The following is a 56706-nucleotide window of genomic DNA, read 5'->3' on the forward strand; positions in this document are numbered from 1 at the left end:
ATGCAGTTGGAGGCTTTCGAGGCGGTCAGCGATAATCCGCAGGCCAAGCTGTCGGCCGTGATCAACTAAACGGCAAACTCAAGTGGCCGAAGCCATGATGAGTTACACCACTTCCAGGGGCACGATCACTGGTTTGTCCTGTGTCGCTGCCGTATTGCCGGTCTGTGCTCCTCTGGCGCATTACTCGCAACATCGGCGGCCCGCGCGGTATCTGCCGTTGCGTCCAGGGCGTGGGTACCGCGTGCGGCTTTGCCCAGTGCTCCTGCACCTTTCGCTGCCGCGCTAGCGACGATGAACCGCAGTGCAATACGCTGGAGGGCTCGTTTTCTACGGTAGGATGAATGACGAGCTATCAGCGGCCTGCGGGATCACCTCTCTAAGGTCTGCTCTCGCGCTTACGCGGAACCACATGCGGCGTCCAATGGTGGTACTGCAGGTATGCCAAGCTGCCATTGTTCCCTGCCAGGGCTGGAGGGTTTGTTCTGGATAGATCTAGGTTGGGCGGTCGCGCAGCAAGTTTGCCAGTTTTATCGCGATCATAGCTGTCGAGCGCGTAGACATGCTCTCAGTCGGCTAGGCGGGTGATCAGTGATGGCAGCGCGTATGCTCATCCAGAGCGCTGACGGCTTCCAGTTCTTGTGGGCTGATGCGATGGGTCATGGCATGGCTAGATTGTCGAGATGAGTCATGTAGCCCTCGAAGTGGTCGATGGCCTGATCCAGGTGCCAGCCCGGCTTATCGGCGATGAACGCCAACCAGGCCGGCATATGGGCGGTGAGCCGATCACTGCCCTGGCGGCGATCCAGATAGGCGAGGGCGGCCATGGCGTACTGCTGGTCGAAATACAGTTGCGGTTGGCCCAGGTAGTGATCGAGGTAACTGTCCAGGTAGCCCGCTGCACCTGGCGTGGCGAAGCGAGCCAGGGCGATGCAGTAGGCGAAGCCGGTGTAGCACAGGTCGCTGCGCAGCAGTAGCCGACCGATCAGCGATTCCAGTTGCGGGCAGGGGATGACGGCGGCGAGGTGGGCGCCAACGTTGCGCGGGCGCCAGTCGAAATGCTCCAGCAGGTGCCGGGCCAGTTGTTCGTCCGCCTCGCCGAGCTGCCGGGCCAGATGCTCGCGTGCCTTTGCCGTATGCAGACCGAAGTACAGCGGTACCACCCAGCGTTCACGCAACGAATCCTCCAGCGGCTCGCGGCGACACGGTACCTCGAGCCCGGCAAAGGGACTGTCATGCCTGACGGTGGCGCCGGCGATATGATCGTCCAGGCTCATGGGCTTCGCCTTGTTTTCATATAACCGACGTCATCTCCTGGGTAACCCTAGTCCTTCGGCTGAGCCGGAATACGGTCTTGCAGTTCCGGGCGCGGGTAGGTGCGAAATTCGTCGGCCCATTTATCCGCAGAGGGAATGATCTCGAACGACGGCAATTCGTCGTAGATGAAATCGAATCTGAAGTTGCCATCTGGAGTGAGGGTGAACGTTGCGGTGTACCAGGCATGGCCGTTCTCGTGGAGGGCCGCCATCTTGGGGCGCAGTTCGCGGAACGCGTCGCTGACTTCATCTTCGACGACGAACGACACTGTTTTTCCGTCACTGCGCAGATAGTGACCGGTCTCCGAAAAAAAACGGGTAATGGCCAGGAACGAATAGATAGCGCTTATCCAACCTTCGTCCGGCAGCTTGTCGTGCACGCCTTGGGCGATGGTTTGCTGCAACTGCTGAATTTCGGGCGTCATTTCAGTGACCTGTAGGGTTTATGATCGTGTGCTTAGACGTAGTGCCGCCGATGGTCTCGGTAATCCTGAACTCACTGGCTCGCAAGCTTCCGTCGGTATATATGGGCTTGATATTAACATGCACGTCTTTGCCGGCCGCCAGCTCACTGGCCCAGCGCTTCTCCATCTGCCCCCACTCACCTGCGTGATAGTTGTTGATGTCCTTGTGCATGGGGGTCAGGTTGCCTTTGCCGCCGTGCCCGCCGAACTGTGAGCCGATGAGGTGTCCGCCTTGGTCATCAGCTATGCGACCGTCATTCTTGCCAACAGTGCGTTGAGCATACTCGTTGCGTTCGGCCTTCTTCAGTGACAGCTTGCCCTCAACGGAACTGATACGGCCTTCGGCGTCCGTGGTGTATTTGTAGCCGTTGAGCTCATAGCTGTCGTTGGGCTTGAGCCTTCGTTTCCTGATCTGTACGCCCTGCCTGGCGCTGTCTGATGCTTTGCCCGCGTCCGATGTGACATCGGCTGCTCGCGCCGTATCGGTGGTGGCGCTTGCGGCCTTACCGGCGTCCGCCGCGACATCGGCGGCCCTCGCGGTATCTGCCGTTGCATCCAGGGCTCGCGTACCGCGCGCCGCCTTGCCCAGTGTGCCGGCGCCCTTGGCGGCCGCGCCAACGGGGATGAACATCGACAGCACCGAGCCGCCGGTCTGTGCATCGCTGGTCAGCTCGAACAAATCCCCGGCGTAGCCCGCGTTCATCATCTGGCTGGCCTGGCTGGCCAGTTCGTTGGCCTTGGTCAGGTCGCCGGCCTGGTGGGCGGCAAGGGCGGCCTTTTCCATAGCATGTGCGCGCAGTGCGATAGGGGGGATGCCCGCCGCCGAGCTGTATTTGCTGGCCATCACGCCGAGGTTCCAGAGATCTGTAGGCAGGTTGCCAATGCCCTTGAGTACACCAACGCCGGTATCCAGCGGATCGTCGGCACTGGCGCCGGCGATGCGCTGGGCGCTGCTCCAGGCGCCGGAGCCGAAGTCCTTGGTCTTTTGCCACAGCGAGCGTTCGTCGGCTTCGGCGTCGAGCAGGGCCTGCAGCTCCGGGTTGGCTTCCTGGGCCGGTTCTTCGGCCTGGGTGTCTGCGCTGCGCTGGGTGGTGACGACTTTGCCGGGGGCGCCGCCGATGCCGGCGCCATTGCAATTGACCAGGCAGGTACTGTCCTGGCGTACCAGGGGAATGCCATTGACCTTGACGTCGTTCTGGCCGCTGAGGAACCTGACGTAGCCACCGCCCAGGGATGTGCCGGCGACCACGTGGGATCCGGCGTCGCCCTGCACGCCCTTGTGCAGGTCGCCGACCCGGTAGACCGGTACGCCCTGGGCCTTCACGTCCGGCGAGGACTGGGTCTGGTTGCCGAGGGTGGCGAAGCTGTCGAAGGGCACCACGGCATTGCCGACCTTGCAGAAGTCCGGCACCGAACAGATGGCTTTCCACTCATGGCTGTCGTTGGCGGCGTGGCGGGCGTTACCCCACAGATCCCGCCCATCTTCCATCGGCTCCGATTCGGCCAGTTCGCCTTCCTTGTAGGTTCCGTCCTCGAAGCGCTGTTTGACTTCGCGCGCGGTCTCGTCGAAGAAATCCCGGTCGTTGTCCCAAAGATGCCCGTCCGCCGCGAACAATCGATCCGCGTTGTCGATGGCTTGCTGAGCCTGGGCGAGGCTGTCGATGCCGTAATCGCTGCGGAATATGTCGGCATTGCTTCCTGGGGTGACGACGATGGTGTCCAGAACGATGACATCATCCATGGGGCGCCACCTCGCGGAAGGGCACATCCAGCGTACCGATTGCCAATCGCCGCAACGGCTCGTCACGCTCAAAGGTGCCGCGCCAGAGCAGCGAGACCTGGCGCGTATCCAGGTCGATGGCCACGGTATCGAGCACCAGCGGCCCCTGCCGGGTACGGCCGCGAAACGGGGTCAGCGAAGCCAGCGCCAGTACCCCGGGCAGGCGGAAATGCGTCAGGCCCTCGGGCAGCATGCCGAGCAGGGAGATGAACTCGTCGCCGGCCAGGTAGCCTGGCAGGATGAGGTCGGGCGGCGCGGCCTGGTAGAAGCGCTCGTCGAAATCCTCCGGCAGTAACGGATAGCGCTCGCTCTGCCAGTGTTTGTCGTAGGTGCCGGCATGCTGGAGGCGTGGCTGACTCCAGCGCGCCAGGGGCGCGAAGCCTTGTGCCGGCAGATCGTCATGGGGGCTGGTGATCGGCGCCTGGGGGTCTTCGATCTGCGGGGCCGGCAGCTCGCGTACACCCTCCAGCCATTGGCGGATCTGCTGCCGAGCCTCGGGCGACACGGCTTGCAGATCAGCCTCCCCGGGTAGCCAGCCGCACCCGGCAGGATTGTCGGGGTTGTATACCCGTTCCACCTGGCCCTGTGGGTTCGCCATCACGCTGTAGCAGCCGCCGAAGGCGTAACGGTAATCGAGTGGCACCTGGTTGGTGGGCTCGGCGTTGCTCAGTTGCCAGTCCTGTCCATGGCGTTCGAAGCGGCGCGGGCCATGCAATTGCAACAGCTTGCGCTGCGTGCCGACCCGGATGCCGGCGAGCCAGCCGGGCCTGGCCACGCCGCCCTCGCTGTGCGCGGTACCCGTGACGTAGACGTCGCTGGCCGGTTTGAACAGGCTCAGGTCGCCTTCGCGGCGTAGCACGCTTTGCAGGGGATTGGCTTCGGGATGGCCATCGTACTCATCGGCGTAAACGATGGGCGCCTGGACGTCGGCCCGCGGCAGTGGACGATAGTCGCCGGTCAGCGCGAAGGTGCCGCGCAGCACCAGCACGTCGTAAACGATGCCGCCTGGACCGGTCTTCTCGAACCAGACATGGGGGAAGCCGCTGCGGTTATCGATCTGCACCGTATGTCCGTCGTTCGCTTGGATTCACTGCTGAGGCGGCGTGCCGGGCGTGGGCCGCTGCACCGGGGATATCGACACGCTGTGCAGGCATTCCGGGTTGTTCTGCTTGAAGGCGAAGCGCAACTGGCCCCAGGGTTGGGCACTTTCCCAGACGCTGGATTCGTTCAGCGAGCGTCCTCGGGGCGCCGTGACCAGGCGCAGGGAACCATACCGGGCTTCGATCTCGTCGCGGCCGATGCAGGCTCCGCTCAGGAACAGGCCGACGCTACTTCTGGGGTTGGCCTGCTCCTGGCTGAGCAGGGTGAAGCCGGTCTGGGCGATGCGTACGTTGTCCTGCAGCGCCACTTCGCCGCCAACCCAGCGGGTGCGGTGGGCGTCCTGCTTGTCGAGCAGCAGGGGGCTGCCCAGGGTTTGCTCAACCTTGTCCGGGCTCAAGGGCGCTTGCTGCGCCAGTCGCTCGATGGCTTGCCAGAGGCTGAAAGGGGCTTGCTTCATCTGTTCGCTCTCGTTGACTGTGGAACAGGCTGCGGTGCTCGCCAGGAGTACGCAGGCACACAACCTGAAAAAGGGCCGCTCACTCGGAGCCGACGTTATCGTCATACCAGCCGCCGTAGTAGTCGTTGTAATCGACGAACTGGCCATCGACCTTGACCGAGGACGTTTCACTGCCCCATACCCGGCCGATGCTCTGGCGTGCCGCGTCCGCGTTGTCGTTGGCGATGAACTGGTCGTAGGCAGCGTTGTAAGCCGCGTGGTTGGCAGCACTGCCGTTGATGCCGATATCCGGGCCACCATTGGCGAGTATCTCCCGCTGTACCTTGATGTTGTTCAGTACCGCCGCGCCTTCGTCTTCCAGCGCGCCACCGACATAGGCCGCCCTGGAGGACAGATCCGCCGCGTAGGGGTAGGTGGCATGGCCGACCTCATGGGCCAGCACCTGGGCGACGGTGGCCGGGTCGCTCTGTAGGTCGCCATCGATGACGATCTTGCTCACGTCCCCTTCCTGCAGTGCATAGGTGCCTTCTCCGGCGGGGCCATACTCGATATCCCAGCCTTCTGCCTTGAGCTGGCGCAGATCGTCCTGCAGGGAAGGCGATTGCGCCGCGATGCGATCCACGGCGCTGCCCAGGCCGGTGGCCACGGCAGCCGGCGTATCGCTCGCCGCGGGCGTCGTGCTCCTCAGCGTGGCGCTGTCCTGGGCCTCGGCGCCCGGGCGCTTGTCGTTACCCTGGGCCACCGGCGGCGCTTGCGAGCCCTGGCCCCGCAGTACGCCGGCGACCACCCCGAGAGCGCCGACCTGGGTGGCCGGATCGATCTTGCCGCTATGTTCGGGCGCCGGTTGTGCCGTACCCGAGTTGAGCAGGATGTCGGATGGGGCATCGACGTGCAGGTATTCCTGTGCCTTGAAGTGGATGTCCTTGGCGCTGAGGTAGATGGCATCCGGCGTCAGGGTCAGCTGGGAGCTGCCGACCTTGAGTTCGATCTTGTCCCCGGCCGAGATGGCCCAGGTCTTGCCGACGAAATCGGTGCGGTTCAGGCCCACCGCCGAGAACATGGCCATGCCGACGTTACGGTTGTAGCCCAGGCCGACGTTGGTCATCTTGGCCATGCCGATGCTCTCGACCTTGAAGCGGCCGATGTTGACCGTCTTGTTGTGGCCAATGCTGTAGCGTTCGTTGCGGGCGATTTTCTTGGTGCGGTTGGCGCCGACATCGACTGTCTCGTTGCGGCCGATGGACTTGCTGCGGTCGCGGCCGATGGCATGGGTCTCGTCCAGCTCGACGACGATGTCCTGGTTGCGCTCGGCATGGATGTACAACTGCTCTTCGCCCTTCTTGTCCTCCATGCGGATTTCATTGAACTGCGCTGGCGTACCGCCCTTGCTCGAGCGGCTCTTGACGCCGCTCTGGGTGGCATTGGCGGGCAGGTCGTAGGGCACGGTCTGCTCGGCGTTGTAGACGCGGCCGGTGATGATCGGCCGGTCGGGATCGCCCTCGAGGAAGCTGACGATGACTTCCTGGCCGATGCGCGGGATCTGGATCGAGCCCCAGTTCTTGCCGGCCCAGTTCTGCGACACGCGGATCCAGCAGGAGCTGTTCTCGTTGGACTGGTCGTGGCGATCCCAGTAGAAGTGCACCTTGACCCGGCCGAACTGATCCGTCCAGATTTCCTCACCCTTGGGGCCGACCACCATGGCGGTCTGCGGTCCCTGCACGATCGGTTGCACGGTCAGTGGCAGCGGGCGGAATACCTGGCTGGCGTCGATGCAGTCGAGGCGACTGTCGAACTGCAGCGGCTCGTCGCTGGTATTGTTCTCGAAGGATTCCTGGACGATCTGGTAGTCGGCGCTGACCGTCAGGTACTCGCGATTCTGATCGGCTCGTGGGTAGCCGGTCATGTTGAACAGGTGGCCGGAACCGATTCCCCGCGCGTTGCTGCGCAAATGGATGCGTTCGTACTGGGTATGGATGGCCTCGATGCGATTGCGCGCATACTGCTCGCCGTCCTTGCTCTGCACGTACTCGCCCGGGTAATCGAACAGCGGGTGTCCGGCGTTGCTATGGGGGCGCGAGACGATCGAGCGCACTTCCAGGCGCGCGCTGGGGCGCTGAAAGTCGTAATCGTTGAGTTCCAGCGAGCCTGGCTGCACTTCATGATTCAGGTGCCAGTCGTAGATGTGGTCGCGCTCGCGCATCTGATCTTCAAGGGGGAAGTAGGGCACGCTGGCATAGCCAGGGGCGGCCCGATGGGCGCCATAGGCGTCGCACAGCACCAGCACGTGACGGGCCTGCTCGTGGCGGAAGTAGTAGTAGATACCCTCCTGTTCGAGCAGCCGGCTGATGAAGTCCAGGCTGGTTTCGCGGTACTGCACGCAGTACTCCCACTCGCGGTAGGAGCGGCTGAGGGCGTCTTCGAAGTCGGAGAAACCGAGGTCGCGGAACACCTGCTTGACGATATCGGGCACGGTCTTGTTCTGGAAGATGCGACAGTCGGAGGTGCGCGACAGCAGCCACAGCCAGGGCTTGAGGCTGACCCGGTAACTGGCGAACTGGCCGTTGCCTGCCGCCTGGCTGCAGCGGGCAGCGATGCCGTGGAAATAGCGGTCGCTGCCGTCGGCCAGTTGCAAGGTAAGCCCCATCGGCTTGCCCAGCAGGGCATCGAGTGGCAGCGCATGATCCTCGGAGATCAGCGCCAACTCATAGGCAAAGGGACGGCTGAGCTCGTCCCGGCCTTCCATCCTGCGCAGCACCAGAGCGTCACCACCCAGCGGGCTGGTGATGACGGCCATGCGTGCATTTTGAGTAATTGCCATCTAGCGTCCTCAGGCGCGGCGGGCGTCGCTGACGCTCACTGCGTTCGGTCGAAATCGTAATGCAGCTCGTTGTTCCGCTGCGTCACACGAACCCCGGTCAGTGCCTTGCCTTCGAGCAGGCGGGTGAGGAACTCGCGGCTCATGTCCGGCAGCATGCTGTTGGTCAGGATGGCGTCGATCTGCCGTCCGCCACTCTCGTTCTCGGTGCAGCGCGAGACCACCAGATCGACCACGCTGTCGTCGTAATCGAACGGCACCTTGTGCGTCGCCTCGATGCGCTTCTTGATGCGCTCGAGCTGCAGATGGGTGATGGCCTTGAGCATGTCGTCGGAGAGCGGGTAGTAGGGGATGGTCACCAGGCGGCCGAGCAGGGCCGGCGGGAATATCTGCAGCAGCGGCTCACGCAGGGCCTTGGCGATGCCTTCGGGTTCGGGTATCAGCTCCGGGTCGCTGCACAGCCCGGCGATCATCTCGGTGCCGGCGTTGGTGGTGAGCAGGATCAGGGTGTTCTTGAAGTCGATCTGGCGGCCTTCGCCGTCTTCCATCACGCCCTTGTCGAACACCTGGAAGAAAATCTCGTGCACGTCCGGGTGGGCTTTTTCCACCTCGTCGAGCAGTACCACGCTGTAGGGCTTGCGGCGTACCGCTTCGGTCAGCACGCCGCCTTCGCCGTAGCCGATGTAGCCGGGGGGCGCGCCCTTGAGGGTGGAGACGGTGTGCGCTTCCTGGAACTCGCTCATGTTGATGGTGATGACGTTCTGCTCGCCGCCGTAGAGGGCTTCGGCCAGGGCCAGGGCGGTTTCGGTCTTGCCCACGCCGGAGGTGCCGGCGAGCATGAACACGCCGATCGGCTTGTTCGGGTTGTCCAGGCCGGCGCGGGAGGTCTGGATGCGCTTGGCGATCATCTCCAGAGCGTGATCCTGGCCGATGATGCGTTTCTTCAGGTGCTCATCGAGCTGGAGGATGGTTTCCAGCTCGTTGCGCGCCATGCGCCCGACCGGGATGCCCGTCCAGTCGGCTACCACCGAAGCGACGGCCTGGTAGTCCACCGTTGGCAGGATCAGCGGGGTTTCGCCCTGCAGGGCGCTGAGGCGCTGCTGCAGATCGCCGAGGGTATCGCGCAGGGCCGTGCGTTCTTCGTCGCTCAATGCCGGTTGTTCGGCGCCGCCTTCACGGCTGGTGTCGTCCACCGGTTCGGCGGCGGCGCGCAGACGGGCGCGGGTGGCCAGCAGTTCGTCGACCAGCGCCTTCTCGTCGGCCCAGCGGGTTTCCAGAGTGACCAGACGCAGGCGCTCTTCAGCCAGCGCCGCGTCGACGTCCAGCAGGCGGCTGCCGATGGTCACGCCGATGGCCTGTTCGCGGCCGATGATCGCCCGCTCGGTTTCCAGGGACTCGATGCGCCGCCGGCTGTCGTCCACCTCGGCCGGCACCGCGTGCAGGCTGATGGCCACGCGGGCGCAGGCGGTGTCGAGCAGGCTCACCGATTTGTCCGGCAACTGGCGTGCTGGGATGTAGCGGTGCGACAGCTTGACGGCGGCCTCCAGGGCTTCATCGAGAATCTGCACCTGGTGGTGTTTTTCCATGGTCGAGGCGACGCCGCGCATCATCAGGATGGCGCGGTGCTCGGAGGGTTCGTCCACCTGCACCACCTGGAAGCGCCGGGTCAGGGCAGGGTCTTTCTCTATGTGCTTCTTGTATTCCGCCCAGGTGGTGGCGGCCACGGTGCGCAGGGTGCCGCGGGCCAGCGCCGGCTTGAGCAGGTTGGCGGCATCACCGGTACCGGCCGCGCCACCGGCGCCGACCAGGGTGTGGGCTTCGTCGATGAACAGGATGATCGGCTTGGGCGAGCTCTGCACGTCCTCGATGACCTGACGCAGGCGCTGTTCGAACTCGCCCTTCATGCTCGCGCCGGCCTGCAGCAGACCGACATCCAGGCTGCGCAGCTCGACGTCCTTGAGGCTCGGCGGCACGTCACCGGCGACGATGCGCAGGGCGAAACCCTCGACCACCGCGGTCTTGCCCACGCCGGCCTCGCCGGTGAGGATCGGGTTGTTCTGACGGCGACGCATGAGGATGTCGACCAGCTGGCGAATCTCGTCGTCGCGCCCGACGATGGGGTCGAGCTTGCCGCTGCGCGCCTGTTCGGTGAGGTCGACGGTGAAGCGCTTGAGCGCCTCCTGTTTGCCCATCGCGCTGGGCGCGATGGCGCCACTGGCTTCACCCGGCACCGCACCGGCATCGAAACCGTCGGTGGCGCTCAGGGCGTTCTCCGGCGAGGCACCGACGATCTCGTCGAAGCGTTCGGTGAGTGTCTCGATCTTGACCTTGTCGAACTCGCGGGAGATGGCCAGCAGGGCGTTGCGCAGGCTTGGCGTCTTGAGGATACCGACCACCAGATAGCCGGTGCGCACCTGGCTTTCGCCGAACATCAGGCTGCCATAGACCCAGCCGCGCTCGACCGCTTCCTCGACGTGGGAGGACAGGTCGGTGATCGATGTGGAGCCGCGCGGCAAGCGATCCAGGGCTTCGGTGATGTCCTTGGCCAGGCGCGCCGGCTCGATGCTGAACTGGCGCACGATCTGCTGCAGGTCGGAATCCTGCAACTGCAGGATCTGATGCAGCCAGTGGCTCAGCTCGACGTAGGGGTTGCCACGCAGCTTGCAGAATACGGTGGCGGCTTCGATGGCCTTGTAGGCGACGCTGTTCAACTTGCCGAACAGCGCGGCGCGACTGATTTCTGCCATGGTTCTTTCCTTTGAACGAGAGAGTTGTTGGGCTATCTGTTTACGACCTGACGCAATGCCTGATCGCCATTAACGTAATTGGCCTATGGAATTGAGGGCCTTGCGGGCCAGGTTGCCGATGGTGGTGAACAGCAGATTGAGCATCCAGCGCAAAAAGGCGCTGGTCACGTCACTGGCTGTCGGTAAAGGTCGGCCAAGGAACTGGAAGATACGCACCACCAGATTGCGGACCTGCTCCCCCAGCTCCTGGCCGATTCTGACGCCCTGAATCAGGATGGCCGCAATCTGATCGATGACCGTCAGCGATGCGCCGAGGAACATCCCGAAGGCGCCTCCTGCGACCGACAGGATCTGTTTCAGCACCCAGCCGATGGCGCTGCTGAGCATCCAGAAGGTGGCTGAGGACAGCTGCAGTACGCCGCCATTCCTGGCGCTGTCCAGCCAGGCTTCGATGTCCTGTTCGAACTGTGAGCGTTCGAGACGACGCAGCCCGGTCCAGGACGCATCCTTGACCGAGTTCATGTAATTGGGCATGCGATGGGCATCGCCAGAGACGAGGCCGCCCCAGGGCAGCTTGCAGGTGTCGCCCTCCACCGGCAGGTGCAGGAACGGGAACAGAGGCACCATCGGCACAACGTCGGAGTCGTGAAAGACGCGGTTGATATTGCCGGTGCCGAGCTTGCCCGTGAGATTGCGGGCGAAGCCTGCGGTGCCCACGCGTGGGCAGCCGAAGGTGTAGAGCTTGACGCTGCCTGCGCCCAATTCGCTGAGGTGGTCTGCCATCAGGGTGGCGATGGCGCTGCCCAGGCTGTGACCAACCAAATGGATGGCGCTTGGGTTCTTGCCGCGCAGAAACTGCATGACCTCGTCACGCATGGACATGAAGGTATTGTTGAAGCCCGCGTGCACTGGCCACGTGGAAGGCCCGCGCTGCAGGTCGCAGTGCGCATCGGTCACGGCGTCCGCAACGGTCTGGGTACCACGGAAGGCAATCAACATCTCTCCCTGGCGCCCACCGATGCCGTCTGCCGCATAGGCGAAACCGGACTGGCTGCGAATGGCAACACCGCTGTTGCCTTGGTAGCCCTCGGCGGACGAGAAGTCGAAGAGCTGCGCGACATCACTCATGCTCGCAGCCGCTCGTTTAGCCATCTCGGCCATATCCAGATTGAGGGTCAGGGTGTTGTAGACATTGTCCGCTACGAGGGAGGCCTGCCTTGGGGTTAACAGATTCATTCCATTTCCTCAGTCTTTTGTCAGCACGCAAATGCCGTAGCTCTTACTTTCCGGATGGGCGCCGGGTGTATCGCTTAGTTCACACACCAGCTTGAACGGGCCGTTCGCACTCTCGCTGTTCTTGGCGTAGTTATCCTTGTCGTGCAGCCAGCCGTCGTATTCCTTGCCGTTGTGGCGAATCGTTATGGTCTGGTTGATCTTCTGCCCGGTCGGAATCACGGTAGCGAAGAAGGATTTTTCCACGCGCTCCTCCAACGAGAAGTGCCCTTGCTGGTCCGTGGTGCTGGAGAATGTTCGTTTCTTCTGATCCCACAGCCAGATGTAGCTCTGTTCGATTTCTGCCCCTGCAACTGGTTCGCCATTGAGCAGTACCGTGCCTTTGACCTCTGAGAACATGTAGAGTGGTTTGGCCATGGCCGGCTCCTGCAGTAGAAAGAAAAGGGCAATCGAAAAAGTGGCGAAAAGCATGTTTTTCATGTTCTGGAGGCATTCTCTTCAGAGATGTTCATCGGTACGTGTCCTCGCCTTGGCAATGCGCACTGCCGAGAAACAGATCATCGGCATGTTCTTGTGGTTGCCCAAGCCAGGTATCGAAGCCGAGTCGGCAGTCGCCGGCCAGGCTGGCCGGCGGTACCTCCTCGCGTTTGAGCACCAGATTGGCGTCCCAGTCCAGTTCTTCACCGAGGTATTCGGCCACCCAGGCCACCAGCTCGGCGAGCAGCGGCTGATCCGGCAGGAAACGTCGGTACTGCGCCAGGCTCAACGGGCCCAGGCGCAAGCGAAACTTGTGTTGCCGATCCCACACGTGGGTGCCCAGGCACAGGTCCACGCCGAGGCTGCAGGTGGCGGCGCCCAGGCGGCTGTATTCCGGCAGTTGCAGCCACTGGCCGACGTACTCCTCGAGCGCCACCGGCACGCCGAAGTACTCGCTGAGAATGACCCGCAGGCCATCGGGGTAGCGGGTCTGCGCGGCCAGATGGCCGCTGAAGTAGTAGCGCGCGGCATCGTCGATCGGGCCCTGGCCCATCAGGCTGTGCATGCCGCGACCGGAGAGGGCGCCGAGGCGTGGCGACCAGTAGTCGTCGCCCGCGCGATCCTGGCTGACGGTGGGCCGGGCTTCGGCCCAGGCGCGGTAGAACAGGGTCAGCAGGCGGTGGTTGAAGATGTCGAGGAAGCGCTTGAAGGTGGCGTCGCCATGGTGCCGCTGGCGCTCGCGGGCATGCTCGGTCAGGTGCAGCGGCAGCGGGCCGTTGGGGCCGGTGAGGCCGAAGAAGAACTGCTCGACGCGCGGTGTGCCGGTGCTGTCGTGGATGACGCTGGCCAGGGTCGAGGGGGCGAAGCCGCAGTCCGGCTTCTGCCCCAGGCGCAGCGGGTCGTCGACCAGGCGCACGGAATGGCCGAGGCGCGGGCGCTCGGGGAATTCGCATTCGATGCGGCGCAGCGCCTGGAAGAAGTCGTAGTCCCAGGGCGCCTCGGCCATCGCGGCCAGGGTGTCTACAGTGTTGGCCGACATCCGGGCTTGGCCCTCCAGCGCATCACCTCACCGCGTTCACTGGTGCGCAGCACCGTTTCGGTAAAGCTGTTGATCGACACGTAGCGCGTCAGGAAACGCTCCAGCACCGAGCCGAGCAGAAACACCCCAGTGCCACGGAAGGCGTTCTCGTCGAACTCCAGGCCGATCTCCAGGCCACGGCCGAAGACGATCGGCCCGGGCATCGGCAGGCGTCGGGTACAGGCCTTGCTGCTGACCTGGCGCAGGCCGTCGATCTGCAGCTGCAGGGCGGAGTCGCCAGGGTCGCCGTACAGGCGCAGCAGTTCGCGCAGGGCGGCGGCGCCCTGGCCCTGTTCGCTGAGCGACAGGTAGTTGAGCGACAACTGGCTGATCAGGCGCCAGGCGCTGGCGTCGTGGGCCCGGCTGGCACGCGGTCGGCTGGGGCCGGCCAGGCAGCGCACGGCCAGTACCGGCGCGCTGTCTTCCAGGGTGAAATCGCTGCGTGCGTCGCCCACCGGCATGAACAGCGGCAGGTCGCGGTTGGTGCACAGCGCGGCGATGCCCAGCTGGCGCAGGTCGTGGCGATAGGGTGCCTGGTTGGCGTCGACCAGGGAAATGAAGGTTTCGCTGCCGATGTAGGTCGAGCGCGGGCCGTTGCGCCGCTGTTTGCTCGACAGCACCCGTGGTTCGCGGCGCAGGCTGTACCAGGCCTGCTCGCGGCCGTAACGCGACGGATCGCGCACGGCGTAGAACGGCTGGAACGGCTGTTCCGGGCCGCTGCCGTGGCCGCTGACTTCGGTGATCGAGTGGATCTCGAAGTCCTGGGGCCGGGTGCGGTCGGCGATGATCTGGTGCTCGTGGACGCGGTCGCTGAGGTGGATGCGGTCGGCGCGGCGCGGGAACAGGTTGATCGCCGGGGTGCAGAACAGGCGGAACTGTTCGGCACCGATACTGTTCTCCAGGCTGTTGTCGAGGCGGCTGAACAGCACCACGATTTCCAGTTCCTGGCTGGTGTTGCGTTGCACGGCGCGTTTCAGCCCGGCCAGCTCGACGAACAGGAAACGGTTGGGCAGGGCGAAGTATTCCTGCAGCAGGCGGTAGCCCTGAAAGGCTCTGGGCACCACCGGCAGCGCTGCGTCCTGGTCGTCGAAGCCGCGTGGACGCAGGCTGTCGGGCGGCAGGCGCTCGACCCAGTCGCCGTTCACCGCCCTGACGAACACGGCGCAGGCATTGCCCAGCAGTTGCTCGTACAGGCGGAAGGGCTGCTCGTCGGCGCCGTGCAGGAAAAAGCTCAGCTCATGCAGATCCAGGGCATTGAACGGTAGCCCGGCGCCGGTGCGCAGGCGCAGGCGCAGACCTGCCTTGGCGCCCGGCTCGCTGGCGGCCAGACGCCCCAGCACCGTGGCCGGATTACCGAAGTAGGCGGCCTGGGTGACCTCCAGTGGCCACAGGGTGACCGGCTGGCAGGTGCGGTATTCGCAGGCGGTCTGCGCTTCGCTACCGAGCAGGCCGCGCAACGAGGCGCCGCGCTCGAGGGTGAAGCCGCTGCTCAGCGAGCCCTCGTTGGGATCGGCGCACAGTTGCACCACGGTCATCGACGGGGTCGGTGCCAGGTAGTGCGGGTAGGCGATCTCCAGCAGGTTGTGGGTGAAGGTCGGGTACTCGGCGTCGAGCTTGAGCTGCACCCGCGCCGTCAGGTAGGCGAACCCTTCGAGCAGGCGCTCCACGTAGGGGTCGGCACAGTCCACCCCGGACAGGGTCAGGCGGCTGGCGATCTTGGGGAATTCGCGGGCGAATTCCTCCGCGCTTTCGCGGATGTGTTGCAGTTCCTGGTTGTAGTAACCGAGCAGGCGCGGGTTCATCGACGTCTCCGTGACGCATCGGCGGGCAGCACCTGGACATGCCCGGTTTCCAGATCCAGTTCGGTGGTGAGCAGCAGGCGCAAGGGCATGGGGTGGGCCCAGAGATCGCCTTCGATCTCGAAACTCAGGGAGTTGTGGCTCATGTCTTCGGCATTGTGCCGGGCCCGCACGCGCAGTGAGGAGCGCACGATGCGCGGCTCGAAATTGGCGATGGCCTTGGCCAGCAATTGCTCCACGGCTTGCACGTCGACACTCGAGGCGCTGTGTCCGGCCAGCGGCGGCAGGCCGAAGTTGACCACCGAGCTGCCCGCCGCGGTTTGCGCTTCGCCGTCGCTGTTGAGCGGGGCGATGGTATTGAACAGCCAGGCCAGGTCACGCAGCACCGAGGCGCGCAACTGGCTGAGCGAGAGCACGCGCTTGTCGACGCTCTCCGCCGGGTTGCCCGGGTCGTCGTCGAGCAGGCGGTCGAGCAGCGAGGGCTGCAGGCGCTCCTGGCGTTTCAGGTCGACCATGCCACGCCATCCCCCTGGTCGAAGGCCAGGGTACGTACGTCGAACAGGGCCTGTTCGCCCTGATCGAAGGCCAGCAGGCGTTGGCCCAATGGCAGGCCGTTATCCTGCCATTCGGTCTTGCGCGCCAGGCGCAGCGTATCGTCGGTGCTGGCGTGGCTGCCCGGGTAGCGGCTGGGAATCAGGCCGACGGTGCCGCCGCCGTTGCGCAGGGTCAGTTGCGCGGGCAGCCAGACCAGGTCGCGCAGGTCGCTGGGCGCTTCGAGGGTCAGGCTGGCGATGTTTTCCATGGGCAGCCAGACGTAGCGGCCGTTGACGATCAGCTCCAGTACCGGACCCAGGCGCGGGTCGGCGTCGGCGAGCCAGGCGAAGGGTGTGCCATCGAGCTTGCCGGGTATCGCGGGGGCCGCTTCGAAGGCCTGGTCGCGCAGGGTCTGCGCAGCGCCGCCCTGGCCCTGGGCATCCTGTTCCAGGGCCAGGATCAGCGGCGCGACCCAGTCGGCGGGCTGGCCGAGCACCACCGGTGTGGTGCGCCCGGCGAAGACCTGCTCGCGCAGCACTTCGCAGTTCAGCGCGGTGCTGTAGGTCTGCACCATGGGCAGGCAGGCGGCGTCGAGTTCGCCGGCGACCTTGAGCTGGTTCTGCGCACGGCTCCATTGCCCCATCACGGCCAGCAGCTGGAACAGGAAGACCCGCAGCTCGGCCTTGGCCGGCTGTGCCCGTACCTGATCCTGCAGCGCTTTGAGTGCATCGTCGAGGCGTGCGCTACGCAGTAGCTCTTCGGCGCTCATGGCGCCCTCCTTGTGTGGGGTGTCGCGTCATTGTTCGAACATGCCGGTGTACAGCTTCTCGTCCCACTGGCCATGAGGACAGCTGGCGTTGGCATTGGGCAGCGACTTTTCCCAATGCCCGTCCACCAGGCGCAACGCCTGCAAGTGCGTACGGCAACCCTGGCCCGGTGGCGCTTCCGGCTGGCTGTGTTGCAGTAGCACGATGGGATGGCCCTCGAAGGTGACGACGCGTACCTCACCGTCAGGCGTGCTGTGCAGTTCACAGGGCCAGGGGATGTCCAGGGGGCTGCTTGCACCGCTCGCATCCCGCAGGGCGCACTGTCCTTGCAGGGCGACCGCCTCGAGGCCATGGCCGGGCTTGGCGGGCGATTCGGCGCAAGCCACCAGACTGACCAGCAACGAGCCGAGCAGCGTATAGGCGTATCGACTCATGTCAGCTCCCAGAACCAGACCTGCTCGGCACGATTGGCGTCATCGCGGAAGCCCTTGGTAAAGCCCTTGTTCCACAGGTCGATATGGTCGCCGGTGGCCTGTGTTTCGCCGCTGCGGGTGAAGCAGTTCTTGAAGAAGATGATGCCGTTGGCGCCATTCAGGTTGCGTTTGGCCTCGGCACCATCGGTAAAGATACGTGGGCGTCCCAGGTGATGGCGCCATAACCAGTTGGCCAGGGACTCGGCACCTCGCGCATGCTCGTGCGCGCACTTGGGTTCGGAATAGGTATGCCTGTTCACACGGATACTGCGTTCTGTGTTCAGGGCCATGCTCAGGCGAATTGCGCACTGGTTGTCCCACGGGCCATCGCAGGGCGATTGGGTGGTGGGATAACCGTTCCACAGGTTGATGAAGGCAGGTTTCGCCATCGCTTCCATTCCTTAGATGCCCACCGGGGGATACCGGTGGGCATGTGGCAAGCGCTCAGACCTTGACGTTCTGGCGGATATTCCAGCCGTACTTGACCGGGCCGCCTTCTTTGGCGCCGTCGGCTTTCTGCGGCTGATAGTCGACCAGCACCTGGGCGAAGTTGAGGGTGACGTTCTCGGTCAGGCGATCTTCGCCACCGCTGCCGCCGGTGCTGATGGAAGAGACCAGCACTTCCTTCAGGGTGATGATCAGGTACTCGACCTGGGAGTCGCCACCGGCCTTGCGGATGGTCAGCTTGGCTTCCGGATAATGCTTGCCGCTGGAGCAGGCCATCATCAGGTTGGGGCTGGATTTGTCGACGTACTTGGTCAGCGACAGGTCCTGGATATTGACCTTGCCGGCGCCGCCACCACCGCCAACGTGCATCGAACCGGACTGGCTCATGCCCCAGCTCCAGGCCAGCACGTCGATTTCGTCGGCGTGGGTCTTGTCCTTGGATTCGCCTTTGACGTCGCCAATCTTGATAAACATGTCAACAGCCATCATTCCTCCTTTTGTGGCTCGTGCCACTCTGTTTCAAGCGCGTGCGCCGGGTACGGCGCACGCTCAGTGACGTACCTCAGGCCCCCTTGGCCGAAGGCAGTTTGGATACCAGGCGCAGCGACACGGTCAGCCCTTCGAGCTGGTAGTGCGGGCGCAGGTAGAACTTGGAGCTGTAGTAACCGGGGTTGCCCTCGATTTCCTCGACCACCACCTCGGCTTCCGCCAGCGGGTGCTGCGCCTTGGTGGTCTCGGTGGAGTGCGCCGGGTCGCCGTCGACGTAGTTGAGGATCCAGTCCTGCAACCAGCGCTGCATTTCGTCGCGCTCCTTGAACGAGCCGATCTTGTCGCGAACGATGCACTTGAGGTAGTGGGCGAAGCGGCAGGTGGCGAACAGGTACGGCAGGCGCGCGGCCAGGTTGGCGTTGGCGGTGGCGTCCGGGTCGTCGTATTCGGCCGGCTTGTGCATCGACTGGGCGCCGATGAAGGCGGCCAGGTCGGTGTTCTTCTTGTGCAGCAGCGGCATGAAGCCGTTCTTCGCCAGCTCGGCCTCGCGGCGATCGGAAATGGCGATCTCGGTCGGGCACTTCATGTCCACGCCACCGTCGTCGGTGGGGAAGGTGTGCGCCGGCAGGTTGGGCACTTCGCCGCCCGATTCCACGCCGCGGATGCGCGAGCACCAGCCGTACAGCTTGAACGAGCGGTTGATGTTGACCGCCATGGCGTAGGCCGAGTTGGCCCAGGTGTACTTGCTGCTGTCGGCGCCGGTGGTCTCTTCCTCGAAGGCGAACTCTTCCACCGGGTCGGTCTTGGCGCCATAGGGCTGGCGTGCCAGGAAGCGTGGCATGGTCAGGCCGATGTAGCGCGAGTCTTCGGAGTCGCGCAGCGAGCGCCAGCCGGCGTATTCCGGGGTGGTGAAGATCTTGGTCAGGTCGCGCGGGTTGGACAGCTCCTGCCAGGAGCCCATGCCCATCACGGTCGGCGAGGCGGCGGTGATGAACGGCGAGTGCATGGCCGCGGAGATCTTGGCGATCTCGCCGAGCAGTTCGACGTCGGGTGGCGACTGGTCGAAGTAGTAGTCGCCCACCAGGCAGCCGTAGGGCTCGCCGCCGAACTGGCCGTATTCCTCTTCGTAGAGCTTCTTGAAGATCGGGCTCTGGTCCCAGGCGGTGCCCTTGAATTTCTTCAGGGTCTTGTGCAGTTCTCCCTTGGAGATGTTGAGCACGCGGATCTTCAACTGCTCGTCGGTCTCGGTGTTGTTGACCAGGTAGTGCAGGCCGCGCCAGGCGCTTTCCAGCTGCTGGAAGTCGGCATGGTGCATGATCAGGTTGACCTGGGCGGTCAGCTTGGCATCGATCGCGGCGATGATCGATTCGATGGACTTGATCGCGTCATCGGAGATCAGGTTGGTCTTGCCCAGGGCATGCTCGGCCAGAGTGCGCACGGCGGTTTCCACGGCTTCGCGGGCGCGCTCGGTCTTGGGCTTGAATTCTTGCAGCAGCAGCGAGGCGAACTCGCTGGTCTGTTCGCTGGTGGTTCCGGCAGCGGGCGCGGAATCCTGGATCAACTCGGCCATCGGGACGTCCTCTTAAGCTTGCGGCTCGTTGTCTTGGGGCTTGGGCGCACTGGCCAGCGCCTGCAGCAGTGCCGGATCCTTGATCGCCTTCATGATCAGTTCCTCGGCGCCGGTCTTGCCGTCCATGTAGGTCAGCAGGTTGGCGAGCTGGGTGCGCGCCTCGAGCAACTGGTTGAGCGAGTCGACCTTGCGGGCGATGGCCGCCGGACTGAAGTCGTCCATGCTCTCGAAGGTGATGTCCAGGCTCAGGTTGCCTTCGCCGGTCAGGGCGTTGGGCACGTTGAAGGCTACGCGCGGCTTCATCGCCTTGAGCCGCGAATCGAAGTTGTCCGCGTCGATCTCCAGGAACTTGCGGTCAGCGACGGCGGCGAGCGGCTCGACGGGCTTGCCGGCGAGGTCGGCCATCACGCCCATGACGAAGGGCAGCTGCACCTTTTTCTCGGCACCGTACAGTTCCACGTCGTACTCGATCTGCACGCGTGGTGCGCGGTTACGCGCGATGAATTTCTGGCTGCTGCTGTTGCTCATGTTGCTCCTCCTGTGCAATTGCACTGGCTTCGTCGGCCGTGGGCCGGTAGCTGGGTGCGTGGGCTTCCCTGGTCGATCCGCCGCGCGCTAGTCGTATTCGGGGCCTCGCAGATTTTCGAACTGCGACATACCGTCGGGAATCAGGTTGCGCACGATTTCCGCGAAGTCGGCGGTGACCAGCGTCTTCGCGCGCGTCAGTAAGACCGGAACCGGGCTGGAAGGTTCGTGCTGGGCATAATAGTCCAGCAGGCGGTCGAGGCTGCGCAGCACGTCGTCGCGGCTGGCGATGCGGTTCGGGTTGACGCTGGCCTGGCGCAGCGGCGCCTCTGCGGCGTCGTCGGCGTCGGCCGATCCACGTTCCGCTTCGGCGGCATACAGCGGCTCGGCGGCCGACTCGGGGGCCTGTTCGTTGAAGATCTGCCGGGCATGGCGCAGGAACTGTTTCAGCGCTTCGAGGTTGGCGCTCTGCGCCGAGCCGACCTGCAGGGCGAGGATGTTCTCGATATCGGCCAGGGCGGCACTGGCGCCATCCAGGGCATCGCGGGTGCTGGCGAGCAACTCGGCATCGGTGTCGAGAAAGGCACCGCGCAACTGGTCGGCCGACAGGCTTTCGCTGGCGAAGCGCTGCAGGTCGCTGGCGTTGAGCGCGGCGCGCACGCTGACCGGGCCGAATGCCCGCGAGCGGGTGATGCTGGTTTCGCGCAGCAGGGCGATGACCGGCTCGGCGCTCAGGCCGTTGAGGGCATTGATGCGGATGGTCGGGTCGTTGTCGTCATCGGCGTCGAGCTGGGGGTACAGGCCTTCCCAGTACTGGGTGAGCAGATCGCGCACCAGGGTCAGGCCCTGGGCCAGGCCGGGCAGGCCGTCGAGGGCGACGGCGCTCTGCAGGTAGAGGTTGGCCAGGCGCAGGTCCTTGCTGCGGGCGAACAGGCTGCTGGACAGTTCGCGCACCTGGCGCCAGTCCGGCGGCTCGGCGGCGAGTACCGACTGGCCCATCTGCCGTTCGGGCTGTCCCTGGGCCAGGCGCTCCAGTTCCAGGTAGTCGGCGTCGTATTCGAGATCCTCCCCGCAGGGCAGGTCTTCGGATACCGCGCTGAGCAAATGCGACACATCCACCACGTCAGGTACTCTCCATGTCAGGCCCGCAAAATCGAAATGCAACAATCGCCGACGGGACACTGCATCCATTGCGTGAAAAGAGGCTAAGTGCCACCAGTCTGGCATGGGCCGATGCCAATCCCGGCCATTCTCGGAGCGCTTTCCAAACATTGTCAAGCGAGGGTAAGGCGGTAGAAACTGTCGACAGGTATAGTATTTTTTTCTTCTGTGCGCTCACGCACATCCGTCTTGAATTTATTCCGCCGTAGCCATTGAACCTGGTTGCTTCAGGGGAAAAAATAGAGCGCTTTGCCCGACGACGCAGCGCCCGTCACGGGCTTTGCCTACCATCCGCAATGCAAGGAGTCGCAATGCCGCTGCGCTTGGTCATCACCACCTATCACAAGCTCACGCCCGGGCAACGGGCGGAAGTGGAGCTCGATCGTGGTGAGCTGAAAATCGGCCGCAGCGCCGGCAACGATTGGGTGCTGCCCGATCCCGAGCGCCTGGTGTCCAGCCAGCACTGCGTCATCCAGTATCGCGACGGTATCTACTACATCACCGATACCAGCACCAACGGCGTGATCCTGCAGAACGCCGGCACGCGCCTGCGCCGCGGCAGCAGCGAACCCCTCGACGACGGCGAAGTGCTGAAGATCGGCGAGTACGAAATCCGCGTGCAGATCGGCGGCCCTACCGTGGCGACCGCGCCCGTCGCCACGGTCGCGGCGGACGATCCGTTCAACAGCTTCGAGGCGCTGATGAGTCGCTCGGCCCAGCCGGTGGACATTCCGCCGCCGCAGGCGACGCCCACGCCGCCACCGGCCCCGCGCCGCGATTCGCCGTTCGATACCAAACCGGATCTGTTCGATTTCCTCAGCCCACCCGCCAGCGTGGCGCCCGCGATACCCGACCATCTGCCGGCCCAGCAGCACGAATTTCGCCCGCCGCCGGCCACGGCGCCCGCGCCCGGGGTCGAGACACCGCCGCAAACGCCGGCCTCGGTGATTCCCGCCGACTGGGATCCGTTCGCCGATCTGCGGGTCGGCAGCGCGCCGCCGGCCACGGCGATTCCCGACCCTTTCGCCGCACCCGCTCAAGCACCGGCAGCGGACAGGCCGGCGGTCGAGATCCCCGCGCTCGAGACGCTCGCCGAGGCGCCGCATGACCGGCCGCTTGTCGAGCAGGCTCCCATGGCGGAACCTGCACCTGCACCTGCACCTGCACCTGCATCCGCTCAGCCGGTGGCCGACGATGCGCTGCTGCTGGAGGCCTTTCTGCGCGGTGCCGGTCTGCAGGAGCTGCGCCTGGACCGCGCCGCCGCGGCCGCGCAGATGGAGTCCATCGGACGCAGCTACCGGCTGATGGTCGAGGGTCTGATCGACGTGCTGCGCGCCAGGGCCAGCCTCAAGGGCGAGTTCCGCATGGCGCAGACCATGATCCAGCCGATCCAGAACAACCCGCTGAAGTTCGCGCCCAACGTCGATGAGGCGTTGCTGTTGCTGCTGCGGCATGACAACCAGGCGTTCATGGCGCCGGATCAGGCCGTGAGCGAGGGTTTCGACGACCTGCGTGCCCACCAGCTGGCGCTGATGGCGGGGGTGCAGGCGGCCATCAAATATTTGCTGGCGCGTTTTGAACCGTCGGTGCTGGAGGGGCGTCTGAACAGGCCAAGCGGCCTCTCGGCCCTGTTGCCCAATGGCCGGCGCGCCCATTACTGGGAGTTGTTCACCGAGCTCTACGCGACCATTTCCCAGGAGGCCGAAGACGGTTTCCAGGAACTGTTCGGGCGTGAGTTCAGCCGCGCATACGAAGAACACATCGCACGTTTGAGAGGGCGCTGATGCCCCTGGCCCGTCCCATGGCGGGCCTGCTGTATCGAAGAGGAAGCGTTATGCCAAGGATTCTGCCACTGCTTGTCGTGCTGTTGCTGCTCGGCGCCTGTGCATCCGCGCCGGACAAGCCCGTTGCCACCACCGTGCGCCTGCAGGTGCAGGCCAGCCCCGATCTCAATCCGGCGACTGGCGGTGGCGCCGCGCCGGTGTGGATCCACCTGTACCAGTTGCGCAACGCCTCGGGTTTTTCCCGCGCCGACTTCTTCTCCCTGGTCGAGCGTGCCGACGCCACCCTGGCCGGCGACCTGCTCGAGCACGACCGCTTCGTCCTGCGCCCCGGCGAGAGCCAGGTCAAGTCCCTGACCCTGGACGACGCCACCCGGCAACTGGGGGTGGTCGTGGCCTACCGCGCGCTCGACCGCTCGACCTGGCGCCAGGTCATCGAGATTCCGGCCCATCAGGCCAGCACCTTCCGCCTGCGCCTGGATGCCTACGCGGTCGACGTCGCGCCGCTGATAACCCCTTAACCGACCTGGAAGCCCAATCATGTCCTGGAACAATCGAGTCGTCTGGTCGGAAGGGATGTTCCTGCGACCGCAGCATTTTCAGCAGCAGGATCGCTATATCGAAACCCTGGTCGAAGGCCGTAGCCATGCCGTGCAGGCCGGCGCCTGGGGCTTTTCCCAACTGCAGATCGACAGTGCGCTGCTGACCCAGGGCAAGCTGGCGATTCTCTCGGCGCGCGGCCTGCTGCCCGATGGCACCCCCTTCAACATTCCCGAGAACGACGCCGCGCCGGCGCCGCTGGACGTCGACGCCAACCTGCGCGATGGCATCGTCTACCTGGCCCTGCCGCTCAAGCGCGCCGGCGTGCGCGACACCGTCGAGGTCGGCGAGACGCTGGAGGGCGCCCGTTACCAGAGCGAAGTGCACGAGGTGCGCGACGACAATTCCTCGCTGGAGAGCCGCGCCCCGGTGGCGGTGGGCTCCCTGGCCCTGCGTCTGATCAGCGAGCGCGACGGCCTGGGCGAACATGCCGCCATCGGTGTGGTGCGCGTGGTGGAGAAGCGCGAGGATCGCGCCCTGCTGCTCGATGACAACTACATTCCGCCATTGCTGGACGTGGCCGCGTCCAAGCCGCTGGCATCCTTTCGCAACGAGCTGCTCGGCCTGCTGCACCAGCGCGGCGAAGCCCTGGCCGGGCGGGTGGTGGCATCCGGTACCGGTGGCGCTTCGGAGATCGCCGATTTCCTTCTGCTGCAACTGGTCAACCGGGCCCAGCCGCTGGTCGCGCACCTGGCGCGGATCAATCCGCTGCATCCCGAAGCGCTGTACCGCGAACTGGTCGCCCTGGCCGGCGAGTTCGCCACCTTCACCGCCAGCGAGCGACGCCCGGGCGAGTACCCGGTGTACGAGCACGACGACCTCAGCGCGACCTTCGCCCCGCTGATGCTGGCCCTGCGCCAGGCGCTGTCGATGGTCATCGACAGCCGGGCGATCCCGATCCCCATCGTCGAGAAAGCCTACGGCGTGCACGTGGCGATGCTGGCCGACAAGTCGCTGCTCGATTCCGCCAGTTTCATCCTCGTGGTGCGCGCCGACGTGCCGGGCGAGAGCCTGCGCAGCCACTTCCCGCAGCAGGCCAAGATCGGTTCGGTGGAGCACATCCGCGACCTGGTCAACCTGCAACTGCCGGGTATCGGCCTGCTGCCACTGCCGGTGGCGCCACGGCAGCTGCCGTACCACGCCGGCTCCAACTACTTCGAGCTGGATCGCGGCAGCGACCACTGGAAGCAGCTGATCCATTCCGGCGGTTTCGCCTTCCATATCGCTGGCCAGTTTCCTGGCTTGAACCTGGCCTTCTGGGCCATTCGAGGCTAATGCGCGATGCCCATCGACGATCCTTTTGGCGCGTTGCCCGGCCAGCCCGGCAAGGGCAACGACCAGGCCGGTAACGACCGCACCATGATCATGCCGCGTCCGGGTGGACGCTCGGCCGAGCCCGCCCGTCCGGCCCCGGCCGGCTCGCCGCCGCCGGCCATGCCCAGCGCGCCGCCGCTGAGCGCCCGTGGCCTGGGTCTGAACCCCATCGAAGCCGCCGCCGGGCCGATGCTGGCGCTGCTCACCCGGCTGCGCAGCACCATTTCCCATCCCGCGCCGGCCAGCCTGCGCGCCCAGTTGCTCGGTTATCTGCGTCAGTTCGAGGACAAGGCGCGCGCTGCAGGTGTTGCCCAGGACGAGATGATGCTGGCCCGCTACGTGCTGTGCACCGCGTTGGACGAGGCGGTGCTCAGCACACCCTGGGGCAGCGCCAGCGACTGGAGCAGGCAGAGCCTGCTGATCACCCTGCACAACGAGGCCTGGGGTGGCGAGAAGGTCTTCCAGTTGCTCGATCATTGCCTGCAGAACCCCCGCCAGCGTCTGAACCTGATGGAGTTGCTGTACCTGTGCATCAGCCTCGGCATGGAGGGTCGCTATCGGGTCATGCAGGATGGCCGCAGCCAGCTCGACGCCCTGCGCGAGCGGGTCAGCGCGACCATCCGCAGCACCCGTGGCGAGATCGAGCGCGAGCTGTCGCCGCACTGGCGCGGCCTGGTGGTGGCGCGCGATCGTCTGCGCCAGTTCCTGCCGCCCTGGGTGGCGGTGGCCATCGCCCTGGCCATCCTGCTGTTGCTGCTGTTCGGCCTGCGCCTGAAGCTGGCCGCCGAAGCCGAGCCGGTATTCCGCAACCTGCATGCCCTGGGCGACGTGCCGGTACAGACCATCGACCGTCCGGCGCAGCAGCCGAGGATCGTCGAGCGTCCGCGCCTGGCCGGCTTCCTCGCCGAGGAGATCCGCGCGCAGAAGGTCGCGGTGGAGGATGCCGTCGACCGTTCCGTGGTGACCATCCGCGGCGACCAGTTGTTCGCCTCCGGCAGCGCCTCGATCGCCGATGACTTCCAGCCGCTGCTGCTGCGCATCGCCGAGGCGATCCGTCAGGTCAACGGCCAGGTGCTGGTCACCGGGCACAGCGACAACCGGCCGATCGCCACCCTGCGTTATCCGTCCAACTGGAAGTTGTCGCAGGATCGCGCCCAGCAGGTGATGGACGTGCTGGCGGCCAAGAGCGGCCAGCCCGCGCGCTTCCGTGCCGAGGGCCGCAGCGACACCGAGGCGGTGGCCTCGAACGATACGGCGGAGGGCCGCGCGCGTAACCGCCGGGTCGAAATCACAGTCTTTGCGGAGGGCGTCGAGTGAAGGCGTTGTTCGGTTTCATGGCCCGCTGGGTCATGCCGGTATTGGGTCTGCTGGCGCTGAGCCTGGTGATCTGGTTCGTTGGGCCGCTGATCGCCATCGGCGGCTTCGAGCCGCTGGCCAGCAGCACCGCGCGCTGGGTGCTGATCATCCTGCTGTTCGCCCTGTGGGCGGCCTGGCGGGTGATGCGCATCATCCAGGCGCGGCGCAATGCGGCCAAGGTCATGCAGGGGCTGGTCGAAGTGGCGCCGGACCCGACCAGCGTGGCCACCGCCGAGGAGCTGGCCACCCTGCGCCAGCGCATGGACGAAGCCTTGGCGCTGCTCAAGCGCGCCAAGCTCGGCGGCGGCGAGCGGCGCAACCTGTACGAGCTGCCCTGGTACGTGATCATCGGCCCGCCCGGCTCGGGCAAGACCACCGCGCTGGCCAATTCCGGGCTGCGCTTCCCCCTGGCCGAGCAGATGGGTGCTGGCGCCGTGCGCGGTGTCGGTGGCACGCGCAACTGCGACTGGTGGTTCGCCGAGGAGGCGGTGCTGCTCGACACCGCCGGGCGCTACACCACCCAGGACAGTCACGCGGCGGTGGACAAGGCCGCCTGGCTGGGCTTTCTCGACCTGCTGAAGAAGCAGCGTTCGCGCCGCCCCATCGATGGCGCCTTCGTCGCCATCAGCCTGTCCGACCTGCTGCTGGGCAGTGACAGCGAGCGCGCCGCCCATGCCGTGGCCATCCGTTCGCGGGTGCAGGAGCTGTATACCCAGCTCGGCGTGCGCTTCCCGGTGTACGTGATGCTGACCAAGCTCGACCTGGTGCCCGGCTTCATGGAGTTCTTCGACGGCCTGAGCAAGGAGGAGCGTGCCCAGGTCTGGGGCATGACCTTCGCTCTCGACGACGGCAAGAGCGCCGAAGGCCCGCTGCAGGTGTTCGGCAGTGAGTTCGACGCCCTCGAGCAGCGCCTCAACGAGCGCCTGGTCGAGCGCCTGCAGCAGGAGCGCGATCCCGCCCGGCGCGACCTGATCTACGGTTTCCCGCAGCAGTTCGCGGCCCTGCGCGATGCGCTCGGCGCTTTTCTCGATGGCGTGTTCAAGCCCAACCCCTATGAGGAGCGGGTGCTGCTGCGCGGCGTCTACCTGACCAGCGGCACCCAGGAAGGCAGCCCGATCGACCGCCTGATCGGCGCCATGGCGCAGAGCATGAGCCTCGACCGCCAGCACCTGGCGCGGCAGACCGGCAGCGGGCGCAGCTACTTCATCGAGCGCCTGTTGCGTGACGTGGTGTTCGGCGAGCGCGGCCTGGTCGGCGCCAACCCCAGGGTCGAGCGGCAGAAGCGCTGGCTGGCCCGCGGGGTGATCGCCGCCAGCGTGGTGCTGGTGCTCGGCACCGCCGCCGTGTGGTTCGCCAGCTTCCGCGCCAACCAGGCCTATATCGCCGCCGTCGATGCACGGGTGCAGCCGCTGCGCGGCGAGCTGCAGGCGCTGAGCCCGGCGCAGCGCGACGTGCTCGCGGTGCAACCGTTGCTCAATGCCATTCGCGGGGTCAGTGGCGGTGCGCCGAGCTGGGCCAGGGGCTACGGCCTGTACCAGGGCGACATGCTCGACGCGGAAGCCTCCAGCGTCTACCGCAAGCTGCTGATCGCGGTCATGGCGCCGCGGGTGCTGGCGCGGCTCGAGGAACAGTTGCGCGCCGGCGGCAATTCCGACTTCCTCTACGAAGGCCTCAAGGCCTACCTGATGCTCGGCGAGCCGGATCACTACGACGCCGACTTCATCAAGGCCTGGATCGCCCTGGACTGGGATCGCAGCCTGCCGCGGGACCTGCTGCCCGAACAGCGCGAGGCCCTGGCCGAGCACCTGGCCGCCTTGTACGACCGCCAGCCGCCGGTGGTGCGCCTCGACGAACGGCTGATCGAAGACGTGCGCCGGCAACTGCAACGGCTGTCCGTGGCGCAGCGCGCCTACGACCGGGTCAAGCGGCAGAAGCTGCCGGCCGGCCTGGCGGACTTCCGCATCAGCGAAGCCGCCGGGCGCGACGCCGCGCTGGTGCTGACGCGCAAGAGCGGCAAGCCGCTCAACGAGCCGTTGAGCGGTTTCTACACCCAGCGCGGCTACCGCGAGGCCTTCCTCACCGGCAGTGTCAGCCAGGCCGGCACCCTGGCCGAAGAGCAGTGGGTCCTGGGCCGCAGCCTGGACGACGGGCAGAACGCCGCCGCACTGGCCCTGGAAGTGCGTCGTCTCTACGTACAGGATTACATGCGCCAGTGGGACGCGCTGCTGGCCGATATCGACTTCGTGCCGGTGACCAGCGTGGCCCAGGCGGCGGACGTATTGCGCGTGCTCTCGGGGCCGTCTTCGCCGCTGAAGAAGCTGCTGCAGGCCGTGGCCAGGGAAACCGACCTGCAGAAGGAAGAACGGCTGGTCGCCGAGAAGCTCAAGGAGCGCGGCGGCGATACCGTCGACCGCCTCAAGCAGCAACTCGGTTCCCTGGTCGGCCAGGCCGAAGAAGGGGCGGGCGCGGCCCTGGCGCCGGAGATGGATCCGATCACCGCGCACTTCGCCGAGCTCAACAGCCTGGTGGAAGAGAGCGATGGCCAGAGCCCGGCCATCGATGCCCTGCTCGAGGACCTCAACGCCCTCTATGTGCAGGTCAGCGCCATGAGCGGCGCCAGTGGCGATGCCCTGCTCGGCGAGGCGCGCAACCAGGCGACGGCCGCGGCGGATCAGGTCAGGCTGAGTGCCGAACGGCAACCGCCGCTGGTGCAGGGCTTCCTCAAGTCGGTGGTCAGCTCGACCACCGGCACCATGATGGGCGGCATCCGCAACCAGCTGAACGCGGCCTGGATGAGTGAAGTGGTGTCGGTCTACCGGCAGTCCCTGGCGGGACGCTACCCGCTGGATCGCAACAGCAGCCGCGACGCCACCCTGGACGACTTCGGTCACTTCTTCGGCCAGGGCGGGGTGATGGACAACTACTTCCGCAAGTACCTGCAACCCTACGTCGATACCTCGGCGAGCAACTGGCGCTGGCAGCCGGGCGCCGCGCAGAAGCTCGGCATCGGCGCCGGCGTGTTGCAGACTTTCCAGCGCGCCGCGGCCATCCGCGAGGCCTTCTTCCGCTCCGGCGGCACCCAGCCGATGGTGCGCTTCGAGCTCAAGCCGGTGACCATGGACAGCAGCATCGAGCAGTTCCAGATGGATCTCGATGGCCAGCAGTTCAGCTACGACCATGGCCCGAGCCGGCCGGTGGCCATGCAGTGGCCGAGCGCCAATGGCATCGGCGTGGTGCGCCTGAACGTGTCGCCGCCGACGGTGACCGGCCGCTCCGGCATCACCCTGGAAGGCCCCTGGGCCTGGTTCCGCCTGCTCGACCAGTCGGATCTGAGCCAGGGCAGTTCGCCCGATCGCTTCACCCTGCGCATGCGCATCGACAATTTGAGCATTTCCAGCGAGCTGCGCGCCAGCAGCGCGTTCAATCCATTCCGCCGACAGGTCGTCAGCGGCTTCAGCCTGCCGGAGCGTTTGTGAGTACTCCTGGTTTCTACGGCAAACTGGCCGTGCGTGGCGACTTCATCCATCGCGGCCTGACGCCGGGCTTCATCGAGGCCTGGGACGCCTGGCTCACCGCCGGCCTGTCGGCCAGCCGGCAGACCCTGGGCGAGGCCTGGCTGGAAGCCTATCTGGTCAGCCCGCTGTGGCGTTTCGCCGTGGCCCCGGGGTTGCTCGGCGAGCAGGCGTTCACCGGGGTGATGATGCCCAGCGTCGATCGCGTCGGCCGCTATTTCCCCCTGACCATCGTCCTGCCGCTGCCGGTGCACAGCGATCTCGGCCACCTGCTCGGTGCCGCCGAGGACTGGTTCGAGCGGGCGGAGAACCTGCTGCTCTCGACCCTGGAGGCCGACGCCGAGGTCGAGGCCTTCGAGCGGGGCGTCGGCGAACTCGGCAGCCCGCTGCTACTGGACGCTCTGCCGGTACGCAGCGAGGCCAGTGGCGGCCTGGTCTGGCCGGCCGACACGGCGGCCGCGCGCGGCCTGGCGCTCATGCAGCAGGGCTGGCAGGGCGCCAGCCTGTGGTGGGGGCGCGGTTCCGAGCGCGTGGCGCCGGGCCTGGTGCGCTTTGCCGGCATGCCGCCGGCGCAGGCGTTCTGCAGCCTGTTGAGCGAACACGGCGAGGGCCAGGCATGAGTCCGTCCAGGGTTACCCAGTACCGCTCCGCCAGCCACACCCATGTCGGCATGGTGCGGCAGATCAACGAGGACGCCTGTCTGGACGCCGCCGACAACGGCCTGTGGGCCGTCGCCGACGGCATGGGCGGGCACGCCAGTGGCGATTACGTCAGCAGCCTGATCATCGACAGCCTGCGCGCCCTGCCGCCCAGCGCGGTTCTGAGCACCTACGAGGGGGCTTTGGTCGATACCCTCGATCAGGTCAATACGCTGGTGCGCGCCGAGGCGGAGAAACGCGGCGTCGGCACCATGGGCAGCACCGTGGTGCTGCTCGCGGCGCGCGGGGACGAAGGCCTGTGCCTGTGGGCCGGCGACAGCCGCCTGTATCGCCTACGCAAGGGCGATCTGCAGCCGCTCAGCCGCGATCACAGCTATGTGCAGGAACTGATCGACAGCGGCCTGCTCGACGACGAGGCGGCGCGCCATCACCCCATGGCCAATATCGTCACCCGCGCCCTGGGCGTGCAGGATGACCTGCAACTCGAGGCGCTGCGCTTCGAGGTGCGCCCGGGCGACACCTTCCTGCTGTGCAGCGATGGCCTGAACAAGACCGTCGACGACCACGAGTTGCGCGAGGTGCTGGCCCACGAAGACCCCTACCAGATGGTGCGCAGCCTGGTGCACCTTGGACTGACACGGGGTGCCCCGGATAATATTACCGCCGTCGTGATCAAGGCCTCCTGAGCCGATCCGCCAATCATCCCAATACCCGCCGCGCCCGGCACTCCCGGGGCGGCCTCGGAAGACCACCAGCATGGATATGGAAATACCGGGGTACGACATCGAACGCGAGCTGGGCGACGGCGCGATGGCCGTGGTCTACCTGGCCACCCAGCGCTCCCTCGAGCGCAAGGTGGCGCTCAAGGTCATGGCGGCCGCCCTGGCCGCCGACCCGACCTTCTGCGAGCGCTTCCTGCGCGAGGGCAGAACCCTGGCGCGGCTGTCGCACCCGAACACGGTGACCATCCACGACATCGGCAACGTCGGCAACCTGTACTACATGGCCATGGAGTACCTGCCCAACGGCACGCTCAAGGAGCGCATCAGCGCCGGTCTGAGCGTCGAGCAGGGCCTGGTCTGGCTGCGCCAGATCGCCTCGGCCCTGGGTTATGCCCACGCCCAGGGCATGGTGCACCGCGACGTCAAGCCGGCCAACATCCTGTTTCGCGCCGATGGCACCGCGGTGCTCAGCGACTTCGGCATCGCCAAGGCCCTGGATGATCGCACCCAGTTCACCCAGGCCGGCTTCGCCGTGGGCACGCCGAGCTACATGAGCCCCGAGCAGGCCCGCGGGCTGGACATCGACGGCCGGGCCGACCTCTACGCGGTCGGCGTGGTGCTGTATGAAATCCTCACCGGCAAGCTGCCCTATGTGGGTACCGATTCGTTGTCGACGGTGCTGGCCCACCTCACCGAGCCGCTGCCGGAACTGCCGATGGTGCATGGGCGCTATCAGCCGATCCTCGAACGCCTGCTGGCCAAGGACCCCAACGATCGTTTCGCCAATGCCGAGCAACTGATCGCCGCGCTGGATGCCCTGGCCGTGCCCGCGCCGGGCGATCAGGACGACGCTGACGCCACGCGCTTCCAGCCCCTGGTGCTGCCGGCCAGCGCCGAGGCGCCGACCGCCATCACCCCGGCGCCGCTGGCGGCCGTGTCGATCGAGGTGCCGACCCATGCGCCCGCCGCCGAGCCGGCGCAGCCCGCACGGGCGGCGCCGTCCCAGCCGTCGCCGCTGGCCGCTGCGGTACGCCAGGGCCATGCCGGCTCGAGCAGGACGCCGCTGATCCTGGGCGCCTCCCTGGCCGCCGTTCTGCTCCTGGCGGGCGGCGCTTACTGGCTGTTCAGCGGCACTTCGGAACAGGCTGGCGACACCCCGCCGATCGCTCGGATCGACACGGAACAGGGCGCTGCCACGAGTGTGGCCGGCGGCGCCGATGACTCGGCGGACGGTGGCCAGCGACCCTTGCTGATGAGCGGCAAGAAGACCCTGTTCCAGCGCGTGCTGACCAAGCCGGGGGCGCAACTGGTCGACGCCGCCGGTGCCAGTGGCGGCAAGGAGGTGCCGGCGTTCTCGGTGTTCTACGTGTATGCCCGCCAGGAGGTGAATGGCCAGCCCTGGGTGCAGGTCGGCGCCGCCAGCGATGGCCGTCGTGATGGCTGGATGCCGGCCGATACGGTCAGCGACTGGAAGCAGAGCCTGGTGCTCAAGTTCACCGAGCGCTCCGGGCGCGCACCGGTCATGTTCGTGCGCGATGCCTCGGCGCTGGAGCAACTGCTGGCCGAGCCGGCGCGCGCCCGTGAGGCCTTGCGTGAAGCGCTCGAGGGCTCGGCGCAGAACGTGGTGGCGGTCGAGCCCGGCGACAGCGCGGTGCCCCAGGATCAGTTCTACCTGCTGCCGATCTTCGCGTCCGCGGAAACCTTCGACGCCAGCGGCCAGCCGCTGCAACTGCTCAACATCGCCTCCATCGACCCGGGCAACACCCCGCAGGTGCGTGGCGACGGCCCGCCGGTGGCCAGGCCGGACGCCTTCCGCACCGCCATCGTGCTGGTGGTGGATACCTCGGTGTCGATGCAGCCCTACATCGACCGGGTACGCGACGTCGTGCACGAACTGCAGGGGCAGATCGCCAGCCGTGGCGACCTGGACAGCGTCAGCTTCGGCATGGTCGGTTTCCGCAGCAATACCGACAAGACCCCGGGCCTGGAGTACACCGCCAAGACCCTGGTGTCGCTGGAGGAGGGCCGCGATCCCGAACGCTTCCTGCAGCTGGCGCAGCAGATCAAGGCCACCGGCGTGTCGAGCCACGACTTCAACGAGGACGCCTTCGCCGGGATCATGGAAGCGGTCGATGGCATGGACTGGAACGGCTACGGCGGGCGCCTGATCCTGCTGGTCAGCGATGCCGGCGCGTTGCGCAAGAGCGACCCGCTCGGGAGCACGCGGATGAACGAGGCCGAGGTGCGCGAGGCGGCCCTGCGCAAGCAGATCAAGATCTATGCCCTGCACCTGAAGACCGAAGCCGGCAAGCGCAACCACGGTTTCGCCGAGCAGCAGTACCGCAGCCTGACCGCCGATGCCAACCCGCGCATCGGCGATCTGTACATTCCGGTGGCGGGCGGCGACGTCAAGACCTTCGGCGACAGCGTTGCCGAAATCGGCAGCGCCTTCGCCGACCTGGTGCATCAGGTGCGCAACGACAACAGCCTGCCGGAGCCCACCGGCGGCTCGAGCATCGCGGCCAAGTCCGCCGCGGTCGGCTATGCCATGCACATGGACTTCCTCGGCCACCAGAGCGAGGTTCGCGCGCCCCAGGTGGTCACGGCCTGGACCTCCGACCGCGACATCACCGATCCGGCGCTGCCGGCGTTCCAGGTCTGCGTGCTGCTGACCAAGCTACAACTCAACGACCTGCAGCAGGCGCTGCGCATGGTGGTCGACGCGGCGCGGCGCACGCAAAGCTCGCCCAAGGACTTCTTCCAGGAAATCGCCAGCGCCAGCGCCCACATGAGCCGTGATCCGTCCGGCCTGGTCAAGGGCGACAACCTGGCGCAGAGCGGCATTCTCGGGGAGTACCTGGACGACCTGCCGTATCGCAGCAAGGCGCTGAACATGAGCCAGGATCTGTGGCTGTCGCTCAGTGTGGCGGAGCAGGAAGACTTCATCGACGAGCTGGATTCGAAGATCCAGTTGTACGAGACCTTCCACAACGACACCGCCAACTGGGTACGTTTCGGCGATGCGGCACCGGGCGACGCGCTGTACCGCGTGCCCCTGTCGACCCTGCCCTGATGCTCAGTATCGGCGCGCTCAGCAAGACCCGCGGGGCGGACGGGCAAGGCTATTGCCTGGAAATTCCCCGCCTCGAATTGCGCGCCGGGCAGCGCATCGCCCTGATCGGCGCCAGCGGCAGCGGCAAGAGCACCGTGCTCGACCTGCTGGCCCTGGCGCTGTCGCCCGACCCCGGCGGTACGCTGCACTGGCAGGATGGCGAACACGCCCTCGACCTGGCCGAACTGTGGCGCCTCGGTCGCCATGAGCAACTGGCCAGGCTGCGTTCGCGGGCCTTCGGTTACGTGCTGCAGACCGGCGGCCTGCTGCGCTTTCTCGATGTGCGCGGCAATATCCGCCTGCCCCGCGACTTGCTCGGGCTGCCCGACGACGGCGCCATCGAGCAACTGGCCAGTCAACTGGGCATCGACGACCTGCTCCAGCGCCAGCCGGGGCGGCTGTCGGTCGGCCAGCGCCAGCGGGTCAGCATCGCCCGGGCCCTGGCCCACCGGCCGGCCATCGTGCTGGCCGACGAGCCCACCGCCGCCCTCGATCCGCTGAATGCCGAACGGGTGATGCAACTGCTGGTGGAGCAGGCGACGGCGCGCAACCTGTGCCTGGTGATTTCCACCCACGACGAGGCGCTGGCCGAACGCTACGGCCTGACCCCGCTGCGCCTGACCGTGCAGCGCCGCGCAGACGGCGGCGTGACCGCGCGTCTGGCGGAGCACGCCTGATGCGCCTGCGCCTGTTCATGCGCCTGGCCTGGCAGGATTACCGCTGCGATGCGCGCCTGTCGCTGTGCGCGATCCTGGCCCTGGCGGCGGTGATCGCGCCGCTGCTGGTGCTGTTCGGTCTCAAGTTCGGCCTGGTCACCACCCTCACCGAGCGCCTGGAGCGCGACCCCGGCGTGCGCGAGATCATTCCCCTCGGCGGGGCGCGCTACAGCCGCCAGGCCATTGCCGCCCTGGCGGCGCGCGACGATGTCGCCTTCGTCATCGCGCGGCCCCGGCAGATCGCCGCCACCGCCGAGCTGCAGGGCGCCGCGCGCAACCTCACCGTGGAGATGCTGCCAACCGCTGCTGGCGATCCCCTGCTCGGCGACCTGCCGGCGCCGCGGCAGGACAATAGCGTGCTGCTCAGCCAGAGCGCCGCGGAACGACTGGGAGTGGTGGCCGGCGACTCGCTCGAGGCGGCATTCGGTCGTAGCGTCGGCGGCCAGCCGCAGTACGCGCGAACGACCCTGCGCATCCAGGCGGTGCTGCCGCTGGAAGCGTTCGCCCGCGACGGCCTGTTCGCGCCGCTGAGCCTGCTCGAAGCGGTGGAGGATTATCGCGACGGGCTGGCGGTGGCGGCCTTCGGCTGGTCGGGCCGGGTCGCCGAGGACGGGCGTGAGCGGGTCTATCCCGGATTTCGTCTGTATGCCCGCGACCTGGATGCGGTGGAAAGCCTGCGCCGCCATTTCCAGGCGCAGCAGCAGGCGGTGGTGACCCAGGCCGAGGCGGTGGCCCAGGTGCGCAGCCTGAGCCGCAACCTGTCCTGGGTGTTCTGGGCGGTGGCCTGCCTGTCGCTGGCCGGCGCCTTCGCGGCGCTGACCGCCAGCACCCTGGGCGCGGTGGAGCGCAAGCGCCACGAGCTGGCGGTGCTGCGCCTGCTCGGCTTCCCGGCTGTGGCGCTGGTCGCATTCGTGGTGCTGCAGGCGCTGTACACTGGCCTCGCCAGCCTGTTGCTGTCGGCCGTGCTGTACGGGCTGGCGTCCAGTGGCCTCAACCTGTTGTTCCAGTCCGCCGCGGGCGAATATGCTTGCCGACTGTTGCTGTCCCACTATTTGCTGGCCGTGCTGGCGACCCTGTTCTGCTGCATGCTGGCGGCGGCCGGGGGCGGCTGGCGGGCAGCGTATCTGGAAGCGTCGGAAGGATTGCGTCATGTATAAGCTGCTGAGCGCCGCCGTGGCCCTGTCGTGTGTCGCGGGCGCTGCCTGGGCCGAGCCCGAGGCGGACCCGCTGTACAACCCCAAGCCGCTGAAGGGCGACGTCAGCCTGCCGCTGCCCTGCGACGGGCAGATGCTGTTCCGTCACGTCTACGTACTGGCCAAGGGCTCGCTGGACGACCGTGAGGTCAACCTGGGGTATCCGTTCAGCGAGGGCGAGCCGGGTTATCAGCAATCCTTCATCTCCGGCTACCGGCGCGACTACATCAATGGCCAGTTCACCCTGAACGACCTGTCCAAGGACTGGCAGGCCAAGGTAAAGAGCGAACTGCCCAAGGCCGACGGGGTCACGCCGCTCAAGCCGATGCTGTATTTCATCGGCAAGTACGAGGTGACCCAGCGCCAGTACGATCTGGTCATGGCCCAGGCGCCAGCGCTGGCCGGCGAGGGCGAGGCGCCGGCCTGCGAAGCCCCTGCGGGCATGGCCGGGCGCCTGCCCAAGGTCAACCTGTCGCGCTTCGAGGCCGAACGCTTCGCCGCCGTCTACAGCGCCTGGCTGCTCAAGCACCATCGCGAGCTGCTGCCGGTCAGCGGTCGCGGCGGCAGCCAGGACGACGGCGGCCAGGGTTTCGTGCGCCTGCCCACCGAAGTGGAGTGGGAGTATGCCGCGCGCGGCGGCCATGCGGTCAGTCGCCAGCAACTGGAAGCCCGGCTGTTTCCGCGCCAGGACGAAGGCAGCGACAGCGATGGCCCGCTCAGCGAGTGGGCGGTGTTCAACCAGGTTGCCGGCGGCACCGGGCAGAATGCGCGCCTGCTGCCGATCGGCCTGAAGAAGCCCAACCCGATCGGCCTGTTCGACGTCATCGGCAACGCCGCGGAGATGGTGCAGGAGTCCTTCCAGCTGGTGAATGCCGGGCGCCGCCAGGGCACCTACGGCGGCTTCGTGGTCAAGGGTGGCAACTACCTGGAAGGCGAGATGACGCTGTTCACCGGCATGCGTCGCGAGTACCCGCTGTTCGCCGCCGATGGCAGCGAACAGCGCAACGAAACCACCGGCTTTCGCGTGTCCATCGGGGCGCTGTCGGCGCCGCGTTCGCGCTACAAGGAACTGTTTGCGCAATGGAAGGACGAAGGACGGGTGAGTACGCTCACCGACGAGATCGAGGAGGATCAGGACGCCACCAAACTGCTCGATGGGCTGATCGCCAACAGCGACGATCCACAGCTGAAGAATCGCCTGTCCATCGTCAACGAGGAGCTCAAGCGCAGCGTCTCGCTGATCGCCAAGCAGCGCGAGGATGCCGCGGGCAACCTGATCCAGTCGGCGGCGCTGGTGGCCGAGACGATCAACAACTACAACATCCGCCTGACCAATTTGAAGACCAGTCGTGACCAGGCGCGCAGCGCCAAGGACGAAGCTTCGGCGAAACTGTTCGAGGCGGCGATGGCCAACGGGCGCAGCGCCCTGGACGGCGCCCTGGCGATCTACATCGACAACCTGGCCAACGGTACGCGCTACAGCAATGCGGTGATCCAGGCGCAGTTCCAGCGCACCAAGGAAGAACTGGCGCGTAAGCCGGTGCTGGGGAAAAGTCTGGTGACCCGGGCTACGCTGTTCGTTCGCCATGTCGGGGAATACCGCAAGAACCGCAAGGCCGATGCGGATGCGATTCTCAAGGAGCTGCTGGCCCCATGAGGCTGGCGGTAATGGACGCCAGGTCACAGACACTTGACCGGGACTGGCTTAAAAAGGAATTCTGGCGGCCTTGGCCGTGATCAAGCAGGCCGTTGTCACATGACCCGGCCTGAATGGAATAAACCCTCACTCAAGTACGAGATCGACGACAATGCAAAATCCAAACAAGGCCCCCGCTTTTTCCTCGATACGCACTGCGCTGCTTTCCGCAGTCACTTGCACCGGTGTCCTGCTGACCGGCTGCGCGAGCCTGTCCTCGCCCAGCTCCCAGGTCGCGGCGACCACCAAGGTCGAGTACTTCCCGCAGTGCTACGAACCCGTCCAGCAACTGCGCAGTTCGGATGAAGCGATGAGCCGCAGCATCGCGATCGGCGCGGTCACAGGTGGCCTGATGGGCGCCATCGGCGGTGCCCTGGTCGATGACGAGAAGCGTGGCCGCAATGCCGCCATCGGCGCAGCCGGCGGCGCCCTGGCCGGCGGTGCGGTGGCCTACTACAACCAGCGTCAGCAGCAGATCAGCGACGACAATGCGCGCCTGGCCTCCTATGCCGCCGACATCGACACCAACAACCAGGCCATCGACCGCAACATCCGTTACGCCAGTGCCGCGCAGAGCTGCTACCAGCAGGCCTTCACCCAGCTGCGCGCCGACCGCAAGGCGAACAAGGTCAGCGACGCCGATGGCCGCAAGCGCCTGGCGGAAATCGTCAGCGGTCTGAGCGAAACCAATGCCCTGCTGGCCAAGGTGGACGGTCGTACCGGCGAGAACATCAGCACCTACACCCAGGCCTACGAAAAGGATCTGCAAAGCGTCGGCGTCGCGCGCGCGGAAGCCACCAAGGTGGCGACCGCGGCCAAGCCGGTGGCCACGGCCAAGGTGACCAAGGAAGTCATCACCACCGAGCAGTCGCTGCAGCAGGCCCAGGCCAAGCAGAAGGAAAGCCAGCAGGTGGCCAGTCGTGGCCGCACCCTGGTCAGCGACGTGTGCAACAACCCGGACATGGGTGACTGGGCACCGGCCAGCTGCAAGGCCTGATATCGGGCGAACGAAAAAAAGGGGCAATGCCTGATGCCATTCAGTTAGGCATTGGGCTCGCAAAACGGCGGTTTGCCCTGGCCCTGTGGGAGCCGCGACCCCGCGGCGATTGCTGTCACACCGCTGGTTTTGTGGGATGGCCGCCGTCCATCGCCCCGAGGGCGCGGCTCCTACCCGAACGCAGGCTTGCTGCAATCCGGTAGGAGCCGCGCCCCCGCGGCGATCGCTGGTCGCCCGCAGATTTTCTGGGAAGGCCACGATCGCATCGCGCCGAGCTCGGTGCTTCTGCAAAAAGCCTGCTTCCCCCGCAATGGGCGGTGGGACGACCTCCCCTCATCCGATCGGCATTGGCTCTGCCGCACCCATGTGGCGTTTCCGGCTCAGGCCATCGCCCGCAGCCATGCCAGCAAGTGTGCCTGGGGGCTGTCGAGCTGCAATGGCTGTGGCGACAACAGGCAGTAGCGTGAACCATCCTCGACGAAACCCAGTGGCGCGGCCAGCATGCCGCTGCCCAGATCGTCGCGCACCAGATGCCAGGGGCCGATGGCCACACCCAGGCCGGCCACGGCGGCCTGCAAGCTGAAATAGAAGTGCTCGAAGGTCTGCCCTGGCGCGTCGGGCATGGCTTGCCCGGCAGCAGTGGCCCATTCCTGCCAGGCCCCCGAACGCGTGTGCGTGTGCAGGCGAGGGGCGCCAGCCCGCAGCACGGCGCCGCCTTTCTTCGCAGAAAACCAGGCCGCCGCTTTGTCTGGACGGCAGACCGGGCCGACCTGCTCCGCGAACAATGGTTCGGTGTGGTAGGTGTCCGGCCAGGGGAAGTCGTCGCGACGGATGGCCAGGTCGATGCCGCTACCGAAGGAGAACGGCCCGCCGCCGGCAACCAGGTGCACGTCGATGCCCGGACAGCGGGCCTGGAAGTCCGGCCAGCGTGGGATCAGCCAGCGCATCAGCAGCGTCGGCTCGCACGACAGTACCCAGCGCTGTTCCCGGCTGGCGCTGGCGCGCAATTCGCCCACGGCCTGGCGCATCAGTTCCAGGCCATCGTCCACCGCCCGCGCCAGGGTACGGCCGGCAGCGGTCAGGAACACGCGTCGGCTGCGCCGCTCGAACAGCGCCACGCCCAGTTCATCTTCGAGCAGGCGCACAGCGCGACTGACCGCGCCATGGGTCAGGTGCAACTCGGCGGCGGCCCGGCTGAAGTTCTCCAGCCGGGCCGCCGCCGCGAAGCAGCGCAGCGCCAGCAGCGAGGGTAGTCGCGTATCGGCAGATGGTGAGCCAGGCTCACCATTATCGTCAGGAAACATCGTTATTCATCGGGGCTTGTCGTCGGTAGCATCGTGCCGTTTCGTCGTTTCTCGATAGGATACGCCATGACCGAATTGATAGCTGTCATCACGATTACCTTGCTCGCCGTCATCAGCCCGGGGCCGGACTTTGCGCTGGTCACGCGCAACAGCCTGATGCTGTCGCGCCGCGCCGGCATGCTCACCGCCCTGGGCATCGGGCTGGGCGTGCTGGTGCATGTCAGCTACACCCTGGTGGGCGTGGGCCTGCTGATCCAGCAATCGCCATGGCTGTTCAACGCCATCAAGCTGGTCGGCGCCGTCTATCTGATCTGCCTGGGTGTGAAGATGTTGCGTGCGAGGCCCGGCGGCGCCCAGGCCGATGGCACGCTGGCGTCGTTGTCGGATCGGGCGGCGCTGCGCACCGGCTTCCTGGGCAATGCGCTGAACCCGAAGACCACGGTGTTCATCGTCAGTCTGTTCGTGCAGGTGGTGCGGCCCGATACGCCGCTGGCGGTACAGATCGGTTATGGCGCCTTCATCTCGGTGGCGCACATGGCCTGGTTCGGCCTGGTGGCGCTGTGCTTCTCGGCGGGCACCGTGCGCGAACGGCTGCTGGCCGTGCGCCATTGGATCGACCGCGCCTTCGGCGGGCTGCTGGTCGGCTTCGGGGTCTTGCTGGCGCTCGCGCGTGGGGGGCGCTGATGACGAGGGGGCTGCAAAGGCGCCGCCGTTTCCATTCGTCACGGCCCGCACAGGGCCGTGCTTGACGCATCGCCGTGATGTCGACGGCTGGCGGCCGTTCGATCGACAGGCGATCTTGCTCCCGGCAATGGCCATTGTCGCCTGGCGCTTCTACGCTGAGAGGTGATTGCAGGGTCATGCCGCGGCCCCCTTGCGACATATGCGCGCAGCCCGTCATGCCTGGGCTGGCGGGAGCCGGGTGCGTTTCCGTTTCACCGGTGCCGGTATATAATGCCATATGTTTTGTGTGCTTATAGGTTGGCCGCAGCACGGTTGTAGCGCATGGATCCGGGTGATCGGCTCGTAGAAGCCGCCCCGTCCTCATGATGAGGCCGATCTGATGATAAGAACGTTGCTCGCTGGCGGTGTGTTGCTGTTTTGTCTCGATGCTCAGGCCGAGCAGGGTGCGCAGGCGATCTATGCCCGTGCCTGTGCGGCCTGTCATGAAGGGCAATTGCCGCAGGCGCCGCGAAGGGGCGACCAGGCTGTCTGGGCGGTGCGCATGGGCAAAGGGTTGGACGTGCTGGTGGAGAACGTCACCCGGGGGCTGAACGCCATGCCGCCCCGTGGTTCGTGCATGGATTGCACGGCCGAGGATTACCGAGCTGCCATCCGCTGGATGGCCGAGAGTACGCCCGGCTCATAACTCTTCTCTCTTAGCCGTAGTTGGATTAGCTGATGAACAAAACAATCGTGAGTCTGCTGTTGACCCTGAGCATGACCGGGGGAGCCCAGGCCGCTGGCGACGCTGCAGCTGGCCAGGCAAAGGTCGTCGTCTGCGGTGCCTGTCATGGCCAGGATGGCAACAGCCCCGCCGCCAATTTCCCGAAGCTGGCCGGGCAGGGGGAGCGCTACCTGCTCAAGCAGATGCAGGACATCAAGGCGGGCAACCGCGTGGTGCTGGAAATGACCGGCATGCTGGAGCCCCTGAGCGAGCAGGACATGGCCGACGTCGCCGCCTATTACGCCAGCCAGAAGATGAGCGTGGGTGCTGCGGACCCCGCGCTGGTTTCCCGCGGCGAGGATCTGTTCCGCGGCGGCAAGCTGGCCGAGGGCATGCCGGCCTGCATCGGCTGCCACCTGCCGAACGGCGCCGGGCTGGCCGCGGCGGGCTATCCTCATCTGGGTGGACAGCACGCCGACTACATCGCCAAGCAACTGACCGACTTCCGCGAGGGCAACCGCAGTAACGATGGCGACAGCATGGTCATGCGCGATATCGCCGCCAAGCTGAGCAACAAGGACATCGAAGCGCTGTCCAGCTATGTGCAGGGGCTGCACTAATCAGCTTCGAGCTTCAAGCGGCAAGACAAAGCGGATCGGAAGATGAGATCGATGCTTTGCTCTTAGCTTGAAGCTGTCCTTCTGCTGTGACGAAAAAGGCGGGCTTGACCGCCTTTTTCGTTGGCGAGCCCGCTACAATGCCAGGAACCTGCCGTGTGGCTACCGGTCGAAGCGAAGCTGCGCGTAGTATCCCCATTGTTAGGAGTCAAGCATGCGTAATCTGATCCTTTCCGCCGTTCTTGCAGGTGCCAGCCTGTTCGGCGTGACCGCCCATGCGGCCGATATCGAAGCCGGCAAGCAGTATGTCGAGCTGAGCAGCCCGGTGCCTGTCTCCAAGCCCGGCAAGATCGAAGTGGTGGAGCTGTTCTGGTACGGCTGCCCGCACTGCTACCAGTTCGAGCCGACGCTGAATCCCTGGGTCGAGAAGCTGCCTGAAGATGTCAACTTCGTGCGCATTCCCGCCCTGTTCGGTGGCGTATGGAACGCTCATGGCCAGCTGTTCCTCACCCTGGAAAGCATGAAGGTCGAGCACAAGCTGCACAGCGCCGTGTTCCGCGCCATTCACCAGGAAGGCCGCAAGCTGTCGACGCCGGATGAAATGGCCGACTTCCTCGTCACCCAGGGTGTCGACCGGGATGCCTTCCTCAAGGCATTCAATTCCTTCGGCGTGAAGAGCCAGATGGAGAAGGCCAAGAAACTGGCCATGGCCTATCAGATCAATGGCGTACCGGTGATGATCGTCAACGGCAAGTACCGCTTCGACATCACCTCCTCGGGTGGTCCGGAGCAGACCCTGCAGGTCGCCGATCACCTGATCGGCAAAGAACGCGCGACCCAGTAAACGGCCGCAGCGGAGCATCCCGCCATGTTACGTCGCCGATCCGGTACCCGACAGGTTGGCCTATGCGATCCGCAGGTCAACCCGGATTGCGTGCTGAGCGGCGATTGGCCGGAAAACGGACGACTGCGCTTGCTCAGCTTCAACATCCAGGTCGGCATCAGTACCGAGCGCTACCACCATTACCTGACCCGTAGCTGGCAGCATCTGCTGCCGCACAATGGCCGCGCCGGCAATCTGCAGCGCATCGGCCACCTGCTCGGCGATTACGACCTGGTGGCCCTGCAGGAGGCCGATGGTGGCAGCATGCGCTCCGGCTTCATCAACCAGATCGAACACCTGGCCCGCCTGGGCGCCTTTCCTTACTGGTACCAGCAGCTCAACCGCAACCTCGGGCGTTTCGCCCAGCACAGCAATGGCCTGCTCAGCCGTCTGCGCCCGACCCTTCTGGAAGACCATCCGTTGCCCGGCCCCGCCGGTCGCGGGGCGATCCTGCTGCGCATCGGCGAAGGCGATGACGCCATCGCCGTGGTGATGATGCACCTGGCCCTGGGGCCCCGCACGCGGACGCTGCAACTGGCCTATATCCGCGAGCTGATTGGCGGCTACCGCCATCAGATCCTGATGGGCGATATGAACACCCATGCCCGCGATCTGCTGGAGCATTCCCCGCTGCGCGATCTCGGCCTGCTCGCGCCGCAGATCGAGGCGACCTTCCCCAGCTGGCGCCCGCAACGCTGCCTGGACCACATCCTGCTCAGCCCCTGCCTGGAACTGGAGCGTTTCGAGGTGCTGGCCCAGCCGATTTCCGACCACTTGCCGGTGGCCGTGGAAATCCGTCTGCCCGACGCGCTGAACCCGCCGTTACCGCCCCGCGTGCAAGAACCCTGAGCATGGCCGACGACGCCCAGCGCTGGCGGGAAAAGTACCTGTCCAGCATCGAACAACAGGAAAAGCTCGAGCGCCGCTGGGATGCGCGCATCGACCTGCTGCGCCGTGGCCTGGTGCGCAGCAGTCTGGCCGCCGAAGGCTCGGACAAGTCGGTCGACCAGTGCATGCAGGAGCTGCGCGAGATCCTGCGCCGTGACGACATGGATGCCGGCCTCAGCGCGCTGATCCCGCGGCTGGAAAAGACCGTGCTCGATTCCGAGCAGCGCCGCCAGCAGCGTGTCGGACAGATTGCCGGCGGCCTTGCGGCCCTGGTGACGCAATTGCTCAAGATGGATCTGCCTGGCGACGTGCGCAAGCCGCTGAAGCGCTACGCCAAGCAACTCGACGGCCGGGCCGGGCAGATCCGGGAACTGCCGGCGCTGCTCGCCGAACTGGGCCAGTTGCAGCAGCAGGCCCTGGCCGTTCTGGGTCGCGAGCAGGTGGAGCGGCCGGGCCTGATCGAGCGTCTGTTCGGCGCGCGCGATGCCGCCACTCCGGCGCCGCCGGGGGCGCAAGCGGAGAGTCTTCCCGAGCCCCCCGCGCCCCAGCCCGCTCAGGCCGCAGCTCCGGCCGAGGTACCGGCGGGCATGGGCGAAAGCCTGCCCGCTGCCGAGGCCGGGCCTGCCGAACAGTTGGCCGAGCCAGCCGCCGAACGGATCGTCACGCCTGTGCCCGAGGCTGCAACCACAGGACGCCACGCCACGATTGCGCTGGATAGCCTGCCTTTGTCGCCGGCCTTGCTGATGCCGGCCAATGCCGCGAAGCTAGCCGAGACCGAGACCGAGACCGAGACCGGCGCGCAACTGACCGACGCCGATCCGCACTACGCCTTGCCGCCGGTTCCGGAGCCCGGCTACAGCGTGATCGCCAACCATGTCGAGAACACGCTGCTCGGTCTGCTCGACGAGCTGCCCCTGCCCGAGCGTCACCAGGCCCAGGCCGATGTGCTGCGCCAGCGCATCAAGGCCGGGCTGAACATGTACGAGCTGGTACCGGTGCTGGACGATCTCGGCGTGCTGATGCTGGCCATCGCCGACGTCGGCCAGCGCGAGTTCGAGGGCTATCTCAAGCAGCTCAACGAACGCCTGGCGACCTTCCAGGGCAACCTGCGCGGCGTCCACGACGACTACGCCGACTCCGCCAATGCCGCTCGCGAACTGGACAACGATCTGCGCCAGCAGGTGGACGGCCTGCACAGCAGCGTGCGGCAGGCCACTGACCTGGACAGTCTCAAGGGCCTGGTGGAGAACCGCCTCAGCGGTCTGCTCGGCACCCTGGAGCAGCATCAGCGCCAGCGCGACGAGCGCGAACAGTTGGTCGGCAAACGCCTGCAGACGCTGGTCGAGCGCGTGGCGAGCATGGAACAGGAGGCCAAGGGCTTCCGTGATCACCTCGAAGAACAGCGGCAGAAAGCCCTGCTCGATCCGTTGACCGGGTTGCCCAACCGCGCCGCCTGGAGCGAGCGCCTGGAGCTCGAGTTGGCGCGCTGGCAGCGTTACGGCGGCGAGTTGCTGCTGGCGGTGCTGGATATCGACCACTTCAAGCGGGTCAACGACGACTTCGGTCACCTGGCCGGCGACAAGGTGCTGAAGATCATTGCCGGCGAACTGTTCAAGCGTTTGCGCAAGACCGACTTCATCGCCCGTTTCGGTGGTGAGGAGTTCGTCCTGCTGCTTCCCGCGACGCCCATGGCCGGCGGCCTGCAGCTTCTGGATACGCTGCGAGCGGCGATCGAGGCGTGCCCGTTCCACTTCCGTGGCGAGCGGGTGACCATCACCCTGTCCGGCGGCATCAGCGCCTTCGCGGCGGCGGAGCGCAGCGAGCAAGTATTCGAGCGCGCCGACCAGGCCCTCTATCGGGCCAAGCGGGCGGGGCGTAATCGGATAGAAGAAGGCTAAAGGCAGCTCGAAGCGATAAGAAAGGCCTTTACATCGTTGTGCCACAGTCTCAGCCTCTTCCAGCTTCAGCCTGGTAGCCCGGGTCGAGCGGAGCGACACCCGGGGATGTGCCACCTGGGTATCGCTGTGCTCAACCCAGGCTACGGGGCAGAAGTCGATAAGAGCGCCAGAGGCTGGAGGCTGAACGAAAAAGCTTGACGGAGGCGGGGCCTGAGCAAAATCGCCTCCAGCCTCCAGCCTCCAGCCTCCAGCCTCCAGCCTCAGCTGGCGATCATGCGCCCGGTTTCTTCCAGATTGATATGCCATTCCATGGCTTCGCGCAGGATGTGCGGTGTGTGCCCGCCGCGGGCGCAGGCGCGTTCGAAGTAGTCGTTCAGCGCGGCCCGGAAATCCGGGTGCACGCAGTTGTCGATGATCGCCCGGGCGCGTTCGCGTGGCGCCAGGCCGCGCAGGTCGGCGAGGCCCTGTTCGGTGACCAGGATGTCGACGTCGTGCTCGGTGTGGTCGACGTGGCTGACCATCGGCACCACGCTGGAAATCGCGCCGCTCTTGGCGATGGACTTGGTGACGAAGATCGCCAGGTGGGCGTTGCGGGCGAAATCGCCCGAGCCGCCGATGCCGTTCATCATCCGGGTGCCGCCGACGTGGGTCGAGTTGACGTTGCCGTACAGGTCGAACTCCAGTGCCGTGTTGATGCCGATGATGCCCAGGCGGCGCACCACTTCCGGGTGGTTGGAGATTTCCTGCGGGCGCAGCACCAGCCTGCTCTTGTACTTCTCCAGGTTGCCGAACACGTCGGCATTGCGCCGCGCCGACAGGGTGATCGAGCTGCCCGAGGCGAAGCTCAGCTTGCCGGCGTCGAACAGATCGAAGGTCGAGTCCTGCAGCACTTCGGAATACATGGTCAGGCCTTCGAACGGCGACTCGATCAGGCCGCACATCACCGCGTTGGCGATGCTGCCGATGCCGGCCTGCAGCGGGCCGAGGTTGTTGCCCATGCGTCCGGCGGCGACCTCGCCCTTGAAGAAGTCGATCAGGTGATCGGCGATGGCCTGGGTCTCACTATCCGCCGGCAGCACCGTGGACGGCGAGTCCGGCTGGTTGCTGATGACGATGGCGACGATCTTCTCCGGCGGGATCGGGATCGCCGTGCCGCCGATACGGTCGTCGACCCGGGTCAGCGGAATCGGCGTGCGGGTCGGCCGGTAGGTCGGAATGTAGATGTCGTGCAGGCCTTCGAGGTCGGGGTTGTGCGCCAGGTTGATCTCGACGATCACCCGTTTGGCGAAGATCGCGAAGCTGGCCGAGTTGCCCACCGAGGTAGTCGGCACGATGTGCCCCTGCTCGGTGATGGCCACCGCCTCGATCACGGCGATGTCCGGCAGCCTGAGCTGGTGGTTGCGCAGTTGCTCGACGGTCTCCGACAGGTGCTGGTCGATGAACATCACCGTGCCGTCGTTGATCGCCTTGCGCAGGGTGCTGTCGACCTGGAACGGCATGCGCCGGGCCAGCACGCCGGCCTCGGTGAGCTGCTTGTCGAGGTCGTTGCCCAGGCTGGCGCCGGTCATCAGGCTGATCTTCAGCGGCCGCTGGCGGGCGCGCTCGGCCAGGGCCTGGGGTACGGCCTTGGCTTCCCCGGCGCGGGTGAAGCCGCTCATGCCGACGGTCATGCCGTCTTCGATCAGGGCGGCGGCATCGGCCGCCGTCATTACCTTGTCCAGCAACGCAGGCAGGCGCACGCGATCACGGTACATGCAAAACCTCGGAAAACAGGCGGGTATAAGGGGGCGGCAGTCTAGTCCCTGGCAGCGCTTCTGCCCCTAGGACTTAGGTCGAATGGAAGGCTTTGGCATGGCGCTCTTGTGCCGACTGCAGCGCAATGGCGGCGGATCTTGTGCCGGTTGTCGCAAAGCGTCAAGGATGCAGTCGCCCGGCGTTCGGGACGCTGCTAGTCTTGGCTCGCCAATTACTTAATAAATCAATGTATCCGGGTCGTTATGCTAGGGCGCATCGCATTGCTCATGGGGCTGCTCGCGCTCGCCTGTCAGGCGAGCGCGCTGACCATCTACAAGTACACCGACGCCAATGGCGTGGTCACCTATAGCGACCAGGCCGCGCCCGGCGCCAAGGTGTTCACCTTCAGTGATCGCATGGTCGAGCGCCTGGACAACCAGGTGAAGCTGGAAACGCGCAAGCACGCGGCCGGGGAAACCCTGCTGGTGCGCAACGACCTGTACGCGCCCGTGCAGGTCGAGCTGAAGCTGGAGCAGGTCGACAATGCCACGGGCGCGCCCGCGCAGCCGATCAACTGGATCCTGCCGCCACGCAGCCAGATCCGCCTGGCCACGCTGGCGCCACGGGACCCGGCCAGGCCGCTGCGCTACACGCCGAAACTGCGCTACGCCCTGGGCGATCCGCGCTTGCTGCCGACCCAGAAACAGTACCCGCTGCCCTGGCAGGGCGGGCCGTTCCGCCTGACCCAGGGGGCCAACGGGCAGTACAGCCATTTCACGCCCAAGGGCCGCTACGCCATGGACATCGCCATGCCCGAGGGCACGCCGATCGTCGCCGCGCGCGCCGGCGTGGTGGTGAAGACCGAGAATGCCCAGAGCGGACGCGGCAACAACCCGTCCGGCAACTTCGTGCGTATCCTGCATGACGACGGCACCATGGGTGTCTACCTGCACCTGATGCAAGGCTCGGTGAATGTGCGCGAGGGGCAGCGTGTGAGCGCCGGCATGCCGATTGCCCGCTCGGGCAATACCGGCAACAGCACCGGCCCGCACCTGCATTTCGTGGTGCAGCGCAATGTCGGCCTGGCCCTGGAGTCGATTCCCTTCGAGTTCAGCCAGCCGGTGGACAGCCTGCCCAACTTCGCCGTGGGTGGCGATTGAGGCACTCGGCAACCCAAGCCGTTTTCAAGTGCCCTATGGATAGGTGCCGGTACCACGGCGCATCAGGCTTTGCTCAAGCGGCAACTGAGAGCGCAATGGTCGGAGACGCCAGTACTCAGGCGGGCGTTTTCCAGCCGGTAGCCCGGCGTGTGGAACAGCCCGTCGACCATGAACGGAATGTCTCCGGCGCGGTGCAGTGAGCCGTCGATGCTGCTGGTGTAGTGCGCCGGTATGCCATCGATGAAGTGCGCGGTGAGCAGGTCGAAGGTGGCGCGGCCGCGCGGGGCGTTGAAGTCGCCTGCCAGCAGCAGGCCGCCAGCCTGCTGCGCTTGTGTCTGGGCCAGACGGATCAGCTTGCCGGCGCTCTCCCGCTGGTACGCCGTGGAGGTGCCGAGCGGGGTCACGTTGAGATGGGTGGTGGCGATGCGCAAGCCCCGGACGGTGGCGGTCAGCATGACTTCGGCAATGCTCAGCGGGTCGGCAGTGCGCTGGCCTTGCGTGCTGAAGAAGGTTATTTCGCGAATGCTTTGCGCACTGCCCGAGTAATACTCGGCGACCACGTCCGTCAACGCTTCTGCGTGGGCGATCATGCCGATGCCGACCACATCTGAAGGGCCTTCACCCGGATAGCGCACCATTGGCGCGAAGGACATGCGGCCGCCCATCAGGGCTTCGAAGAATGGAATGTCGCGCTCGCAGAGCTCCTGCAGGCAGAGCAGGTCCGGGCGTTCATGACTCACGAAGGCCTCGACTCGCGGCAGGTGTCTGGAGCGTTCGATATTGATGGAGGCGATGTTGAGCGACATGGAATCAGTAGGCGATTACGGCATGGAAGGCCGCGTGGAGAACGGATGGGCGCTTCGCGAGCGATGAGACCCTAGGGACCGAAGTATACAGAAGGCCTGCGTCCTTGACTTCGAGTTCAGCCAACCGCTGGACAGCCTGCCCAACTTCGCCATGGGTGGTGACTGAGGCGTCCGGCGCGCGTATGGCGCCAACTGCACCTAAAGCAAGCGGTGCGCCTTGCGCTGGTGCAGGGGGCCGCTGGCTGGTGGCGTCCATGGTTTGCTCGCCGGGCTCGCCGCCGGAAGCCAAGGCGCTGTATCAAAAGACTTTTTCCAGGCTCCCATGAGCCGGCTGCGCGGGCTGGCACCGGACTTGCTATGACCCATGCAGACGGGATGAGTCAGCGCGTCGGTCCAGCCGGTACGCAAGCGCTCATGACGCATGGCACAGTGGAGTTTCAGCAGAGGCGAACTAGGGTTCCGATCGACCGCGAGGTTGGTGCTGGTCCGAGAGTTTTCCGGCCCTAGGGAGCAGGGCTACACGGCGGGATAAAAGCCCGGGAGGACGTGATGTCATCCCGTGCCGATATCCAACGTGTAGGAGCTTTGCCATGACCCCGCTGTCCCTGCGTTCGCTGCACAAGACCCTGCTTTGCGCCAGCCTGGCCACCGTCTTCGGTGTGCTGCCCTTCACCGCCCATGCCCTGGAAAAACTCAAGATCGGCACCGTCGTCTGGGCCGGTTACGGGCCGTTCTACGTCGCCGACGCGCTGGATCTGTACAAGGCCCACGACCTCCAGGTCGAACTGCAGTTCTTCAATGACCCGGCGCTGATTCCCTCGGCCATGCTCGGCAGCGCCCTCGACGGCGGCATGCTCACCTACGACCAGGTGGTCGGCGGTGTGGCCAAGGGCCTGAAGCACAAGGTGGTGATGCCCATCGACTTCTCCAATGGCGGCGATGCCATCGTCGCGGACAAGTCGATCACCTCGGTCGCCGACTTCAAGGGTCGCAAGGTGGGTTTCAACCCGCTGTCGCCGTCCGATTTCCTGCTGGCCTACGCGCTCAAGGTCAACGGCCTGACGGACAAGGACATCAGCCCGATCAACATGACGCCCGAAGGCATCCCGGGGGCCATGGCGTCCGGCAGCCTGCCGGTGGGGGTGACCTACGAACCCAACGTGTCGCAGATTCTCGGCATGCCCGGCGACAAGTTCCATGTGGTGTATTCGTCCAAGGATGCGCCCGGCCTGATCACCGACGTGCTGGTGTTCGACGAGCAGGTGATTGCCAGGAAACCCGCCGCGATCAAGGCCATGATGCAGGGTTACCTCGATGGCCTGGCCTATATGCAGAGCCACCCCGACGAAGCGGCGGCGATCATCGGCAAGGTGCTCGGCGTCAGCGCCGAGGAAGCCAAGGAGCAGATGAGCGGCGTGTACAACATCCCGCTGGCGGAGATGGGCAACAACTTCGTCCAGTCCGAGCAGACCAGTTCGTTCTTCGGCAGTGGCGCGGTGATCGCCACGCTGCTCAAGGACAACGGCCAGATCCCGGCCATTCCCGATTTCGCCACGACCTTCGACGCGCAGTTCGTCGAGGCGCTGGCGCAGTAGGGCGCCACGTCCGAACGCTGGGTGAGCGACGCGCCACCCAGCCAACGCGCCATCCTCCTGTTCGGAGAGAACCATGTCTACTCAGCTCTACCGTTATGCCGACGGTCGTGTCGCCAACAGCCTGGCCATTGCCTACGCACTCGGTGGCTATGCCGCCGGCGTGGCCCTGCTGCTCGCGGACAGCTGGCTGGCCAACGCCGCCGGCACGCTGCTGCTGGGCCACGCGATGATCGTCGCCGCCTACCTGATCCACGAATTCGCCCACGGCACCATCTTCGCCAAACCCAGGCACAACGACTGGGCCGGCGAGGTCGCCAGCTGGATCTGCGGCAGTTGCTACGCCGGCTTCCAGGACCTGCGGCGCAAGCACATGCGCCACCACGTCGACCGCGCCGACGTGCTCACCTTCGACACCAAGGTGTTCCTCAACCGGCACTGCCCGGGCTGGGTACGCAAAGGGGTGCTGGCCGCCGAATGGGCCTACGTGCCGGCGGTGGAGCTGATCATGCACGGGTACGTGATCGTCCTGCCGTTCATCACCGACAACCCCAAGCACCGCGCCAACCGCCGCAGGGTGGCGCTGACCCTGCTGCTGCGTCTGGCGCTGTTCGGCCTGCTGGCGGCCGTCTCGGTGAAGGCGGCGATCCTCTATTTCGTGGCCTGGTCGCTCATGCTCACCGTGCTGCGCTTCACCGATGCCTACCAGCACACCTACGACGCCTTCGCGGTGCTCGAGGACAACGGCGCGATCCCCGGGGACAAGCTCCGCGACCGTGCCTACGAGCAGATGAACACCTACAGCAACGTGGTCTCCGTGCGTTGGCCGGTGCTCGACCTGCTGCTGCTCAACTTCGCCTACCACAACGCCCACCACGCGAAGCCGGTGGCGCCCTGGTATCGCCTGCGCAAGCTGCATCGCGAACTGTATGGCGACGACTATGGCCAGGTGCTGCCGATGCGCCTGCTGCTGAAAAGCTTCCACCAGCACCGCCTGCGCCGGGTCATCGACGACGACTACGGCCAGGTTCGCAGCACCGGCACGCAGCGCGCCGACGGCTTCTACGGCGCGGTTGGCGTGTCCTTCCTGACGGCGGTGTGACGATGATCGACTATCGCGGCAAACAGGTCCTGATTAGCGGCGCGGGAAGCGGCATCGGTCGGGGCCTGGCGCGCGCCTTCGCCGAGCAGGGCGCGACCCTGGAACTGCTCGACCGTGATGCCGAAGCACTGGCCCGCGTGGCCGACGAACTGGCGCAGATCCTCGCCGCCCAGGCGGTGCCGGAACTGCTCACGCCAGCCGATCTGGCCGGCACCTTCCTGTTTCTCGGCAGCAGCCTGGCCGCGCCGGTTACCGGCCAGGCGCTGTCGGTCAGTCATGGCGAGGTGATGCATTGAACGCGCCTCTGGCAGGACAGACCGCGCTGGTGACGGGCGCCACCCAGGGCATCGGCCGGGCCATCGCCGTGGCGCTGGCGCAGGCCGGTGCCCGGGTCTGGGTCAACCACCTCGATCGGCAACCGGCGGCCGATGCCCTGCTGGCGGAGATCGCCGCCAGCGGCGGTGAGGCCCGCGCGGTACAGGCCGACGTGGCCGATGCGGCACAGGTCGCGGCGATGTTCGCGCATATTCTGCAGGCGGGTGACCTGGATATTCTGGTCAACAACGCCGGGGTCATTCTGGAGAAACCCTTCGTCGACACGGACGAGGCGGACTGGGCCCATGTGCTTGGCGTCGACCTGCACGGCGTGTACCGCTGCTGCCGCCATGCCCTGCGCCATATGCAGGTCCGCCAGTGCGGCTGCATCGTCAACATCGCCTCCGAACTCGGTCACCTGGGCCGCGCCGATTACGCCGCCTACTGCACGGCCAAGGCCGGGGTGATCGGCCTGACCAAGTCCCTGGCCCGCGAATTCGCGCCCCATATCCGCATCAACGGGGTGGCGCCGGGCCCGGTGGATACACCGATGGTGTCGGCCGAGCACATGAGCGCGGACATGATCGCCAGGGAAAGCGACATTCCGGCCGGCCGCCTTGGCCGCCCGGAAGAGATCGCCGCCGCGGTGCTGTTCCTGGTGTCGCCGGGGGCCAGCTTCTTCCACGGGCAGATGCTCGGCGCCAATGGCGGTGCCTGGATGGGAGGTTGACATGGCCTGGCTGAAGCCGGAGGTCGTCCTGCTGCTCGGCGCCAGTTTCTGGGGCCTGGGCTGGCTGCCGTTGCAGCACCTGGCGGGGCAGGGGCTGGCCGGCATGCCGGTGGTGCTCTACACCTACGCTCTGTTGTGCCTGCTGGCGCTGCCGATCCTGGCCGCGCAGCAGCGCGCCTGGTGGCCGCAACGACGTGCCCTGGCGATGATCTGCCTGGGCGGCGGCTGGGCCACCGCCGGCCTGGTCGGCGCCCTCTCCGAGGGCGATGTGATCCGCGCCATGCTGCTGTTCTACCTGGCGCCGGTGTGGGGGCTGCTCGGCGCCTGGCTGCTGCTCGGCGAACGGCTCGACGTCATGCGCGTCGTCGCCCTGCTGCTGGCCATGGCCGGCATCGCCCTGACCCTGGGGCTCAGCGCCGAGACCTTCCGCCCGCTCGCCGGCAGCGACTGGCTGGCGCTGTCCGCCGGCCTGGCGTTTGCCTGCAACAACCTGGCGACCCGCGCCGCCGACCGGGTGCCGCTGGCCAGCAAGGCGGTGGCGGCCTTCGTCGGCGCCGCCCTGCTCGGTGGGCTGTTCTGCCTGCAGCAGAACGTCACGCTGCCGCCGGTCAGCCCCGGCCTGTGGCTGCAGGTCGGCCTGTTCGGTTTGTTCTGGCTGGTCGCCATGAGCGCCGCGCAGTACGGCTTCAGCCATGTCGAGGCGAGCCGCGCGGCGGTGCTGGTGGTGATCGAACTGGTGGTGGCGGTGCTCACCGCCGCCTGGTTCGGCGAGCGCGAACTGGGCTTGCGCGAATGGTGTGGCGGCACGCTGGTGCTGGCCGCCGCGCTGCTCGCCGAGCGCCCATCGCGCGCTTCTTCCACGCATTTACGTGAGGTCAAACCATGAGCATACGCATGGACCAACTCAGCTGGGTCGAGTACGAGCGCCGGGTGCGCGAGGAGTCGCCCGTGGTGTTCCTGCCCTGTGGCGCGACCGAGCAGCACGGCCCGCACCTGCCGCTGGGCACCGATGCGCTGCTGGCCAGCGCGCTGTGCGAGGAGGTCGCCGCGCAGGTCGGCGGCCTGGTCGCCCCGGCCTTGTCCTACGGCTACAAATCGCAGCCCAAGTGCGGCGGCGGCAACCATTTCTGTGGCACCACCAGCCTCGACGGGCAGACCCTGATCGCCCTGGTGCGCGATGCCGTGCGCGAGTTCGCCCGGCACGGCGTGACGCGCCTGGTGCTGGTCGACGGCCACTACGAGAACCAGTGGTTCGTCACCGAAGGCATCGAGCTGGCCATGCGCGACCTGGGGCCGGCGACCCGGCTCGAGGTGATGCGCCTGGAGCACTGGGATTTCTGCACCGAGCAGACCCTGGCCGAGGTATTTCCCGATGGCTTCCCCGGCTTCGCCCTGGAGCATGCCGCGCTGATCGAAACCTCGCTGATGCTGCATTACCTGCCGCACCTGGTGCGCCTCGAGCTGATTCCCGACGACGCGCCGGCCGACTTCCCGCCCTACGACATGTACCCGAGCCGCACCGCGTGGGTGCCGCCGTCCGGCGTGCTGTCCTCGGCCAGGGGCTCGACGGCGCAGAAGGGCGCGCGCATGGCCCGCGATATCGGCCAGGGCATCGCCGCCGCCGTGCGCAAGGAGTTCGGCTTGTGAGCGGGGCGCCGAGCGCCGCACCTACGGCCGCACTAGCCGCCGCCGCTGCGCACGCACTGATCATCATCGATATGCAGCGCGACTTCTGCTCGCCGGGCGGCTATGCCGCTCGGGCCGGTCTGGATATCGAACGGTTGCGTGCGCCGATCCCGGCCATCCGCCGCCTGCTGGACGCGGCCCGCGCCCGTGGCCTGCTGGTGCTGCACACCCGCGAAGGGCATCGCCCGGATCTTTCCGACCTGGCCGAGCCCAAGCGCCTGCGCGCCGCGCGTTCCGGCGCGCCCATCGGTCAGCCCGGGCCGCTGGGCAGGCTGCTGGTGCGTGGCGAATACGGCCACGACCTGATCGACGAGCTGCAACCGCTGGCCGCCGAACCGGTGATCGACAAGCCCGGTTACAGCGCCTTCGCCAGCACCGACCTGGATCTGGTGCTGCGCAATCGCGGCATCCGCGAGCTGATCATCTGCGGCGTGACCACCGAGGTCTGCGTGTCCTCGACCTTGCGCAGCGCGGTGGATCGCGGCTACGCCTGCACCCTGGTCGGCGATGCCTGTGGTTCGGCGTACCCGCAGCTGCACGCAGCGGCGCTGGCCATGGTCGAGGTCGAAGGTGGCCTGTTCGGCCGGGTGCTGGACAGCCACACACTGCTCGCCGAATGGGAGGGGCAACGATGAAGCGGGTACCCGATAGTTACCTCGGCGTGTGGCAGCGCACCCTGCTGACCACCAGCGATGGCCTGCGCGACACCAGCACCCGGGTCTACTGGTTGCAGACCGGACGGCTGTTCGCCGACCTGCGCGTGCCGCAGCCATTGCCGAACGGTGCCGTCGAGCGGGCGCAGCAGGCCGGGTTTGCCGGCGTCACCACCGTCGATGGCGATATCTGCCAGTGGCACCGCGCCATTGACTTCCAGCCGCCGAATGGCCGGGAGGATATCGGACGCATGCGCTTCGAACGGCCCGACCGCTTGCTCGAGGACGGCCTCGACGGCAGCTACCACGAAGTCTGGGAGCGCCTGCCCGCGTCCATCGGCCGCAACTGGGGCACCTGGCTGGTGGCGGACGATGGCCGCCAGGGTTGCCTGCTGCTGGCTGGCGACTGTTTCCTGTTCGCCGCCGGCCGGGCGCAAGCGCCGCCGACCGCCGGGTCGCTGGCCGAGCTGCTGGCCGTGGCCGCGCAGCCGCAGGCCCTGCTCGATTTCGAGCTGTCCTTCGGCCGCCATGGGGGCGGCGCACAGCCCTGGCGCATCGAGCTGTCGACCCTGCCCACGCGCGGCGGCCAGGCGCTGCTGCCGGCGACCCTCGAGCCTGATTCGCCCGCCGATCTGCTGCGGCCCGCCGTGCTGGCCGGCCTGGGCGCGCAACCGCCCGTGGGCGGCTGGCAGCCGTGCAGCGAACCCGTTTTCCCCCGCGCAGGAGCCCGCTCATGACCGTCCATCAATCCCTGCCCACCGCCGGCGAGGCCGCGACGGCACCGGCCCGGCCGCGCTGGTGGGTGATTCGCGGCGAGTTGCCGCGCGCCGCCATATGGGGCCTGGCTGTCGCCGGGCTGAGCCTGCCGCTGCTGCTGTGGTGGGTGTGCACGGCGCTGGGCCTGACCAATCCGCTGTTCATGCCCGGTCCCGAGGCCGTGCTGGCGCGGGTCGGGCGCTGGTGGAGCGAGGAAGGCCTGCTCGCCGATATCGGCATCAGCGTGTGGCGGGTGATGGGCGGCTTCGGCGCCTCGGCGCTGCTGGCCCTGCCGCTGGGCCTGTAC

General features: G+C 66.3%; 49 protein-coding genes, 1 pseudogene and 1 riboswitch (1 of these 51 only partly in view). Of the genes and pseudogenes, 28 read left to right on the forward strand and 22 right to left on the reverse strand.

What is annotated here, in order from left to right; genetic code table 11:
- Positions 1-656: 656 nt before the first annotated feature.
- From DNK34_RS21800 to tssA, 19 genes and pseudogenes are all read right to left on the reverse strand, one after another.
- Complete coding sequence (locus DNK34_RS21800; protein ID WP_131177306.1) at positions 657-1274, reverse strand: DUF6000 family protein; 618 nt, start codon at positions 1272-1274, stop codon at positions 657-659.
- 47 nt (positions 1275-1321) lie between these two features.
- On the reverse strand, positions 1322-1738 hold the full coding sequence (locus tag DNK34_RS21805) for an antitoxin YezG family protein (RefSeq protein ID WP_131177307.1): 417 nt from the start codon (positions 1736-1738) through the stop codon (positions 1322-1324).
- 1 nt (position 1739) lies between these two features.
- Positions 1740-3518: a DNA/RNA non-specific endonuclease gene (locus tag DNK34_RS21810; protein WP_165497340.1), complete on the reverse strand. Its 1779-nt coding sequence runs from the start codon at positions 3516-3518 to the stop codon at positions 1740-1742.
- Positions 3511-4620, reverse strand: coding sequence for a DUF2169 family type VI secretion system accessory protein (locus DNK34_RS21815; RefSeq protein ID WP_165497341.1), 1110 nt, complete (start codon positions 4618-4620; stop codon positions 3511-3513). The genes DNK34_RS21810 and DNK34_RS21815 overlap by 8 nt, the downstream gene beginning before the upstream one ends.
- Before the next feature lie 24 nt (positions 4621-4644).
- Positions 4645-5115 (reverse strand): hypothetical protein, encoded by a 471-nt coding sequence (locus DNK34_RS21820; RefSeq protein ID WP_131177310.1) that lies wholly within the window; start codon positions 5113-5115, stop codon positions 4645-4647.
- Positions 5116-6144: 1029 nt separating this feature from the next.
- Positions 6145-7933: pseudogene (locus DNK34_RS25790) on the reverse strand (type VI secretion system Vgr family protein); the annotation flags it as partial.
- Between the two features lie 35 nt (positions 7934-7968).
- Positions 7969-10677, reverse strand: a complete 2709-nt coding sequence (gene tssH, locus DNK34_RS21830; RefSeq protein WP_131177312.1) for a type VI secretion system ATPase TssH — start codon at positions 10675-10677, stop codon at positions 7969-7971.
- A gap of 69 nt (positions 10678-10746) precedes the next feature.
- On the reverse strand, positions 10747-11913 hold the full coding sequence (locus tag DNK34_RS21835; RefSeq protein ID WP_131177313.1) for a lipase family protein: 1167 nt from the start codon (positions 11911-11913) through the stop codon (positions 10747-10749).
- Positions 11914-11922: 9 nt separating this feature from the next.
- Complete coding sequence (locus tag DNK34_RS21840; protein WP_131177314.1) at positions 11923-12327, reverse strand: DUF6795 domain-containing protein; 405 nt, start codon at positions 12325-12327, stop codon at positions 11923-11925.
- Between the two features lie 91 nt (positions 12328-12418).
- A complete protein-coding gene (tssG, locus tag DNK34_RS21845; protein WP_131177315.1) occupies positions 12419-13426 on the reverse strand; it encodes a type VI secretion system baseplate subunit TssG in 1008 nt (335 codons plus the stop codon).
- The gene (gene tssF, locus DNK34_RS21850; RefSeq protein ID WP_131177316.1) at positions 13408-15267 is read right to left on the reverse strand and encodes a type VI secretion system baseplate subunit TssF; all 1860 of its coding nucleotides are present in this window, start codon (positions 15265-15267) and stop codon (positions 13408-13410) included. Before tssF ends, tssG begins: the two co-directional genes overlap by 19 nt.
- A complete protein-coding gene (gene tssE / locus DNK34_RS21855; RefSeq protein WP_131177317.1) occupies positions 15264-15779 on the reverse strand; it encodes a type VI secretion system baseplate subunit TssE in 516 nt (171 codons plus the stop codon). The genes tssF and tssE overlap by 4 nt, the downstream gene beginning before the upstream one ends.
- Positions 15767-16567: a type VI secretion system accessory protein TagJ gene (locus DNK34_RS21860; RefSeq protein ID WP_131177318.1), complete on the reverse strand. Its 801-nt coding sequence runs from the start codon at positions 16565-16567 to the stop codon at positions 15767-15769. The genes tssE and DNK34_RS21860 overlap by 13 nt, the downstream gene beginning before the upstream one ends.
- A gap of 27 nt (positions 16568-16594) precedes the next feature.
- The gene (locus tag DNK34_RS21865; protein WP_131177319.1) at positions 16595-16999 is read right to left on the reverse strand and encodes a hypothetical protein; all 405 of its coding nucleotides are present in this window, start codon (positions 16997-16999) and stop codon (positions 16595-16597) included.
- A complete protein-coding gene (locus DNK34_RS21870) occupies positions 16996-17427 on the reverse strand; it encodes a type VI secretion system amidase effector protein Tae4 (protein WP_131177320.1) in 432 nt (143 codons plus the stop codon). The genes DNK34_RS21865 and DNK34_RS21870 overlap by 4 nt, the downstream gene beginning before the upstream one ends.
- 55 nt (positions 17428-17482) lie before the next feature.
- Positions 17483-17971 carry an Hcp family type VI secretion system effector gene (locus DNK34_RS21875; protein ID WP_131177321.1) on the reverse strand — a complete coding sequence of 163 codons (489 nt, stop codon included), beginning with the start codon at positions 17969-17971 and terminating at the stop codon, positions 17483-17485.
- Positions 17972-18047: 76 nt separating this feature from the next.
- On the reverse strand, positions 18048-19544 hold the full coding sequence (tssC, locus tag DNK34_RS21880) for a type VI secretion system contractile sheath large subunit (protein ID WP_131177322.1): 1497 nt from the start codon (positions 19542-19544) through the stop codon (positions 18048-18050).
- 12 nt (positions 19545-19556) lie between these two features.
- Positions 19557-20072, reverse strand: a complete 516-nt coding sequence (gene tssB, locus DNK34_RS21885) for a type VI secretion system contractile sheath small subunit (RefSeq protein WP_131177323.1) — start codon at positions 20070-20072, stop codon at positions 19557-19559.
- An 87-nt stretch (positions 20073-20159) separates the two neighbouring features.
- Positions 20160-21191 carry a type VI secretion system protein TssA gene (gene tssA, locus DNK34_RS21890; RefSeq protein ID WP_131177324.1) on the reverse strand — a complete coding sequence of 344 codons (1032 nt, stop codon included), beginning with the start codon at positions 21189-21191 and terminating at the stop codon, positions 20160-20162.
- 350 nt (positions 21192-21541) lie between these two features.
- Here tssA and tagH point away from each other — a divergent pair, with 350 nt between their 5' ends.
- The 12 genes from tagH to tagQ all read left to right on the forward strand — a co-directional run bounded on the left by tagH (position 21542) and on the right by tagQ (position 38888).
- Entirely contained in the window at positions 21542-23014 is a 1473-nt protein-coding gene (gene tagH, locus DNK34_RS21895; RefSeq protein WP_131177325.1) for a type VI secretion system-associated FHA domain protein TagH, read from the forward strand.
- A gap of 50 nt (positions 23015-23064) precedes the next feature.
- Entirely contained in the window at positions 23065-23532 is a 468-nt protein-coding gene (gene tssJ, locus DNK34_RS21900; protein ID WP_131177326.1) for a type VI secretion system lipoprotein TssJ, read from the forward strand.
- 19 nt (positions 23533-23551) lie between these two features.
- Positions 23552-24886, forward strand: coding sequence for a type VI secretion system baseplate subunit TssK (gene tssK, locus DNK34_RS21905; protein ID WP_131177327.1), 1335 nt, complete (start codon positions 23552-23554; stop codon positions 24884-24886).
- A gap of 6 nt (positions 24887-24892) precedes the next feature.
- Positions 24893-26242, forward strand: a complete 1350-nt coding sequence (locus tag DNK34_RS21910) for a DotU family type VI secretion system protein (RefSeq protein ID WP_411269331.1) — start codon at positions 24893-24895, stop codon at positions 26240-26242.
- Positions 26239-29757 carry a type VI secretion system membrane subunit TssM gene (gene tssM, locus DNK34_RS21915; RefSeq protein ID WP_131177328.1) on the forward strand — a complete coding sequence of 1173 codons (3519 nt, stop codon included), beginning with the start codon at positions 26239-26241 and terminating at the stop codon, positions 29755-29757. Before DNK34_RS21910 ends, tssM begins: the two co-directional genes overlap by 4 nt.
- Positions 29754-30413, forward strand: a complete 660-nt coding sequence (tagF, locus tag DNK34_RS21920; protein WP_131177329.1) for a type VI secretion system-associated protein TagF — start codon at positions 29754-29756, stop codon at positions 30411-30413. Before tssM ends, tagF begins: the two co-directional genes overlap by 4 nt.
- Positions 30410-31138 carry a PP2C family protein-serine/threonine phosphatase gene (locus tag DNK34_RS21925; RefSeq protein ID WP_131177330.1) on the forward strand — a complete coding sequence of 243 codons (729 nt, stop codon included), beginning with the start codon at positions 30410-30412 and terminating at the stop codon, positions 31136-31138. Before tagF ends, DNK34_RS21925 begins: the two co-directional genes overlap by 4 nt.
- A gap of 70 nt (positions 31139-31208) precedes the next feature.
- Complete coding sequence (locus DNK34_RS21930; RefSeq protein WP_131177331.1) at positions 31209-34247, forward strand: serine/threonine-protein kinase; 3039 nt, start codon at positions 31209-31211, stop codon at positions 34245-34247.
- Positions 34247-34963: an ABC transporter ATP-binding protein gene (locus tag DNK34_RS21935; protein WP_131177332.1), complete on the forward strand. Its 717-nt coding sequence runs from the start codon at positions 34247-34249 to the stop codon at positions 34961-34963. The genes DNK34_RS21930 and DNK34_RS21935 overlap by 1 nt, the downstream gene beginning before the upstream one ends.
- Positions 34963-36159, forward strand: coding sequence for an FtsX-like permease family protein (locus DNK34_RS21940; RefSeq protein ID WP_131177333.1), 1197 nt, complete (start codon positions 34963-34965; stop codon positions 36157-36159). The genes DNK34_RS21935 and DNK34_RS21940 overlap by 1 nt, the downstream gene beginning before the upstream one ends.
- Positions 36152-37852 (forward strand): formylglycine-generating enzyme family protein, encoded by a 1701-nt coding sequence (locus tag DNK34_RS21945; protein ID WP_131177334.1) that lies wholly within the window; start codon positions 36152-36154, stop codon positions 37850-37852. The genes DNK34_RS21940 and DNK34_RS21945 overlap by 8 nt, the downstream gene beginning before the upstream one ends.
- A gap of 151 nt (positions 37853-38003) precedes the next feature.
- The gene (tagQ, locus tag DNK34_RS21950; RefSeq protein WP_131177335.1) at positions 38004-38888 is read left to right on the forward strand and encodes a type VI secretion system-associated lipoprotein TagQ; all 885 of its coding nucleotides are present in this window, start codon (positions 38004-38006) and stop codon (positions 38886-38888) included.
- Between the two features lie 380 nt (positions 38889-39268).
- On the opposite strand, the gene DNK34_RS21955 is transcribed toward tagQ, so the two are convergent.
- Positions 39269-40192 carry a LysR family transcriptional regulator gene (locus DNK34_RS21955; RefSeq protein ID WP_131177336.1) on the reverse strand — a complete coding sequence of 308 codons (924 nt, stop codon included), beginning with the start codon at positions 40190-40192 and terminating at the stop codon, positions 39269-39271.
- Between the two features lie 66 nt (positions 40193-40258).
- On the opposite strand from DNK34_RS21955, the gene DNK34_RS21960 reads away from it, so the two are divergent.
- From DNK34_RS21960 to DNK34_RS21985, 6 genes are all read left to right on the forward strand, one after another.
- On the forward strand, positions 40259-40876 hold the full coding sequence (locus DNK34_RS21960) for a LysE family translocator (RefSeq protein ID WP_131177337.1): 618 nt from the start codon (positions 40259-40261) through the stop codon (positions 40874-40876).
- A gap of 379 nt (positions 40877-41255) precedes the next feature.
- Complete coding sequence (locus tag DNK34_RS21965) at positions 41256-41561, forward strand: c-type cytochrome (RefSeq protein ID WP_131177338.1); 306 nt, start codon at positions 41256-41258, stop codon at positions 41559-41561.
- A 32-nt stretch (positions 41562-41593) separates the two neighbouring features.
- Positions 41594-42199 (forward strand): c-type cytochrome, encoded by a 606-nt coding sequence (locus DNK34_RS21970; RefSeq protein ID WP_131177339.1) that lies wholly within the window; start codon positions 41594-41596, stop codon positions 42197-42199.
- Positions 42200-42410: 211 nt separating this feature from the next.
- A complete protein-coding gene (locus DNK34_RS21975; RefSeq protein ID WP_131177340.1) occupies positions 42411-43040 on the forward strand; it encodes a thiol:disulfide interchange protein DsbA/DsbL in 630 nt (209 codons plus the stop codon).
- A 24-nt stretch (positions 43041-43064) separates the two neighbouring features.
- The gene (locus DNK34_RS21980; RefSeq protein ID WP_131177341.1) at positions 43065-43928 is read left to right on the forward strand and encodes an endonuclease/exonuclease/phosphatase family protein; all 864 of its coding nucleotides are present in this window, start codon (positions 43065-43067) and stop codon (positions 43926-43928) included.
- Between the two features lie 2 nt (positions 43929-43930).
- Entirely contained in the window at positions 43931-45865 is a 1935-nt protein-coding gene (locus tag DNK34_RS21985; protein ID WP_131177342.1) for a GGDEF domain-containing protein, read from the forward strand.
- Positions 45866-46125: 260 nt separating this feature from the next.
- Here DNK34_RS21985 and DNK34_RS21990 read toward each other — a convergent pair whose 3' ends face one another.
- Positions 46126-47619 (reverse strand): acetyl-CoA hydrolase/transferase family protein, encoded by a 1494-nt coding sequence (locus tag DNK34_RS21990; RefSeq protein WP_131177343.1) that lies wholly within the window; start codon positions 47617-47619, stop codon positions 46126-46128.
- Positions 47620-47862: 243 nt separating this feature from the next.
- Here DNK34_RS21990 and DNK34_RS21995 point away from each other — a divergent pair, with 243 nt between their 5' ends.
- The gene (locus tag DNK34_RS21995) at positions 47863-48759 is read left to right on the forward strand and encodes a peptidoglycan DD-metalloendopeptidase family protein (protein WP_131177344.1); all 897 of its coding nucleotides are present in this window, start codon (positions 47863-47865) and stop codon (positions 48757-48759) included.
- Between the two features lie 62 nt (positions 48760-48821).
- Here DNK34_RS21995 and DNK34_RS22000 read toward each other — a convergent pair whose 3' ends face one another.
- The gene (locus tag DNK34_RS22000; RefSeq protein ID WP_131177345.1) at positions 48822-49565 is read right to left on the reverse strand and encodes an endonuclease/exonuclease/phosphatase family protein; all 744 of its coding nucleotides are present in this window, start codon (positions 49563-49565) and stop codon (positions 48822-48824) included.
- A 440-nt stretch (positions 49566-50005) separates the two neighbouring features.
- A riboswitch (guanidine-I (ykkC/yxkD leader) is annotated at positions 50006-50110 on the forward strand.
- 45 nt (positions 50111-50155) lie between these two features.
- Here DNK34_RS22000 and DNK34_RS22005 point away from each other — a divergent pair.
- The 9 genes from DNK34_RS22005 to DNK34_RS22045 form a co-directional block, all read left to right on the forward strand.
- A complete protein-coding gene (locus DNK34_RS22005) occupies positions 50156-51160 on the forward strand; it encodes an ABC transporter substrate-binding protein (protein ID WP_131177346.1) in 1005 nt (334 codons plus the stop codon).
- A 73-nt stretch (positions 51161-51233) separates the two neighbouring features.
- On the forward strand, positions 51234-52259 hold the full coding sequence (locus DNK34_RS22010; RefSeq protein ID WP_131177347.1) for a fatty acid desaturase family protein: 1026 nt from the start codon (positions 51234-51236) through the stop codon (positions 52257-52259).
- A 2-nt stretch (positions 52260-52261) separates the two neighbouring features.
- Positions 52262-52555 carry an SDR family NAD(P)-dependent oxidoreductase gene (locus tag DNK34_RS22015; RefSeq protein WP_131177348.1) on the forward strand — a complete coding sequence of 98 codons (294 nt, stop codon included), beginning with the start codon at positions 52262-52264 and terminating at the stop codon, positions 52553-52555.
- A complete protein-coding gene (locus DNK34_RS22020) occupies positions 52552-53304 on the forward strand; it encodes an SDR family NAD(P)-dependent oxidoreductase (RefSeq protein ID WP_131177349.1) in 753 nt (250 codons plus the stop codon). Before DNK34_RS22015 ends, DNK34_RS22020 begins: the two co-directional genes overlap by 4 nt.
- 1 nt (position 53305) lies before the next feature.
- Positions 53306-54190: a DMT family transporter gene (locus DNK34_RS22025; protein ID WP_131177350.1), complete on the forward strand. Its 885-nt coding sequence runs from the start codon at positions 53306-53308 to the stop codon at positions 54188-54190.
- Positions 54187-54951: a creatininase gene (locus DNK34_RS22030; protein ID WP_131177351.1), complete on the forward strand. Its 765-nt coding sequence runs from the start codon at positions 54187-54189 to the stop codon at positions 54949-54951. The genes DNK34_RS22025 and DNK34_RS22030 overlap by 4 nt, the downstream gene beginning before the upstream one ends.
- Positions 54948-55625: a cysteine hydrolase family protein gene (locus tag DNK34_RS22035; RefSeq protein WP_242675130.1), complete on the forward strand. Its 678-nt coding sequence runs from the start codon at positions 54948-54950 to the stop codon at positions 55623-55625. The genes DNK34_RS22030 and DNK34_RS22035 overlap by 4 nt, the downstream gene beginning before the upstream one ends.
- Positions 55622-56380 carry a hypothetical protein gene (locus DNK34_RS22040; protein WP_131177352.1) on the forward strand — a complete coding sequence of 253 codons (759 nt, stop codon included), beginning with the start codon at positions 55622-55624 and terminating at the stop codon, positions 56378-56380. The genes DNK34_RS22035 and DNK34_RS22040 overlap by 4 nt, the downstream gene beginning before the upstream one ends.
- Positions 56377-56706: the 5' end (the start) of an ABC transporter permease gene (locus DNK34_RS22045; RefSeq protein WP_131177353.1), read on the forward strand. 510 nt of this gene lie beyond the right edge of the window; the window shows 330 of its 840 coding nt (coding positions 1-330); its start codon is at positions 56377-56379; its stop codon lies off the right edge, out of view. The genes DNK34_RS22040 and DNK34_RS22045 overlap by 4 nt, the downstream gene beginning before the upstream one ends.

The organism is Phytopseudomonas dryadis, assembly GCF_004327355.1.
GTDB lineage: Bacteria > Pseudomonadota > Gammaproteobacteria > Pseudomonadales > Pseudomonadaceae > Aquipseudomonas > Aquipseudomonas dryadis.

What these genes read in the sequence shown, in the direction of transcription:
- DNK34_RS21940 (WP_131177333.1), top strand. Translation starts at nt 34,963, where the DNA reads ATGCGCCTGCGCCTGTTCATGCGCCTGGCCTGGCAGGATTACCGCTGC.
- DNK34_RS21865 (WP_131177319.1), bottom strand. Translation starts at nt 16,999, where the DNA reads ATGAGTCGATACGCCTATACGCTGCTCGGCTCGTTGCTGGTCAGTCTG.
- tssH (WP_131177312.1), bottom strand. Translation starts at nt 10,677, where the DNA reads ATGGCAGAAATCAGTCGCGCCGCGCTGTTCGGCAAGTTGAACAGCGTC.
- tagQ (WP_131177335.1), top strand. Translation starts at nt 38,004, where the DNA reads ATGCAAAATCCAAACAAGGCCCCCGCTTTTTCCTCGATACGCACTGCG.
- DNK34_RS21805 (WP_131177307.1), bottom strand. Translation starts at nt 1,738, where the DNA reads ATGACGCCCGAAATTCAGCAGTTGCAGCAAACCATCGCCCAAGGCGTG.
- tssF (WP_131177316.1), bottom strand. Translation starts at nt 15,267, where the DNA reads ATGAACCCGCGCCTGCTCGGTTACTACAACCAGGAACTGCAACACATC.
- DNK34_RS21945 (WP_131177334.1), top strand. Translation starts at nt 36,152, where the DNA reads ATGTATAAGCTGCTGAGCGCCGCCGTGGCCCTGTCGTGTGTCGCGGGC.
- tssG (WP_131177315.1), bottom strand. Translation starts at nt 13,426, where the DNA reads ATGTCGGCCAACACTGTAGACACCCTGGCCGCGATGGCCGAGGCGCCC.
- DNK34_RS22000 (WP_131177345.1), bottom strand. Translation starts at nt 49,565, where the DNA reads ATGTCGCTCAACATCGCCTCCATCAATATCGAACGCTCCAGACACCTG.
- DNK34_RS21960 (WP_131177337.1), top strand. Translation starts at nt 40,259, where the DNA reads ATGACCGAATTGATAGCTGTCATCACGATTACCTTGCTCGCCGTCATC.
- DNK34_RS21925 (WP_131177330.1), top strand. Translation starts at nt 30,410, where the DNA reads ATGAGTCCGTCCAGGGTTACCCAGTACCGCTCCGCCAGCCACACCCAT.
- DNK34_RS21810 (WP_165497340.1), bottom strand. Translation starts at nt 3,518, where the DNA reads ATGGATGATGTCATCGTTCTGGACACCATCGTCGTCACCCCAGGAAGC.
- tssE (WP_131177317.1), bottom strand. Translation starts at nt 15,779, where the DNA reads ATGGTCGACCTGAAACGCCAGGAGCGCCTGCAGCCCTCGCTGCTCGAC.
- DNK34_RS22030 (WP_131177351.1), top strand. Translation starts at nt 54,187, where the DNA reads ATGAGCATACGCATGGACCAACTCAGCTGGGTCGAGTACGAGCGCCGG.
- DNK34_RS21870 (WP_131177320.1), bottom strand. Translation starts at nt 17,427, where the DNA reads ATGGCGAAACCTGCCTTCATCAACCTGTGGAACGGTTATCCCACCACC.
- DNK34_RS21970 (WP_131177339.1), top strand. Translation starts at nt 41,594, where the DNA reads ATGAACAAAACAATCGTGAGTCTGCTGTTGACCCTGAGCATGACCGGG.
- DNK34_RS21835 (WP_131177313.1), bottom strand. Translation starts at nt 11,913, where the DNA reads ATGAATCTGTTAACCCCAAGGCAGGCCTCCCTCGTAGCGGACAATGTC.
- DNK34_RS21995 (WP_131177344.1), top strand. Translation starts at nt 47,863, where the DNA reads ATGCTAGGGCGCATCGCATTGCTCATGGGGCTGCTCGCGCTCGCCTGT.
- DNK34_RS21935 (WP_131177332.1), top strand. Translation starts at nt 34,247, where the DNA reads ATGCTCAGTATCGGCGCGCTCAGCAAGACCCGCGGGGCGGACGGGCAA.
- DNK34_RS21990 (WP_131177343.1), bottom strand. Translation starts at nt 47,619, where the DNA reads ATGTACCGTGATCGCGTGCGCCTGCCTGCGTTGCTGGACAAGGTAATG.
- DNK34_RS21800 (WP_131177306.1), bottom strand. Translation starts at nt 1,274, where the DNA reads ATGAGCCTGGACGATCATATCGCCGGCGCCACCGTCAGGCATGACAGT.
- DNK34_RS21840 (WP_131177314.1), bottom strand. Translation starts at nt 12,327, where the DNA reads ATGGCCAAACCACTCTACATGTTCTCAGAGGTCAAAGGCACGGTACTG.
- tssJ (WP_131177326.1), top strand. Translation starts at nt 23,065, where the DNA reads ATGCCAAGGATTCTGCCACTGCTTGTCGTGCTGTTGCTGCTCGGCGCC.
- tagH (WP_131177325.1), top strand. Translation starts at nt 21,542, where the DNA reads ATGCCGCTGCGCTTGGTCATCACCACCTATCACAAGCTCACGCCCGGG.
- DNK34_RS21955 (WP_131177336.1), bottom strand. Translation starts at nt 40,192, where the DNA reads ATGTTTCCTGACGATAATGGTGAGCCTGGCTCACCATCTGCCGATACG.
- DNK34_RS21975 (WP_131177340.1), top strand. Translation starts at nt 42,411, where the DNA reads ATGCGTAATCTGATCCTTTCCGCCGTTCTTGCAGGTGCCAGCCTGTTC.
- DNK34_RS21860 (WP_131177318.1), bottom strand. Translation starts at nt 16,567, where the DNA reads ATGAGCGCCGAAGAGCTACTGCGTAGCGCACGCCTCGACGATGCACTC.
- DNK34_RS21875 (WP_131177321.1), bottom strand. Translation starts at nt 17,971, where the DNA reads ATGGCTGTTGACATGTTTATCAAGATTGGCGACGTCAAAGGCGAATCC.
- DNK34_RS22040 (WP_131177352.1), top strand. Translation starts at nt 55,622, where the DNA reads ATGAAGCGGGTACCCGATAGTTACCTCGGCGTGTGGCAGCGCACCCTG.
- DNK34_RS22005 (WP_131177346.1), top strand. Translation starts at nt 50,156, where the DNA reads ATGACCCCGCTGTCCCTGCGTTCGCTGCACAAGACCCTGCTTTGCGCC.
- DNK34_RS22010 (WP_131177347.1), top strand. Translation starts at nt 51,234, where the DNA reads ATGTCTACTCAGCTCTACCGTTATGCCGACGGTCGTGTCGCCAACAGC.
- DNK34_RS21820 (WP_131177310.1), bottom strand. Translation starts at nt 5,115, where the DNA reads ATGAAGCAAGCCCCTTTCAGCCTCTGGCAAGCCATCGAGCGACTGGCG.
- DNK34_RS22015 (WP_131177348.1), top strand. Translation starts at nt 52,262, where the DNA reads ATGATCGACTATCGCGGCAAACAGGTCCTGATTAGCGGCGCGGGAAGC.
- DNK34_RS21930 (WP_131177331.1), top strand. Translation starts at nt 31,209, where the DNA reads ATGGATATGGAAATACCGGGGTACGACATCGAACGCGAGCTGGGCGAC.
- DNK34_RS21980 (WP_131177341.1), top strand. Translation starts at nt 43,065, where the DNA reads ATGTTACGTCGCCGATCCGGTACCCGACAGGTTGGCCTATGCGATCCG.
- tssK (WP_131177327.1), top strand. Translation starts at nt 23,552, where the DNA reads ATGTCCTGGAACAATCGAGTCGTCTGGTCGGAAGGGATGTTCCTGCGA.
- tssC (WP_131177322.1), bottom strand. Translation starts at nt 19,544, where the DNA reads ATGGCCGAGTTGATCCAGGATTCCGCGCCCGCTGCCGGAACCACCAGC.
- DNK34_RS21910 (WP_411269331.1), top strand. Translation starts at nt 24,893, where the DNA reads ATGCCCATCGACGATCCTTTTGGCGCGTTGCCCGGCCAGCCCGGCAAG.
- tssB (WP_131177323.1), bottom strand. Translation starts at nt 20,072, where the DNA reads ATGAGCAACAGCAGCAGCCAGAAATTCATCGCGCGTAACCGCGCACCA.
- DNK34_RS21965 (WP_131177338.1), top strand. Translation starts at nt 41,256, where the DNA reads ATGATAAGAACGTTGCTCGCTGGCGGTGTGTTGCTGTTTTGTCTCGAT.
- DNK34_RS21985 (WP_131177342.1), top strand. Translation starts at nt 43,931, where the DNA reads ATGGCCGACGACGCCCAGCGCTGGCGGGAAAAGTACCTGTCCAGCATC.
- DNK34_RS22025 (WP_131177350.1), top strand. Translation starts at nt 53,306, where the DNA reads ATGGCCTGGCTGAAGCCGGAGGTCGTCCTGCTGCTCGGCGCCAGTTTC.